Here is a 57,135-nt window from a genome sequence, read left to right on the forward strand (position 1 = left end):
AGGCCATCCTGACGGATGGCCTTTTTGCGTTTTTACGCTGTGAACCCACACCCTGCGATGCCAGATGCCAGATGCCAGATGCCAGATGCCAGATGCCAGATGCCAGATGCCAGATGCCAGATGCCGGATGCCAGATGCCGGATGCTGGATGTCGGTCGCTGGCTTTCAGCAGTCCTCGGTGCGTGGCGGAAAAAGCAGCCTGCCTCCGGAGCCAGTGCACAAAAGACGTGACTGCCTGATCAGAACAAAGCCTCATGCGAAAGCGCGGGGCTTTTTCAAGTTCGCACATGCCCCTATTCTGAATTGCTTACCTTGCTAAGTTGAAATGTGATGTGCATCACTCCTGAAATATAACAAATGTGTAACATTTTGATCTTTGAGCTGAGTGGATATGGATATTCACAAGATTCATATCTCCAAAATCTTTAGCAGGAGTATCAATAGAATGGCAGAAAGCAGTGTGACAACACGAGACTCGCTCACCAGTAGCGATACCCGACGCAGGGTATGGGCGATCATTGGCGCTTCATCAGGTAACCTGGTGGAGTGGTTTGATTTCTATGTCTACTCCTTTTGCTCCCTCTATTTCGCGCACATCTTTTTCCCCGCAGGCAACACGACAACTCAGTTATTACAAACCGCCGGCGTTTTTGCTGCAGGCTTTCTGATGCGACCGATCGGAGGCTGGTTATTTGGCCGTATCGCTGACAGGCGCGGACGTAAGGCATCGATGCTCATCTCGGTGTGTATGATGTGCCTGGGATCGCTGGTCATCGCCTGCCTGCCCGGTTATGACTCCATCGGTACCTGGGCACCCGCATTATTACTGCTGGCGCGCCTGTTCCAGGGACTATCAGTGGGCGGTGAATATGGCACAAGCGCGACTTATATGAGCGAAGTGGCAGTGGAAGGGCGTAAAGGATTTTACGCATCATTTCAGTATGTCACGTTGATCGGCGGGCAATTGCTGGCTCTGTTGGTTGTGGTTGTATTGCAGCAGGTTCTGAGCGACGAAGATTTACGTGCCTGGGGATGGCGTATTCCGTTTGCGCTCGGTGCCGCACTGGCTATTGTTGCGCTGTGGCTACGCCGACAACTTGATGAAACCTCACGGCAGGAGGTACGGGCCCTGAAAGAAGCGGGATCGCTAACAGGGCTGTGGCGTAACCGCAAGGCTTTCATTATGGTGCTTGGCTTTACGGCTGGCGGCTCACTGGCGTTCTACACCTTTACCACCTATATGCAAAAATATCTGGTAAATACCGCCGGAATGCATGCCAACGTTGCCAGCGTCATTATGACAGTTGCGTTATTTGTCTTTATGCTGATTCAACCCGTTATCGGCGCGCTGTCGGACAAGATAGGCCGCCGTTCCTCAATGTTGCTGTTCGGCGGCCTTGCCACGCTCTGTACTGTCCCGATTCTCAGCGCACTGCACAGCGTCACTTCGCCTTATGCCGCGTTCGCGCTGGTCATGCTGGCATTAGTGATAGTCAGTTTCTACACCTCAATCAGTGGGATCCTGAAAGCCGAAATGTTCCCGGCGCAGGTTCGTGCGTTAGGTGTCGGGTTATCTTATGCCGTGGCGAATGCGCTGTTTGGTGGTTCGGCAGAGTATGTTGCGCTGTCGCTCAAATCGGCCGGTTTTGAAAGCAGCTTTTTCTGGTACGTTACGGTGATGGGCGCATTGGCATTTCTGGTTTCCCTGATGCTGCATCGTAAAGGGAAAGGCATCCGGCTTTAGTGTTTATCTTGCCAGTTGCCACACGGCAAAACCGGTTGTAGCACCGGCAACATCCCATGCGAAATCTTTCCAGCTCCAGCCGCTCCCTGCCGGGCGGCTATCCCATAACTCTTTCGATGCGCCAAGGCTGACAGATAACATCAGACCGTATACCGCACTTCGGTCACGGCTGATGCCCTGACGTTGCGCGTATTCATTCCCGGCTGCAGAAAGCATGGCAGAACCAAGAAAATGTTGTGCTTTATCCTGCCCGCTCCAGCTATCGTTCGCCATATGGCTACAGCCTGTCAGCAGCAGTGTTGTTGCCAGCAAGGTGTATTTCATTGGAAGACCTGAAAAAAAGCCCCATCGCAGGGACGGGGCTTAAGGTTAAAGAATGCGGCTAATCAGCTTATCAATGCGGATACGGCGCAGGCGGCGTATCAGCTTACGTACTTTCACCGGGTAATCCGCAATGCTCTGCAAATCGCGGTAATGATTAACCACTGTGGTGTGCGTGCGAATAAGCTCCAGCTCTTTATCACGCTGTGCGGCCAGCTCATGTTTTGGATCGTGGATGAGCACCGCGTTTTCCAGATCCAGACGCCAGGCGCGCGGGTTCAGGTTGTTCCCGGTGAGCAGGATCCACTCATCGTCGACCCACATTCCTTTCAGGTGGTAACTGTTATCGTCATCTTTCCACAGGCGAACGACAAGCTGGTCGGTATTCACATAATATTGCAGGCGGCTTAAGAAACGACGCAGGTTTATCTCATACAGATAAGGCAACGCGCCAATAATCTTAAACGGCTCATCTTCAGGAATGAAAAAGTCATTGGCCGTCTTATCGCCAACGATGATTTCGACTTTTTTCCCCTCGCGCAGCAATTGAATAATATTGCGTACCAGTACCGCAGGCAGGTTGAAATAGGGCGTACAAATCGTCAGCTTGTGCTCTGCGCACGGCATCAGATGGAAAATCGTCTTATTCAGCAGGCTGGATTTACCCAGACCAACCAGCGGAGTCACTGCCAGCTGTTCGTTATCTGCATCGCCCTGGAAATGGTACGACGCATCGCGCAATTCCTGGCGGAACAGGCGGATATCATTTTTGATTTCCGGGCTTTTAGGACGCAGCGGATCGTCAAGGCGGTTCACGCCACGACCCTGAATCAGATTCTGCTCAACCCAGCCTTGCATGACGTCTGCCATCTGCGGATTGCGGATCAACTGATAACGGTCATAGCGGTATTTATCGTGCTGATGCAGGTAAACATCGTTAAGGCTCGCGCCGCTATACAGCACGCAGTCATCAATAATAAAGCCTTTGAAGTGGAGCACGCCAAGCGCTTCGCGGGTATTAACCGGCACGCCGTAAACGGGAACGACAACGCCAGGGTTTTCCTGCGCCAGACGGCAGTACCAGTCCGCATTGGTATTCGACGCTGCTGCGCCAATACGGCCGCGCTGAGCGCGATGCCAGTCAACGAGGACGCGAACATCCAGCTCCGGGCGCTGGCGTTTTGCTTCATACAGCGCGTTCAGAATTCCTTTCCCGCCATCATCCTGCTCAAGATACAGGGCAATGATATAGATCCGGCGCGTTGCTGTGGCTATCTTCGCAAGCAGCGTCTCCCTGAAATCAGCAGGAGCATAGAAGAACTCTATATCATCAGCTGACTGAGAAATCTTGGGTAATTGGGCAAGGTGTTGTTGATGTTTATTACGCTTAAATTTTGACAACATCACAGTGCGTTTCTTCTCTGTTTATTGAAGGGTCTTCTGTTGCATGCAGACGACATAAGCGGGCAATAATAACACCGAGCCTGCTAAAGTGGTCAACATTTCCAGTACCTTACTCGGGATTACTCTGTCTGTGTCAGATGGAGCGACAAACCGACTATGCCATCTTCCAGTTGGATATCGACATCGAATCCCAGTTTACGCGCCAGTGTCACCATGCCGCGATTGTTGGGCATAGTAATACCATTCAAGCGCTTAAGTCCGTGATCCCGGGTATAACTGATGAGCTTTTCAAGTAAACGTCGTCCGAGCCCGAGCCCTTTCAAATCGGATCGCACCAGCACGGCAAATTCAGCGTCGATATTATCCGGATCGGAAATAGCGCGGGTTACGCCTAAAATCTCTTCGCCCTGATCGGTGCTGCGCACGGCCACGAAGGCCATTTCCCGATCGTAGTCGATCTGCGTCATATTCGCTAAATCATCGTGGGTAAATTCGTTGATCTCGCTAAAGTAGCGATAATAGAGATCTTCTTTTGTCACCCTGGCAATAAATGCCTGCAACTGAGGTTCGTCCTCGGGAAGAATCGGACGGAACAAGCACTGTTCGCCATTTCTCATCTCAACATGTTCTTCCAGATGCTGCGGATAGGGGCGAATCGCAAGACGCGTCTCACCGTTCCCGGCGCTGGGCGCAATAGACATTGTGACATCCAGCGCCGTGAATTCGCTGCCGGAAGCCAGCAAAGGGTGAATGTCGAGCCGTTCGATTTCCGGGCAATCGACAATCAAATTTGAGACCTGAACTAAAAACTGGCTCAGGCCAGCGATATCCAGCGTGCGTAATGCGCTGCGCCCGCGGATCTTTTTACTTTTGATCGCCTGAATCACCAGGTAGCGCGCCAGATTCATGTTCAGTGGCGGAAGCGCCACAGCGGCTTGATCCTCTGCCCGCCACTCAACGCCGCCTTCACCTAACATGATCAGCGGGCCAAAAACTGGATCGTGTTCTACCACGACACGCAGTTCCTGTGCGCCAGCACGGTTCGCCATGCTTTGCACTTGCAAACCATGGATGCGCGCCTGCGGCCAGTTCATTTTGACGCGATCAATAATCGCATCAGCAGCCTGCTGCACCTCTTTCGCGGTACGCAGATAAAGCATTACCCCCTGGACTTCCGACTTATGCGGGATATCGGGAGAGCGTAATTTCAGCGCGACCGGGTAGCCAATCTGTTCGGCAATATGCACGGCTTCCGCACTGTCGCTGGCAATCCAGGTCGGCAGCGTTTGCAGCCCCCAGGCGCGTAAAATTGGCTGCACTTCATGGGTATCCAGCGTTGATGCGCCATCGGCCAGTGCCTGTTGCAGAAGGTTGTGTGCTGCGGCGGTATCTGCTGTCAGACTCACTGAGAGCGCTGGCGTTTCACGTAGCTGTTTCTGGTTTCGCCGATATTCCACCATATGCATAAAGGCCGTGATGGTGCCTTCAGGCGTTCGGTAAGTTGGCAACCCGGCTTCGCTGAACAGACGCCGCGCTTCCTGCGAGGAAAACTCACCGCACCAGTTGGTCAATACGGTGACGTATTTCCCGCGTGGATGTTTTTTCAGCGCGTCAATTAACGCCACCGCGCTTTCGCTGCCGGGCGCTGCGGCGCTGGGCGCGTGGATCACCATCAGCGCATCGTAATCCTGGCTGTCGAGCAGAATATTCAACGCGGCGATGTAACGCTCGCTGCTGGCGTCATCGCGCAAGTCCAGCGGGTTAGCGGGTTCCACATACTCCGGCAGCACGTCGCGCAACTGCGTTATCGTCTCTTCACTCAGTGTGGCCAGCTTACCGTTGCGTGACCACAGTTCGTCCAGTGCCAGCGCGGCGGGGGCCGCGCCATTACTGATGATCATCAACCGTTCGCCGCGCAACGGGCGCATATGGCTGAGCGTTTCGACGGCGGAAAAAAGTTCATGGGTATCCTGTACCCGCAATAAACCGGCGCGCTGAATTGCCGCATCCCAGGCCGGATCGAGCCCCGCATGGGAATGCAGCAGACGCTGCGCTTCCGGGCTGCGACCGCTTTTTATGACCAGAATCGGTTTATTACGTGATGCGCTACGTGCGGCGGAAACAAAGCGACGGGCGTCACTTAGCTGTTCCAGATAGAGCAGGATAGCGCTGGTTTTACTGTCGCGCGCCAGGAAATCGAGCAGTTCATCAACATCAATATCGAGGCTATCGCCGAGTGCGATGAAATAAGAAAACCCCATTTCCCGCTGCTGCGCCCAGTCGAGGATGGTATTGGAGACGGCGGCAGACTGGGAAATAAACGCCAGTTTGCCGCGTGTAATCGGCACCGGCGAAAAACTGGCGTTAAGGCCTTGCCAGGGGGCGAGCAAGCCCAGGCTGTTTGGGCCAAGCAACCGCATCTGATAGCGGCCAGCGCAGGCCAGCAAATCGGCATGCTGCTCGGGCGGAGCGGAAAGAATAATGCAGGTTTTACACCCCTTTTGGCCGAGCGCCTCAAGCAGCGTCAAATTACGTTTAGCGTGGGTACACAACACCGCAAGATCGGGCGTGAAAGGCAGGCTGCCGACATCCGGCCACGCCAGAACACCCTGAACTGCTTTATAGGCGGGCGTTACCGGTAAGACAGGACCGGCGAAACCGCCTGCCAGTAAATTGCGCATCATTAAAAAACCCGCGCGATCCGGCTTCATGGATGCACCCACCACCGCAATCGATCGGGGACGTAATAACGCTTCCAGCCCTCGTTGGCTCATACCGGCCTCCGCAAAAGAGTGACCCGATGATATTAAACGTTTTCTACGGCGTTTGCTGTGATGGCGGATGGATGATGCGGTTTCCCCGCCAGGTAACGCTCGCGGAACAGGGTGAAGTGATCGCTGAGCGCTTGCGCTGCGGTGTTGTCGCCAGCGAGATCCAACAGGGCAATGGCCACTTCCGCCGTGCAGTATTGATCGTCTGCATGCGCTTCCCTTAAACGATAGGCAGACACGCGTGACAAATCGACGGAGATAACCGGTAATGCATCCAGATAGGGGCTTTTGCGAAACATTTTACGCGCTTCGGTCCAGGTGCCATCCAGCATAATAAACAGTGGCGGTTTGCCGGCGGCGGGAGCGCTCAACACCTGACGTTCGCTGCCCGCGTAAGACGCCGGGAAGACAACCATCGGTTGGTATTCGTCGCTGGTACATAGATCAATAAGCGCTTGCGTTGGTTCGGTACGCGACCACTGAAAAGCCTGCGTATCGGGCAGGATATCGGCAATCAAACGCCCGGTGTTACTGGGTTTCATTGGCTCGGTGTCGAACATGACCAGGCAAAAACGGCTATTGGCGCAAGCCGGTTTTAAGGTATCACACAGACAGTTTTTCAGCGGCAGCAAGCAGCGCTGGCAGCGGCGAATACGGTTGCCACGCGCCAGAAACGGGCGCGTCGAGCGGGCAAGGCGCTCAGCACGGAGTTGGAGAACAGCGTTATTGGTCATGAAGGTCGCGCAAGAAAAACGCCATTGTCGCAGAGCTGAAAACGGGGCACAAGATGCGCCCCGAAAGGATTACAGTGATTCGTTAAGCCAGCTGTCGAACGGCGCTTTTGGCATCGCGCCACTTAGCATGTCCACCACTTCGCCATTTTTGAACAGCATAATGGTCGGAATACTGCGAATGCGGAAACGCGCACTGAGCTCGCGCTCGGCTTCGGTGTTAACTTTTACAAAGCGTACTTTACCGCTGCGTTCTTCTGCGACATCTTCGAAAATCGGCGCGAAGTTGCGGCACGGGCCGCACCATGGCGCCCAGAAATCGACAACCACAGGCAGGTCATCTTTCAGCAGCTTATCCAGGGTTTCGCCAGTCGCATTGATTACATCTCCATCGAACAGCTCATGTCCACAGCGCCCACATTTCGCGCCGTCGTTCATTCTTTCTTCAGGAATGCGGTTCAGCGCCTGACAGCTTGCACATACGGTATTCATAACTAACCTCAGGGAAGCGATGGTACAAAGCGGCGTTTTGCCGGTATGTTTCTTCAATGTTACATATTATTGATAAGAAGGTTTTAAACGACAACGCGTTTTATTCAATGAGTACAATAGCCGATAACTTTTGAACGAATTAATGGCTAAGCGCCAGCACATCAGGTAATCTGCGCGCTTCGCGCAGCGCTGGTGGAGAAAAGCATGAACGATGAATTAAAGAATAAAAGCGGCAAGGTCAAAGTGATGTATGTCCGCAGTGATGATGATTCCGATAAACGTGGCTATAACCCGCGCACCGGGAAAGGGCCAGCGCGTAGCGGAACGTCTTCGCGCGGTGGCGATGACCGTCGCACCTCCCGCGATGATAAAGGTCGTGCTGGCCGTGACGACAGAAGTCGTTCTGCCCGCGATGACCGGGGCCGCCCTGCTCGCGATGACAGAAGCCGCCCGCAGCGAGACAATTTCAGTAGCCAGAGTGATTCGCCGTGGCGTACCGTTTCCCGTGCGCCGGGCGACGAAACGCCGGAAAAACCGGATCACGGTGGTATTAGCGGTAAAAGTTTTATCGATCCGGAAGTGCTGCGCCGTCAGCGCGCGGAAGAGACGCGCGTCTATGGCGAAAATGCCTGCCAGGCACTGTTCAGCAGCCGTCCTGAATCGATTGTCCGCGCCTGGTTTGTGCAGAGCGTGACCCCGCGTTTTAAAGAAGCCCTGCGCTGGATGGCCGCGAACCGTAAAGCGTATCACGTGGTTGATGAAGACGAACTGGCGAAAGCCTCCGGTACAGAACATCACGGCGGCGTATGCTTCCTGATCAAAAAGCGTAATGGTCTTAGCGTCCAGAAATGGGTGGCGAATGCCGCAGAAGAAGATTGCGTGCTGGCGCTGGAAGATGTGGGCAACCCGCACAACCTCGGCGCAATTATGCGTAGCTGCGCGCATTTCGGTGTGAAAGGCGTGGTATTGCAGGATGCGGCAGTGGTTGAATCTGGCGCGGCTGTCCGTACCGCAGAAGGCGGCGCGGAACACGTTCAGCCGATCACCGGCGATAGCTTTGTCGATGCGCTGGAAGAGTTCCGCCAGGCGGGTTACGCGCTGGTGACGACTTCCAGCCACAACGGAACGCCGCTGTTTAAAGCTGAGTTGCCGAAAAAGATGGTGCTGGTGCTGGGTCAGGAGCGTGATGGTTTGTCTGATGTGACGCTGTCTCGTTCAGACTTAAGCGTCTCAATTGAAGGCACCGGCAACGTTGAAAGCCTCAACGTGTCTGTCGCAACCGGCGTGTTGCTGGCAGAGTGGTGGCGTCAAAATAAAGCCTGATAGCGCAACGCCATATGCAATAAAAGATGCCAGCGTAATGCTGGCATTTTTTTATTCTACTCGCTGAAAATCACACCCTGTGGGTATGGTCATCAACACCTTTTGGGCTCTGCTTTATTGCTGTTGGATTTCAATCTCACAAGCCTGGCAGAGGCTTTTTTCAAGTCCTTCCAGGGGGCAATTAACGCCGTCTTTTCTGGAGGCTGATTTTTACTTACTCTCTGCCGGGAGTGTCGGCATCCAGTCGATTGGCGTTTCGCCCTGTTTTTCCAGCCATTGATTCGCCAGGACAAAATGGTTACAGCCGAAAAATCCACGGTGCGCGGAGAGCGGTGACGGATGCGGTGCTTTCAGAACATGATGGCGTTTTGTGTCGATAATCGCCCCTTTTTTCTGTGCGTGCGAACCCCAAAGCAGAAAGACCACGCCTTCGCGGTGCTCATTAATCAGGCTAATCACTTTATCGGTGAAGGTTTCCCAGCCGAGGCTTGCGTGCGAGTGCGCCTGACCGGCGCGTACGGTGAGTACGGTATTAAGTAGCAGCACGCCCTGACGCGCCCAGCTTTCGAGATAACCATGTTGCGGGCGCACAAAACCCGGGATGCTGGCTTCCAGCTCTTTATACATATTCAGCAGAGAAGGGGGAGGTGCAATGCCCGGAAGAACAGAAAACGCCAAACCGTGAGCTTGTCCCGGGCCGTGGTAGGGATCCTGGCCGAGGATCACAACTTTGACATCGCCAAGCTCAGTGAAACGAAAGGCGTTGAACACATCTTTCTGCGGCGGATAGATGGTTATTCCGGACTGACGTTCAGCCGCCACCGTGCTAAGGGTATTAATAAAGTACGGCTGCTGTTTTTCTTCTGCCAGCACATCATGCCATGTTAATGAAGTGGTCATCCCGCTCTCCTGCGAAGTTCGTTCCCCGTAGCTTAACTGCTTATTTCCCCGGAACAAAATTCACTGTCGCCCGTGAACGAAAATCCTAAAAATATTTTTAAAATTTACAAAAATTTTAAGTTGGTGTGACTGGTGTAACTTGATATAAAACAAGTATATTCCCCAATAGCCATTTTCACTGTGTGGTTTTTATTGATTTAAATCAAAGAATGCCGCATGTCGGACTGGTATATAAACAATCAGACAACAATGGTTTTACCAATTGGCCGGAAAGATTCCGGCTAATCAAATAATGTGCCTAAGGGAGGCTATTCATGATTACTGGTATACAGATTACTAAAGCTGCCAATGACAACCTGCTGAATTCGTTCTGGCTGCTCGATAACGACAAAGGTGAAGCGCGTTGCGTATGTGCCAAAGCGGGTTATGCAGAAGATGAAGTGGTTGCGGTTAGCAAACTCGGCGATATCGAATACCGTGAAATTCCGATGGAAGTGAAACCGGAAGTGCGCGTTGAAGGCGGCCAGCATCTGAACGTTAACGTGCTGCGTCGTGAAACACTGCTTGATGCCGTTGAACACCCGGAAAAATACCCACAGCTGACGATTCGTGTCTCCGGTTATGCTGTGCGTTTTAACTCTCTGACGCCAGAACAGCAGCGCGACGTTATTGCTCGTACCTTTACTGAAAGCCTGTAATTTCAGGCACACATAAAAACGCCGGGATTTCCCGGCGTTTTTTTACTCTTCTGTATTTTGCGGCGCAGTACTTGCAGCGCTTGGCTTACGTCGTTTACCAATGTTTTTGGTGTCACGATGGCGTTGCTTCACGCGCGGTTTCTCTTTTTCTTTCTCTTTTTTCTTCTCTGCTCGCTTCGCCAGCACTTTCTTCGACGGTTTGCCTGTCAGCTTTTCACTGGGAGCGCGCGTTTTCGCACGCAATTCATCTATTACACGCGGCTTCAGCGGCTCTTCAACATAACGGCCAATTTTACCCAGCAGCAGATGATCGTGCGCTTCGACCAGCGAAATCGCGGTGCCTTTACGACCCGCGCGGCCTGTACGACCGATGCGGTGCAGGTAGGTATCGCCGCTGCGCGGCAGATCGAAGTTAAAGACGTGGCTGACATCATCGATATCAATGCCGCGAGCGGCGACATCGGTGGCGACCAGCACATTCACACGACCTTCTGTCAGGCGTTTGATCGCTTCGTTACGCTTCGCCTGTACCATCTCACCTTCGAGATAGCAGTTGTTGATACCCGCTTCACGCAGCCAGTTCGCCAGCTCATGCACACGTTCGCGTTTGCGCACAAACACGATAGAGCGGCTAACTTCAGGTTGCTTGAGCAGATGTACCAGCAGCGCGGTTTTATGGGCGACGTCATCGGCACGGTAGTACCACTGGTGAATTTTCTTGCGCTCACGCGTTGATGGCGTGGCGGAAACTTCGACAGGATCTTCCAGCAGGCGCTCAGCAAAATTTTTAATGGCCTCGCCTTCCAGCGTCGCGGAGAACAGCATGGTCTGCTTACGCCAGCGGGTTTCACCGGCAATATGCTCGATATCTTGTGCGAAGCCCATGTCCAGCATGCGGTCTGCTTCGTCAAGGATCAGCGTTTCTACCGCGCGGCAGTCGAAGTTCTCTTCTTTAATATATTGCAGCAGGCGGCCAGTGGTCGCGACTACGATATCCTGGTTTTCGCTGAACACTTCCGCGTGGTTCATATACGCTACACCGCCGGTAATGGTGGCGATATCCAGATGCGTGTTCGCGGCAAGTTCACGCGCGTGATCGGCAACCTGCATCGCCAGTTCGCGGGTCGGCGTCAGGATCAGGATACGCGGCGGGCCGGATTTTTTACGCGGGAAGTCCAGAAGGTGCTGCAACGCAGGCAGCAGATATGCCGCCGTTTTACCGGTGCCGGTAGGGGCGGAACCGAGGACATCACGCCCTTCAAGCGCAGGCGGAATGGCGGCGGCCTGGATGGCGGTCGGGCGTGTAAAGCCTTTACTCTGGAGCGCGTCCAGTAGGCTGTCGTCAAGTTCGAGTTCGGAAAAAGTCGTTACAGTCATGATCTACCTCTGTGTGGGGCGCCGATTATAGACGTTACGGCTGCAATCTTCATCTGTTGTCTGCTTATTGCTTTTCCGGCGCTTTGCTTTCCCCTATGCTACACCGGTTTCCGAATCGAGGTTGTAAAGATGTCCCAGTCAAAGGCTCAGTTGCGCCGTGACGGCTTCACGTTTAAAGAATTCTTTGTTGCGCACGATCGCTGTGCCATGAAAGTGGGCACCGATGGGGTGATGTTAGGCGCGTGGGCACCAGTTTCCAAAGCGCGGCATGTGCTGGACATTGGTACCGGCAGTGGGCTGCTGGCGCTGATGCTGGCGCAACGCACATCGCCAGAAGTAACAATTGATGCCGTCGAGTTGGATGAGCAAGCTGCGGGGCAGGCACAGGAAAATGTCCAGGCCTCGTCGTGGGCGGAGCGCATTACCGTGCATCAGGCGGATATCTGCCAGTGGAGCACGGAAAACACCGCGCGCTTCGATCTGATTGTTAGCAATCCACCCTATTTTGACGAAGGGGTGCAATGCGCCACGCCAGAGCGCGATAAAGCGCGCTATACCACAACGCTTGATCATCAGTCCTTGCTGGAAATTGGCGCAACGCTGATTACGGAAGAGGGATTTTTCTGCGTCGTTCTGCCGATTGAAATCAGCGAAGCCTTTGTCAGCAAAGCGCAAACGCTGGGCTGGCATCTGCGTTTGCGTACGGATGTGACTGAAACAGAAAGCCGCTTGCCACATCGGGTCCTGCTGGCTTTCTCACCGCGAGATGGCGAAATGTTTGCCGATCGTCTGGTGATCCGTGGGCCAGATCAGCGTTACTCAGAGAGCTACACTGCGCTGACCCAGGCGTTTTATCTGTTTATGTAGTTTTGTGGCGAGAGCACTGTCGGGCCGGATTCCGGCAGTAAATCGGGGTAATCCAGCGTGAAATGCAACCCGCGGCTCTCTTTGCGCGCCATCGCACAGCGGACAATTAACTCCGCGACTTGCACCAGGTTGCGCAATTCCAGCAGGTTATTCGAAACACGGAAGTTCGCGTAGTATTCATCGATTTCCTGCTGCAACAACGTAATACGGCGCTGCGCCCGTTCAAGGCGTTTAGTGGTGCGCACAATGCCGACGTAATCCCACATAAACAGCCGTAATTCGTGCCAGTTGTGTTGCAGAATAACCCGTTCATCGGCATCGTCCACGCGACTTTCATCCCATGCTGGCAACGTCGTGACCGCCTGGGCATGCGGTATCCGGTGGGCAATATCTTCCGCTGCAGACCAGCCGTAGACCAGACACTCCAGTAGCGAGTTCGACGCCATGCGGTTTGCTCCGTGCAAACCGCTATAGCTCACTTCCCCAATGGCATACAGCCCGTCGACGTCGGTACGCCCGCGATCGTCAATCATGACGCCGCCGCAGGTGTAATGTGCTGCGGGTACAATCGGAACAGGCTCTTTGGTTAAATCAATGCCAAGCCCGAGCAACTTTTCATAAATCATCGGGAAATGGTGACGGATAAATTCAGCCGGTTTATGGCTGATATCGAGATACATGCAATCGACGCCGAGGCGTTTCATTTCATGATCGATCGCACGGGCGACCACATCGCGTGGCGCTAACTCGCCCCGCGCGTCAAAATCTGGCATGAAACGGGTGCCGTCCGGGCGTTTCAAATGTGCGCCTTCACCGCGTAACGCTTCCGTGAGCAGGAAGTTGCGCGCCTGCGGGTGGAACAGGGCGGTTGGGTGAAATTGATTAAACTCCAGGTTCGCCACCCGACAGCCCGCACGCCAGGCCATGGCGATACCGTCCCCGGAGGCGATATCCGGATTGGTGGTGTACTGATAGACCTTCGAGGCGCCACCAGTTGCCAGTACCACAGCTTTTGCCTGGCAGGTTTCCACCTGTTCTTTATTACGGTTCCACACCCACGCGCCCACCACACGGCGCGTTCCGGCCAGGCCAATTTTGTCGGAGATAATCAGGTCCACCGCATTGCAGCGCTCAAGCACACGAATGTTCGGATGGTTAATCGCCTGGGTGACCAGCGTGTTTTCGACCTCTTTGCCGGTCGCGTCGGCGCTATGCAGAATGCGGCGGTGACTATGCCCGCCTTCACGCGTGAGGTGGTAGCTGGCTTCGCCGTTGGCAGCGACTTCGGTATCAAACAACACGCCTTGATCAATAAGCCACTGGACACACTGGCGCGCGTTGCTGGCGACAAACTCGGCGGCATGGCGCTCCACAATCCCGGCACCGGCAATCAGCGTGTCTTCCACATGCGATTCGATGCTATCGGTTTCATCAAATACCGCAGCGATACCGCCCTGCGCATAAAATGTCGAACCTTCGCTAATGGGACCCTTGCTTAAAACAATGACCTTATGTTTGTCTGCAAGCCGTAAAGCCACCGAAAGACCGGCCGCGCCGCTGCCGATGACCAGTACATCACAGGAGAGTTCAGGAGTCGTTTTCATGGTTTGTTTAATTTACTAAACACTGTTTGCGCAGCATAGCACCGTAAGCGGCAATTGATCACTGTTTTTTGTTGCTCTTGTATTAACGGCTAAACATGTAGGTAAGGGGAAAAGAGATAACCGGAAAAAAGCTATTAATAAGCAGTTTGTTAGCGAGGGCGTATTAGAGATGAAAAAAAAGCGGTATTGCGTTACTCTCTGGCGGTCTTAAGGTCTTTTCTTTGAGAAAACACATTGTTCAAAGTTTGCGGACTTATAATGAGTGAGAATGAAAAGTCTGTGGAACGATGCACAAAAACAAAGGCGTAACGGAACTTTATCACATACTGCCCCTCTAACTGGCTGCTTGCTCATATAGTGCAGTATTGGAGTGGCGTTCTGGATACGCGTGGAAATTGGTTTTGGGGAGACTTTACCTCGGATGAGCGAGCAGTTAACGGATCAGGTCCTGGTCGAAAGGGTCCAGAAAGGAGATCAGAAAGCGTTTAACTTACTGGTGGTGCGCTACCAGCATAAAGTGGCGAGTCTGGTTTCCCGTTATGTCCCTTCGGGCGATGTGCCTGATGTCGTACAAGAGTCATTTATAAAAGCCTATCGCGCGCTTGATTCATTCAGGGGGGATAGCGCTTTTTATACCTGGCTGTACCGAATTGCGGTTAATACAGCGAAAAATTACCTGGTTGCCCAAGGGCGCAGGCCGCCATCCAGTGATGTGGACGCAATTGAAGCAGAAAACTTCGAAAGTGGCGGTGCACTGAAAGAAATTTCGAACCCTGAGAACTTAATGTTGTCAGAAGAACTGCGACAAATAGTTTTTCGTACCATTGAGTCACTCCCGGAAGATTTACGTATGGCAATTACGTTGCGGGAGCTGGATGGCCTGAGTTATGAAGAGATTGCGGCCATAATGGATTGTCCGGTAGGTACCGTTCGTTCGCGTATCTTCCGTGCGCGGGAAGCTATTGATAATAAAGTTCAACCGCTTATCAGGCGTTGACGATAGCGGGATACTGAAAAAGGTATTAGGCATGCAGAAAGAACAACTTTCCGCTTTAATGGATGGTGAAACGCTGGATAGTGAGCTGCTCGTTGAGTTGTCTCAGGATCCGGAAATGCAGAAAACTTGGGAGAGCTACCATCTCATCCGCGATTCCATGCGTGGTGATACCGCCGATCTCCTCCATTTCGATATCTCAGCCCGAGTAATGGCCGCGATTGAGAATGACGCTGTTCAGGCGCCGGCGCCATTGATTCCTGAAGCTCAGCCCGCTCCTCACCAATGGCAGAAAATGCCGTTCTGGCACAAAGTTCGTCCGTGGGCCAGCCAGCTTACCCAGATGGGCGTTGCGGCATGCGTATCGCTTGCTGTAATTGTTGGCGTCCAGCACTATAATGGCTCGGCTGAATCAACCCAACAGCCCGAAGCGCCAGTATTTAATACGCTGCCGATGATGGGCAAAGCCAGTCCGGTGAGTTTGGGTGTTCCGTCTGATGCGACGGCAAATGCCGGTCAGCAACAGCAGGTGCAGGAACAACGTCGTCGCATTAATGCGATGCTGCAGGATTATGAACTGCAACGCCGTCTGCACTCCGAACAGCTTCAGTTTGAGCAGGCGCAAACACAGCAAGCAGCTGTTCAGGTGCCAGGAAATCAAACTTTAGGAACGCAATCGCAGTAATGAAGCAACTTTGGTGTGCCATGTCTTTTGTGGCTACTGGCTTGTTCTTCTCTGTCAACGCCTCGGCTGATGTTTCGTCCGGGGCGTTGCTGCAGCAAATGAACGTGGCGAGCCAGTCGCTCAACTATGAACTCTCTTTTGTCAGCATCAATAAGCAGGGTGTTGAATCGTTACGCTACCGCCATGTGCGTCTTAACGATCAGCCGCTTGCGCAGTTGTTGCAAATGGACGGCCCCCGCCGCGAAGTGGTACAGCGTGGCAATGAGATCAGCTACTTCGAGCCGGGCCTTGAGCCTTTCACGCTCAACGGCAACTTCATCGTCGATTCACTGCCGTCGCTGGTTTATACCGACTTCAAACGTCTTTCTCCCTATTACGATTTCATCTCCGTGGGACGCACGCGCATCGCCGACCGGTTGTGCGAAGTGATCCGTGTTGTGGCGCGTGATGGCACCCGTTATAGCTATATTGTGTGGATGGATGAAGAAACCCGCCTGCCGATGCGCGTTGATTTGCTTGATCGTGATGGTGAAACCCTTGAACAGTTCCGCGTTATTGCTGTTACCGTCAACGGCCAGGTGACCAACAGTATGCAAACACTGGCGAAAGCCAGTTTGCCGCCGCTGCTTTCACTTCCGGCTGGCGATAACGTCGTGTTTAACTGGGAACCGGCCTGGTTGCCACAAGGGTTTAGCGAAGTCTCCAGCAGCCGTCGCCAACTGCCAACCATGGATATGCCCGTTGAATCCCGCCTCTATTCCGACGGCTTGTTCAGCTTCTCCGTTAACGTTAACCGTGCTAATCAGAACAGCGCCGATCAGATGCTGCGCACCGGTCGACGCACCGTGAGCACGACGGTTCGTGATAACGCTGAAATCACGGTTGTCGGTGAATTGCCGCCGCAAACCGCAAAACGTATTGCGGACAGTCTCAAATTTAAGGCCGCACAATGATAAAAGAGTGGGCGACCGTCGTTTCCTGGCAAAATGGTAACGCGCTGGTCGAATGTGATGTCAAAGCTTCCTGTAGCAGTTGCGCTTCGCGTGCCGGTTGCGGCAGCCGCGTGCTGAATAAACTCGGTCCGCAAACCACGCATACCATTGCCGTGCCAAGTGCCGAGCCGTTAGTTGCCGGGCAGAAAGTTGAATTAGGCATCGCCGAGAGCAGCCTGCTGGGCTCCGCGGTACTGGTCTATATGTCGCCGCTGGTAGGCCTGTTTGTCATGGGCGCCATTTTCCAGGCGCTCTTCGGCCAGGATCTCGCCGCGCTTTGCGGCGCAGTGCTTGGCGGCGTCGGCGGTTTTTTACTGGCCCGTGGTTTGTCGCCAAAGCTTGCCACGCGCAGCGAATGGCAGCCGGTTATTCTCAGCGTCGGCCTGCCTCCGGATCTTATCCGCGTCGACAACGCATCCGCTGAACGCCAGCCGTAATATCCTCTTTAAGTCTTACGATAATAGCGATACTTTTCTGCCTGGTATCAGCATTTCCCCGCATTGTTGTTGTAGTGTAGAATGCGGCGTTTCAGTACATTGACGTCAGGCGCGTACAGGCCTCTTAGTTACTCGTAAGGCATAAAAACTCACTATATGAAGAATATTCGTAACTTTTCGATCATCGCTCACATCGACCACGGTAAGTCGACGCTGTCTGACCGTATCATCCAGATTTGCGGTGGTCTTTCCGATCGCGAAATGGAAGCCCAGGTTCTTGATTCCATGGATCTTGAACGTGAGCGCGGCATTACCATTAAAGCGCAAAGCGTCACGCTGGATTACAAAGCCAACAATGGCGAAACCTACCAGCTGAACTTTATCGATACCCCCGGTCACGTTGACTTCTCCTACGAGGTTTCCCGTTCGCTCGCCGCCTGCGAAGGCGCACTGCTGGTGGTGGATGCGGGCCAGGGCGTGGAAGCGCAGACGCTGGCAAACTGCTATACCGCCATCGAGATGGATCTGGAAGTCGTACCGGTACTGAATAAGATCGACCTGCCAGCCGCCGATCCTGAGCGTGTTGCAGAAGAAATTGAAGACATTGTTGGCATCGACGCCACCGATGCGGTGCGCTGCTCGGCGAAAACCGGCGTGGGCGTGCCCGATGTGCTGGAACGCCTGGTGCGTGACATCCCGCCGCCGGAAGGCGATCCGGAGGCACCGTTGCAGGCACTGATCATCGACTCCTGGTTCGATAACTACCTTGGCGTGGTTTCTCTGGTGCGTATCAAAAATGGCACCATGCGCAAAGGCGACAAAATTAAGGTGATGAGTACCGGGCAGGTTTATAACGCCGACCGCCTGGGGATTTTCACGCCGAAACAGGTTGATCGCACCGAACTGAAGTGTGGCGAAGTAGGCTGGCTGGTTTGTGCGATTAAAGACATTCTCGGCGCGCCAGTGGGCGATACCCTGACTTCCTCCCGTAACCCGGCAGATAAAGCGCTGCCAGGCTTTAAGAAGGTCAAACCGCAGGTTTATGCCGGTCTGTTCCCGGTCAGCTCTGACGATTACGAAAACTTCCGCGATGCGCTCGGCAAACTGAGCCTCAACGACGCCTCGTTGTTCTATGAACCGGAAAGCTCCACCGCGTTGGGCTTTGGTTTCCGCTGCGGCTTCCTCGGTCTGCTGCATATGGAGATCATCCAGGAGCGTCTTGAGCGTGAATACGATCTGGATCTGATCACTACCGCACCGACCGTGGTCTACGAAGTGCAGACCACCAATAAAGAAGTGGTTTACGTCGATAGCCCGTCTAAGCTGCCGCCGCTGAACAACATTGACGAACTGCGCGAGCCTATCGCCGAGTGTCACATGCTGCTGCCGCAGGAGTACCTTGGCAACGTTATCACGCTGTGCGTAGAGAAACGTGGTGTGCAGACTAACATGGTTTACCACGGCAACCAGGTTGCGCTGACTTACGAAATTCCGATGGCGGAAGTGGTGCTGGACTTCTTCGATCGTCTGAAGTCAACGTCGCGCGGTTATGCGTCACTCGATTACAACTTCAAGCGTTTCCAGGCCTCTAACATGGTGCGTGTGGACGTGCTGATCAACGGTGAGCGTGTGGATGCGCTGGCGCTGATCACCCATAACGATAACGCCCCGTACCGTGGCCGTGAGCTGGTCGAGAAAATGAAAGAACTGATCCCGCGTCAGCAGTTTGATATCGCGATTCAGGCGGCGATCGGTAACCACATTATTGCCCGTTCGACAGTCAAACAGCTGCGTAAAAACGTGCTGGCGAAATGCTACGGCGGTGACGTGAGCCGTAAGAAAAAGCTGCTGCAGAAACAGAAAGAAGGTAAGAAACGCATGAAGCAGGTCGGCAACGTCGAACTGCCGCAGGAAGCGTTCCTTGCCATTCTGCATGTGGGCAAAGATAGCAAATAATCCTAAGGAGTTGGCATGGCGAACATGTTTGCCCTGATCCTGGTGATCGCGACACTGGTGACGGGTTTTTTATGGTGCCTGGATAAATTTATTTTTGCACCAAAACGCCGGGAACGTCAGGCCGCTGCGCAAGTTGCGACAGGCGATGCGCTTGATGCAAAAACGCTGAAGAAGATCGGTCCGAAGCCTGGCTGGCTGGAAACCGGTGCGTCCGTATTCCCGGTGCTGGCTATTGTGCTGGTGGTGCGTTCGTTTATTTACGAACCGTTCCAGATCCCATCTGGTTCAATGATGCCAACGCTGCTTATCGGTGATTTCATTCTGGTGGAGAAGTTCGCCTATGGAATTAAAGATCCGATCTACCAGAAAACGCTGATTGAAACCGGTCATCCGAAACGTGGTGACATTGCGGTATTTAAATACCCGGACGATCCGCGTCTGGATTACATCAAGCGTGTGGTTGGCGTACCGGGCGATAAAGTGACCTACGATCCGGTGACCAAACAAGTTACCGTGCAGCCGAACTGCAGCTCTGGTCAGGCTTGCGGTAGCGCTTTGCCTGTCACTTACAGCAACGTTGAAGAGAGCGATTTTGTGCAGACCTTCGGACGTCGCTCCGGTGGTGAGGCAAGCAGCGGTTTCTTCCAGTTACCGAAAGGCCAGTCCCTGCCGGATGGCGTACGTTTAACCGAGCGTAAAGAGACGCTGGGGGATGTGACGCACCGCATTCTGACCGTGCCTATCGCGCAGGATCAACTGGGGATCTACTATCGTCAGCAGAGCCGGCCGCTGGCTACCTGGATTGTGCCGCCGGGTCATTACTTTATGATGGGCGACAACCGCGATAACAGCGCAGACAGCCGCTACTGGGGCTTTGTGCCAGAAGCGAACCTGGTTGGCCGTGCCACGGCAATCTGGATGAGTTTCGAAAAACAAGAAGGTGAATGGCCGACAGGCGTACGCCTGAATCGTATCGGCGGAATTCATTAATTAACCAGGGCGCAATCAACGCGATTGCGCCCTTAATTATTTCCAATATTATTCCCACCAGACTAACGACAACCCCGGTCGTTGCGTATAGAATATTCCCCCGAAGTTTAAGGCTGGTTCCCCCGGGCGCCACAGCACACGAAACCGCGTTGGTTTTCTCAGGTCGGTTTCGTGTGCTGCATTGTTGACGCATTTATTTATTGGTATCGCATGAACCCCATCGTAATTAATCGGCTTCAACGGAAGCTGGGCTACACTTTTCAACATCAGGATCTGTTGCAGCAGGCATTAACCCACCGCAGCGCCAGTAGCAAACATAACGAGCGTCTCGAATTTCTCGGTGACTCTATTTTAAGTTATGTGATTGCTAACGCGCTCTATCATCGTTTCCCGCGTGTGGACGAAGGTGATATGAGCCGCATGCGCGCGACGCTGGTGCGTGGAAATACGCTGGCGGAGATTGCCCGCGAATTCGAACTGGGTGAATGTCTGCGCTTAGGGCCGGGCGAACTGAAAAGCGGCGGTTTTCGCCGTGAATCCATTCTGGCAGACACCGTTGAGGCGTTAATTGGCGGGGTGTTTCTTGATAGCGATATTCAGACCGTCGAACAATTAATTCTGAGCTGGTATCAAACGCGCCTTGATGAAATCAGTCCTGGCGATAAACAAAAAGATCCGAAAACGCGCCTGCAGGAGTTTCTGCAGGGTCGCCATCTGCCGCTGCCGTCTTATTTGGTGGTGCAGGTGCGCGGCGAAGCGCACGATCAGGAATTTACTATCCACTGCCAGGTCAGCGGCCTGAGTGAACCGGTGGTTGGCACAGGTTCCAGCCGTCGCAAGGCGGAGCAGGCTGCCGCCGAACAGGCGCTGAAAAAACTGGAGCTGGAATGAGCGAAGAAAAAACCTATTGCGGATTTATTGCCATCGTCGGACGTCCCAACGTTGGCAAATCCACCTTGTTGAATAATCTGCTTGGGCAGAAGATTTCCATCACCTCTCGTAAGGCGCAGACCACGCGCCACCGCATCGTCGGTATCCATACTGAGGGCGCGTATCAGGCGATTTACGTCGATACCCCAGGCCTGCACATGGAAGAGAAACGTGCCATCAACCGTCTGATGAACAAAGCTGCCAGCAGCTCCATCGGTGACGTTGAACTGGTCATTTTCGTTGTGGAAGGCACCCGCTGGACGCCGGATGACGAAATGGTGCTGAACAAGCTGCGTGACGGCAAAACGCCGGTGATCCTCGCGGTCAACAAAGTGGACAACGTGCAGGAGAAAGCCGATCTGCTGCCGCACCTGCAGTGGCTGGGCAGCCAGATGAATTTCCTCGATATCGTGCCGCTGTCTGCCGAGACCGGTCTGAACGTTGATACCATCGCGGGCATCGTGCGTAAGCATCTGCCGGAAGCGGTGCATCACTTCCCGGAAGATTACGTGACCGACCGCTCACAGCGCTTTATGGCCTCGGAAATCATCCGCGAAAAACTGATGCGTTTCCTCGGTGCGGAACTGCCGTACTCGGTCACCGTGGAGATCGAACAGTTCGTGACCAACGAACGAGGTGGTTACGACATCAACGGGTTGATCCTTGTTGAGCGCGAAGGGCAGAAGAAGATGGTGATTGGCAACAAAGGTGCCAAAATCAAAACCATCGGTATTGAAGCCCGTAAAGATATGGAAGAGATGTTCGAAGCCAAAGTTCACCTGGAACTGTGGGTGAAAGTGAAATCCGGCTGGGCCGACGACGAACGCGCGTTGCGTAGTCTCGGTTACGTAGACGATCTCTAAGAGCCTGCTCTCTATGGCTCCCGGGTTGCAGGCAAACTGCCAGGCTTTGAGTGTTCAGGTGCTTGCTCGAATAAGCGCTCTGGATGTGCGGATGAAGCCAGCGCTGCTGCGGCCTGAAAGACGACGGGAATAATATGGAAGGCTGGCAGCGCGCTTTTGTTCTGCATAGTCGCCCGTGGAGCGAAACCAGCCTGATGCTGGACGTCTTCACGGAAGAGTCTGGTCGTGTGCGCCTTGTCGCCAAAGGCGCACGTTCCAAACGTTCTAATCTGAAGGGCGCATTACAGCCTTTCACTCCTCTGCTGGTGCGCTTTGGCGGGCGTGGCGAAGTTAAAACGCTGCGCAGCGCGGAAGCGGTATCGCTGGCACTGCCGCTCAGCGGCATCACGCTCTACAGCGGTCTCTACGTTAACGAACTTATCTCCCGCGTGCTTGAACACGAGACGCGCTTTTCTGAACTGTTTTTTGATTACCTGCACTGTATCCAGGCCCTGGCAGGTGTCACCAGCACGCCGGAACCGGTGCTGCGCCGTTTTGAGCTGGCGCTGCTCGGGCATCTGGGTTATGGCGTTGATTTTCTCCACTGCGCCGGCAGCGGCGAGCCGGTCGATGATGTAATGACTTATCGTTACCGGGAAGAAAAGGGCTTTATTGCCAGTGTCGTGATAGATAACAGCACCTTTACCGGGCGGCATTTACGCGCACTGGCGGAGAGGGAGTTCCCGGATGCCGATACACTCCGCGCCGCAAAGCGCTTTACCCGTATCGCGTTAAAGCCGTATCTTGGAGGCAAACCGCTGAAAAGCCGGGAGCTGTTCCGGCAGTTCGTGCCAAAAAGATAGCAGAATAACAACCGGACTGACGCGGCGAAGCGCGCGTCAGTGCCTTTGAGAACATTGAGGATTGTCATGGCTGAATTATTGTTGGGCGTCAACATCGATCACATCGCCACACTGCGTAACGCGCGCGGGACGGCCTATCCGGACCCGGTGCAGGCCGCTTTTATCGCCGAGCAAGCAGGCGCTGATGGCATCACGGTGCATTTGCGTGAAGATCGTCGTCATATTACTGACCGCGACGTGCGCATTCTGCGCCAGACTTTGCACACCCGAATGAATCTGGAAATGGCGGTGACCGAAGAGATGCTGGCGATTGCCTGTGAAACCAAACCGCATTTTTGCTGCCTGGTGCCGGAAAAACGCCAGGAAGTCACCACCGAAGGTGGGCTGGATGTGGCCGGGCAACGCGAGAAAATGCGCGACGCCTGCCAGCGACTGGCGCAGGCGGGCATCCTGGTGTCGTTGTTTATCGATGCTGATGCTGAGCAGATCAAAGCGGCGGCAGAGGTTGGCGCACCGTACATCGAAATTCACACTGGTTGCTACGCGGATGCTAAAAGCGATGCCGATCAGGCAAAAGAGCTTGAACGCATTGCTAAAGCAGCGACCTACGCAGCAAGCCTTGGCCTGAAAGTTAACGCCGGACACGGCCTGACCTATCACAACGTCAAAGCCATTGCCGCGCTGCCGGAAATGCACGAGCTGAACATCGGTCACGCCATTATTGGCCGCGCGGTAATGAGCGGCCTGAAAGAGGCGGTAGCAGAGATGAAACGGTTGATGCTGGAAGCGCGCGCGTAATGGCGATTCTGGGATTAGGTACGGATATCGTCGAGATAGCCCGCATCGAAGCGGTGGTCGCCCGCAGTGGCGATCGCCTGGCTAAACGGGTGCTGAGCGACAACGAGTGGGTGCTGTATCAGGCGCATCAGCAGCCGGTGCGGTTTCTGGCGAAACGCTTTGCGGTCAAAGAAGCGGCGGCAAAAGCCTTAGGCACGGGGATCCGTAACGGGCTGGCGTTTAATCAGTTCGAAGTGTTTAACGATGCGCTGGGCAAACCGAGCCTGCGCCTTTGGGATGAAGCACTGCGGATGGCGGAGCAGATGGGCGTGCGCGCCATGCACGTGACGCTGGCGGATGAACGCCATTACGCCTGCGCGACGGTGATTATCGAGAGCTAAATCTTATCTGCGTGGTGCATCAGGACAAACTTGTCCCACAGCTGTTCTTCAGTTTCCACATGCGCTGGATCTTTGAGGATGGTATTGGGTATCGGGCACACTTTCTGGCAAGTCGGGGTTTCGTAATGGCCGACGCACTCGGTACACCGATCGCTGTTGATTTCATAAATGCTGTCGCCCATCGAAATGGCTTCGTTCGGACATTCCGGTTCGCACATGTCGCAATTGATGCAGCGTTTTGTAATGAGTAAAGCCATTTCAAAGAATTACCGTCAAATCTGGATGCTATCTGGAAACTACTGAATGTTAACCGGCGTACTTTACCACAGAAACCGGGTAGCCCCAATCACGATGATGTTTTTGCGCACAAAAGTGGCGCGGGACAACCTTTCTACTCCCTCCTGAGACGTTTTGGCGAATGTTCTTAATCAAACATAAGAAAAGCGTCATTGACCGGATAATATTTCTGCGCTGAAAATATAAATAACACAAGGGCAGAATAGAGTGCGGTGTCTTTTTATTGATTAAGAATGATCACCCTGTCTCTGATATATGAATGTTGTTCTATTTTAGCGCGGCCTGGCAGGGATAATTAATAAGGGATTATGATGAAAAGAGCGAAATTATATATCGCATTTATTGCCAGTATCACAAGCGGGATGGCGAATGCGGCGAATGAATATACCTATACAACGCCGGTACCGCCTGCGTATGAATCCTCGCCAAACCAGCGTGCTTTGCGGACAAACGACGAGACGTCAACCTATATCAAATGTGTGTATAACATCGATAATCAGGATCAAAGTAATCCTGCCTCATCCTGGACATGGGCGCGTGACGGGAGTAACTACCTGAAGCTGCGCGGGTATTGGTATAGCACCACGCCGCTGGCAAATATGTTTTATAGCGAATCATCCTACGCAAACCTGGTAAATATCTGCCGGAGCACGTTGAAGGCCAGCAATATTAATGCGCAGACCGTTATTCCTTATGCTTCCGATTACGCGCTCTCCTGGTATTATATGATTTGGCATCAGGGGCAGGCGCAGCCGGCGATACTGTTTGGCAATAATAAAATTGATCGCATGGTCATATTTGGCGACAGCCTTAGCGATACGATTAATGTTTATAACGGCTCATACGGCACGGTTCCAAATCACGCATCGTGGTTTCTTGGTCATTTTTCTAATGGCAAAGTCTGGCACGAATATCTGGCCGGTTCACTTAATTTACCGGGCTATGTATGGGCGACAGCCAATGCGGAAAGCGGCGAGAAACCGTTATTTAACGGTTTTGATAAGCAGCTGGATTCTTTCAGCGCTTATATGAGTAAAACAGAGAATTATGACATCGCGCAGACCCTGTTTACGTTGCTGTTTGGCGGTAATGATTTTATCACTGGCGCAAAAACGCCGGACGATATCATCGCTACTTACCGCATACAGCTGGCGCGTCTGGCGGCACTGGGAGCGCAGCATATCGCGATATTCAGGCTGCCTGATTTCTCTGTCATTCCTGGTGTCGCTACATGGACACCGGCGGAAAAAGAGGCGCTAAAAAACAAATCAGAGAAGTTTAACCAGCAGCTGGACCACCTGCTCGGCGAATTACGCACCGCGTATCCGAAAGCGAATTTTTTCACCGTCAAACTGGATAGCGCATTTAATGATCTGCTCAGTGAAAGCGGTAAATATGGCTTTGTTAATACCAGCGAAACTTGCCTGGATATCTCCGCTTCCGGCATCTCTTACGCCACAGGTGTCGCGGTGAAGCAGGCATGTAAAGCGGCGAACGGGGCGTTTGTTTTCTGGGACAATATGCACCCGACCACCAAAACCCATGCTCTGCTCGCAGAAATGATACGCGAGGAGATAGTGCAACATCTGACCAGCGACGGCGAGTAACCGCGCTAAGGCACCTCGTCCGTCAGGACGGGAGGCTACACCAGTTTTTTCACCAGTTCTTCGCTATGGCGAATACGCTCCGGCGCATGCTCAAGATCCTGCTGTACCAGCGCCATAAACAGTAAATCCGTGAGCATCATTTGCGCGCTGGTGGAAGAAATCGCCGCGCTGCGTGTCGCTTGCTCTTCCGCGATGGTGTACAGGCAGTGCGTGGCCCGCTGCTGTAATGCGTTCGGCGTGAAGCCGGTGATGGCGAGGATCTTGCCGCCAACGCGCAGTGTCTCATCGGCCGCCATGTTGATTTCTCGGCGTTCGCCGCTATAAGAGACCGGCAGCAACAGATCGCCCGGCTCCATCGCCTGCACGGTTGCCAGCAGCGCGTGCATATCCTGCTCGACCACGGCGTTAACGCCGATTTTCATCAGTTTCCAGCCAAAATTACGTGCGACCAGCCCGGAAGCGCCGATACCCGTCAGGATAATACGCCGCGCTTCGCGCAGCAGCCGCACGCTCTCCAGCAGTTTCTCCTCGCTGTTAACATCGAGCGAGGCATGCATGGCGCTCTGGTACTCTTTAATCAGCTTTTCGCCCACCACCCGCAGCGGATCATCACCACGGATCTGGTTATGTACCGGCACAGACCACGGATTGCTATTACTGGCTAACGCTTCGCTGATCGCCAGTTTCATCGCCGGAAAGCCTTTGAAATCCATCTTCTGGGCAAATTTCACCACGCTGGACTGGCTGACGCCTGCTTCAGCGGCCAGCTGTTGCGAACTCAAATGGCGGGCGCGATCGGGATTTTCCAGCAGAAATTCCGCCAACTTTTTATCGCTCTGCGCAAGGCCTGGGTAGCGCTGGCGAATGCGGATTAGACAATTCATAAGATCTCCGGGAGCAAACCCATCCGCGATATTTTGCCGATGAATGAATTTAATATTCCAGTAATAGATTGCGATTATGAATTAAAAATTCTTTTAGCACAAAATATCCCTGAATGGGTTTTGACAGCGATCAAGAGGATCCGCTGAGGCTGCGTTGTTTAACCTTAGGTGAATTATCGAGCAGACGAATTGCCGGAATAAAACTGGCACCTGCGCAGGCAATGACCACCGCGATTGCCGAGGCGATCAGCACGTTGCTGCTACCAAAGTGCGTCGCCAGTGGCCCGGCGGCCAGCTCACCAACCGGAATGGCGATAAATGACCCCATTGCATCGTAGGCATAAACACGCGCCAGCTTCTCTGGCGGAATATGTGTTTGTAATGACTGCGCCCACGCCACACCGAACAGGCCGAAACTGACGCCTGCGAGGAAAAACGCCGCCAGCAACCACGTTGTAGAAACATTTTGGCTGAGGAGATAGATCGGCACCGCGCATACGGCAACCAGCATCACGCCGATAAACAGATCGCGTCGCGGACGCCAGCGCAGCGCGAGGAATGAACCGACAATCAAGCCCACGCTCTGCGCGGCGACAATCATTCCCCAGCGCGTGCGGCCAAACGAGGCATCGGCAATGATCGGGCCGAGTACCATCACCACGCCGCTGAACGCGGCATTAATAATGGTGAACTGCACGACAATGGCCCACACCCAGGCGCGGCTGATGAACTCTTTCCAGCCATCGCGCAGATCTTGCAGGATATTGCTTTGCGCCGCTGTCTCCTGAATAGCGCCCATGCGAATGGCGAGATAAAGCGGAGCCGAGGCGGCAAAGCCCAGTGCGTCAATCGCCAGCCCCCAGCCAGGCCCGACGGCGCTGGTGAGGATGCCACCGAGCGACGCGCCGACGACCGTTCCGCTATAAATACCAAGCTGGATAAAGGCATTGGCTTCGCGCAGGTTATGCGCTGGCACTGTTTGCGGCACCAGCGCGGACGAAGCCGGCAGCGCGATCCCCGCCGCCGCGCCGTTAATGGTGCCGAGTATCGCGAGGAGCAGCACCGTCGCTGAACCGTCCAGCACCAGCCAGGCGACAACGCCTTGCGAACAGGCGGCGACCAGCGACGACAGCACCAGCACCTGGCTGCGTGAATAGCGATCGGCCAGCACACCGCCGACCAGCAAAAACGCCACGTTAAACAGTGAACGAGCGGCCACCACAATACCGAGTTCGGTGGCGGAACCGCCAATGTCCAGCACCGCAAAAGCCAGCGCAATGGGGGCAATGCCGTTACCGAGCACCGTCAGCAGACGGGCAAAAAACAGATGGCGAAACGGGGCAAAATGAAAGGCGCGCGTATGTTGTGTTGTCATCAGGATCGCGGTGAAGTATAGGTTCGGGTCAGTGTAAAGCATCCTGGCCTTGCCAACATAGCCGCTGATTATTACAGGTATCGGTGACCGATTGTTACCGGAAAAGTGAGGGGCTATCTGTTAGGCTATTGAAAGAGCGATCGCCAGAAGGAGAGGCCCGGCGGTCGAAGGTTAACCAACAGAGGACTCCCATTTGGCTAACAGCGAGCGCCGCGTCGTCTTTTTTGATCTGGATGGTACCCTGCATCAGCAGGATATGTTTGGCACGTTTCTGCGTTACGTTTTGCGTCATCAGCCGTTAAATGCGTTGCTGGTGCTGCCTTTGTTGCCGGTGATTGCGGGCGGATTATTACTCAAAGGACGCGCCGCGCGTTGGCCAATGAGCTTGCTGCTGTGGGGCTGTACGTTTGGCCATAGCGAACGGCACCTGAATGCGTTGCAGCAGAAATTTGTCAGCTGGTTTCGGCAGCATGTTACCGCCTTCCCGGTCGTGCAAACGCGGTTAACCAACTATCTGGCGGCGTCCGATGCGGATATCTGGCTGATTACCGGCTCGCCGCAGCCGCTGGTGGAGCAGGTCTATTATGATACCCCGTGGCTCCCGCGCGTTAATCTGATAGCCAGCCAAATCAGCCGCCGCTACGGTGGTTGGGTGCTGACTATGCGCTGTCTCGGTCATGAAAAAGTCGCCCAGCTTGAACGCAAAATCGGTACCCCGTTGCGCCTCTACAGCGGTTACAGCGACAGCAAGCAAGACAACCCGTTGCTCTATTTTTGCCAGCACCGCTGGCGCGTGACGCCGCGTGGCGACTTGCAACAGCTCGAGTAGTGTCGAACCGATAACGGCTGTGTATAATGCGCTCCGCCTGAATTACTGGAGTATCTCGCTTTGTCCATTCCTGAACTGAATCACGACGTCTGGATGCGTCATGCGCTCACGCTGGCGAAACGCGCCTGGGAAGAGGGCGAAGTGCCGGTAGGCGCGGTGCTGGTGCATAACGGTCAGGTGATCGGCGAAGGCTGGAACCGGCCGATTGGCCGCCACGATCCTACCGCGCATGCGGAAATTATGGCGTTGCGCCAGGGTGGGCTGGTGCTGCAAAACTACCGTCTTATTGATACCACTTTATATGTCACGCTGGAGCCATGCGTTATGTGCGCGGGTGCCATGGTGCATAGCCGTATCGGTCAACTGGTTTTTGGTGCGCGGGATGCGAAAACCGGCGCGGCGGGATCGCTGATTGATGTGTTGCACCATCCGGGCATGAACCATCGGGTGGAGATAACCGAAGGCGTGTTACGCGACGAATGCGCCGCGATGCTGAGCGATTTCTTCCGCCAGCGTCGGCTGGAGAAGAAAGCCCTGAAAAAACCGGCTGGCGATCCTACTGCTTTTTAGCGCGTAGTGGCGTTAAGCGCTAGCGGTTAACTTTCAGCGGGTTTTGCACCAGCGCGTCGGACACCAGCAGCGGGTTACGCGGGAAGGCTTCATTAGCGGTTAATGCGCTAAAGGGCAGCACGCCGTAAGCCGGGCGATTTAATTCTTCTGTTGATACCGCCGGGTAACTCCTGGCCAGCTTCACTGCTTTTGCGGCCTCTTTCTCTTTTTCCAGTAAATAACCGACCAGGCTAATTTCATACTTACGAATATTTTCTACATAGGCATAGGCTTCGTGTCCGCGAGCGTAGCCGTACGTCAGCTTGCTGTAGTACTGTTTCTGGCTTAATAACGGCAGGCGCTGTTTCACGTCTGCCCAACTGTCCGGGTTGCCTTTGGTTTTCGCCGTTAACGCGCGGGCATCCAGCATGTGCGCATAGCCCATATTGTAAGCCGCCAGCGCGAACCAGATTTTTTCATCCTGCGGCACGGTGTCCGGCACTTTGCTCATCATGTCCACTAGGTAACGCGCGCCGCCGCTGATGCTTTGCTCGGCGTCAGTGCGATCGCTTAAACCTAAGCTCTGCGCCGTATTACGCGTCAGCATCATCAAGCCGCGAACGCCGGTGGGTGAGGTGGCCTGGGAGTCCCAGTGTGACTCCTGATAAGAGATGGCCGCTAACAGTCGCCAGTCGATCGCCTGGGCGTATTTTTCAAACAGCGGTTGCAGATCCGGCAGTACGCTATCGACGGCGCGTAAAAAGGTACGCGTGTCGACATAGTCAAAATCCTCGCCGTGGCCGAGATATTTCTCCTCCAGCCGCGCAAGCGTGCCGTCTTCATTCATATAATTGAAAAAATCGAGCATCGCGGCCGACAGCGTATTATCGTCATCGCGCTTGCTAAACCAGGTGACGGGTTGCTCGTCGGTGATATCCAGCGCCACCGCCAGCTCGGGGTGCACGCGCTGGAACAGGCTAATGGCGACCGAATCAGCGACGGTGTAGCTCAGTTTCCCGTCGACCACTTGTTGCAGCAGCGCGGTCGTGCCGAGCTTTTCATCCACCGTCCAGCTTAACTCCGGGTACTTCTTCTCTTTTAATTCACGCAGATCGTCCAGGGCGACATGACCGGGAGCGATGGTTAACTGGCTGGCATTAACGGATTCCAGCGTACGGGGGCGGTAGCTGCCCACGCGGTACACCAGTTGCTGAGAAACCGAATAGTAGACCGGCCCGGTTTGATAGTTCTTCACCCGTTCGCTGTTGTAGACCAACCCGGCGGCGAGCATATCGGCGTCGTCATTATCAAGGTCATCAAACAGTTGACTGATATTCTGGCGCACCGTGACTTTCAGTTTGACGCCAAGGTAATCGGCGAAATGCTGCGCGAGATCGTAATCCAGCCCATACGTTTTGCCATCAACGGTGTTGTAAGTGAGCGGTGTGGCAACCGTACTGACGCGCAGCTCCCCACGAGCTTTGATCGCCGCGATGCGATTGTCGGCTTTGCCGAACCAGGGGATAGAAGGCCACAGGGCCGCTGCCAGCAGCAGGGTGACAATGCCGATGAGCAGATAATTAATCTTAAATTTTTTCAAGGAGTTAATTCTCTGCGCCGTGCTTTGCCTCAGAAGATTCTCGTGATGATAACAGTAAGGTTTGTCGGTGATTGAGCGGCATTCTGCGCAACAAAACGCCAGTTGGCAACTAATTAGAGCATTCGGCGACAGCTATTGTTAAAAATTGACGGCGATTTTATTTCGACGCAAACGGTTTCGTCGGCGCGCAGGATTCTCTATAATGACGCCCGTTTTCCCCTGGTGCACACTTAAAGCGTCCCCGACGCTTCGTAATCGAAGACGAGAGACTTATGATGGAAATTCTGCGTGGTTCGCCTGCATTGTCCGCTTTCCGTATCAACAAACTGCTGGCACGTTTTCAGGCCGCCAACCTCCCGGTAAGCAACATTTACGCCGAATACGCTCACTTCGCCGATCTTAATGATGGGCTGACAGAAGATGAATACGCGCGGCTCCAGCGCTTGCTGAAATACGGCCCGAGCCTTAGCAGCCATACCCCGACCGGAAAATTACTGCTCGTCACTCCTCGTCCCGGCACCATCTCTCCCTGGTCTTCTAAAGCTACCGATATCGCCCACAACTGCGGCCTCAACAAAATCAATCGCCTTGAGCGCGGCGTCGCCTATTACGTTGACGCAGCCGGGCTGACTGACGCCCAGTGGAACGACGTTGCCGCAGAGCTGCATGACCGCATGATGGAGAGCGTATTCACGTCACAAGCCGACGCCGAACGCCTGTTTGAGCACCATCAGCCTGCGCCAGTACAGAGCGTGGATCTGCTCGGCGAAGGCCGTCAGGCGCTGATTGATGCCAACCTGCGTCTGGGGCTGGCGCTGGCGGAAGACGAAATCGACTACCTGCAAGAGGCGTTTACCCGCCTGGGGCGCAATCCGAACGACATTGAGCTTTATATGTTCGCGCAGGCGAACTCTGAGCACTGCCGCCACAAAATTTTTAACGCCGACTGGGTGATTGATGGCAAGCAGCAGCCAAAGTCGCTGTTCAAAATGATCAAAAACACCTTCGAGCAAACGCCGGATTTCGTGCTGTCGGCCTATAAGGATAATGCCGCGGTGATGGAAGGTTCCGAAGTGGGTCGCTTCTTCGCCGATCGCGGGGAAGGGCGTTACGACTACCATCAGGAACCGGCGCATATTCTGATGAAGGTGGAAACTCACAACCACCCGACGGCGATTTCGCCGTGGCCGGGGGCGGCGACAGGTTCCGGCGGCGAGATCCGCGACGAAGGCGCAACCGGCCGTGGCGCGAAGCCAAAAGCGGGGCTGGTGGGCTTTTCCGTTTCTAACCTGCGTATTCCTGGCTTTGAACAGCCGTGGGAAGAGGATTTCGGTAAACCGGATCGTATCGTTACTGCGCTGGACATTATGACCGACGGCCCGCTGGGCGGCGCGGCGTTCAATAATGAATTTGGTCGTCCGGCGCTGAATGGTTACTTCCGTACTTATGAAGAGAAAGTGAACAGCCACAATGGCGAAGAGCTGCGCGGCTACCACAAACCGATCATGCTGGCGGGCGGCATCGGCAACATCCGTGCCGATCACGTGCAGAAAGGTGAAATCACCGTTGGCGCGAAACTGATCGTGCTGGGCGGTCCGGCGATGAATATCGGTCTGGGCGGCGGCGCGGCCTCTTCAATGGCATCCGGTCAGTCCGACGCGGATCTTGATTTTGCCTCCGTACAGCGTGACAACCCGGAGATGGAGCGTCGTTGCCAGGAAGTTATCGACCGCTGCTGGCAGCTGGGTGATGCCAACCCGATCCTCTTTATTCACGACGTTGGCGCGGGCGGCCTTTCTAACGCCATGCCGGAGCTGGTGAGCGACGGCGGTCGCGGCGGTCGTTTTGAGCTGCGCGATATTCTGAGCGATGAGCCGGGAATGAGCCCGCTTGAGATCTGGTGTAACGAATCGCAGGAGCGCTACGTGCTGGCGGTTGCCGCCGATCAACTGGCGCTGTTTGACGAGCTGTGCCGCCGCGAGCGCGCGCCGTACGCGGTGATTGGTGAAGCGACAGAAGCCCAACATCTGACGCTTAACGACAGCCACTTTAACAACCAGCCGATCGATATGCCGCTGGATGTGCTGCTGGGTAAAACGCCGAAGATGACCCGCGATGTCGCGTCTCGTCAGGCGGCTGGCGAAGCGCTGAACGTGCAGGGCATTTCCATTGCCGATGCGGTTAACCGCGTGCTGCACCTGCCGACCGTGGCGGAAAAAACTTTCCTTGTGACCATCGGCGACCGTACGGTGACCGGTATGGTCGCGCGCGATCAGATGGTTGGCCCGTGGCAGATTCCGGTGGCGAACTGTGCAGTCACCACCGCCAGCCTTGATAGCTACTACGGTGAGGCGATGGCGCTGGGCGAACGCGCGCCGGTGGCGCTGCTGGACTTCGCCGCTTCCGCCCGCCTGGCGGTGGGGGAAGCGCTCACTAACATCGCTGCAACGCAGATTGGCGATATCAAACGTATTAAGCTGTCGGCGAACTGGATGGCCGCCGCCGGGCACCCGGGTGAAGACGCCGGGCTGTATGCCGCAGTGAAAGCGGTGGGTGAAGAGCTTTGTCCGGCGCTCGGTTTAACCATTCCGGTGGGTAAAGACTCCATGTCGATGAAAACCCGCTGGCAGGAAGGCAGCGAGCAGCGCGAAATGACCTCGCCGCTGTCACTGGTGATCACCGCGTTTGCCCGTGTTGAAGATGTTCGCCGCACGGTTACCCCGCAGCTTTCCACGGAAGATAACGCCCTGCTGCTGATTGACCTGGGTAATGGCAATAACGCACTGGGTGCCACCGCGCTGGCACAGGTTTACCGCCAGCTTGGGGACAAACCGGCTGATGTGCGTAACGTTGAGCAACTGAAAGGTTTCTTTGATGCTATCCAGGCGCTGGTGGCGGACCGCAAACTGCTGGCTTATCACGATCGCTCCGATGGCGGCCTGCTGGTCACGCTGGCAGAGATGGCCTTTACCGGTCACTGCGGCATCAACGTTGATATCGCGTCTCTGGGCCAGGATCGTCTGGCGGCGTTGTTTAATGAAGAGCTGGGCGCGGTGATTCAGGTGCGCGCGGCCGATCGCGAAGCGGTAGAAAGCGTGCTGTCGGCTTATGGTCTGGGTGATAGCGTTCACTATCTCGGTACTGCCGTTACTGGCGATCGCTTTGTGATTGAAGCTGATGGCCAGGCGGTGTTCAGCGAAAGCCGTACTCAGTTGCGCATGTGGTGGGCGGAAACCACCTGGCAGATGCAGCGCCTGCGTGATAACCCGGAGTGTGCGGATCAGGAGCATCAGGCGAAAGCCAATGACAACGATCCGGGCCTCAACGTGAAACTCTCTTTTGATATCAACGACGATATCGCTGCACCGTTCATTGCTACCGGTGCGCGGCCGAAAGTGGCTGTGCTGCGTGAGCAGGGCGTCAACTCGCACGTTGAAATGGCGGCTGCATTCCATCGCGCCGGTTTTGATGCCATTGACGTGCATATGAGCGATCTGCTGGCAGGGCGCACTGGCCTTGAGCACTTCCAGGCGCTGGTTGCCTGCGGCGGCTTCTCGTATGGCGATGTGCTGGGTGCAGGTGAGGGTTGGGCGAAATCGATTCTGTTCAACGAGCGTGTGCGTGACGAGTTCGAAACCTTCTTCCACCGCCCGCAGACACTGGCGCTTGGCGTGTGTAACGGTTGCCAGATGATGTCTAACCTGCGTGAACTGATCCCGGGCAGCGAGCTGTGGCCGCGCTTTGTGCGTAACCACTCCGACCGCTTTGAAGCGCGCTTCAGCCTGGTGGAAGTGACGCAAAGCCCGTCGCTGCTGCTGAGCGGTATGGTCGGCTCGCAGATGCCAATCGCCGTTTCCCATGGTGAAGGTCGCGTGGAAGTGCGTGATGGCGCGCATCTGGCGCAGCTGGAAAGCAAAGGGCTGGTGGCGTTGCGCTACGTGGATAATACCGGGGCCGTGACGGAAACTTACCCGGCGAACCCGAACGGCTCACCGAACGGCATTACGGCTGTGACCAGTGAAAGCGGGCGCGTAACCATTATGATGCCGCACCCGGAGCGCGTGTTCCGCACCGTTTCCAACTCCTGGCATCCGGAAAACTGGGGCGAAGACAGCCCGTGGATGCGTATCTTCCGCAACGCCCGTAAACAGTTGGGTTAATTTCGTCATCATCAGTAAGCCCTCTTCTTTGTAAGAGGGCTTTTTTTCGTCTGAGCAAAAGTGTCTGCATTTCCCGACATAGGGTATTAAGCAGTGTCTCCAAAAAGAGACATTTAATTTATTGATTATAAATGATTTATTTTTGATGCTATCAGTGTGTTGCTAAATAGCGACAGGTTGTTGAAATGATAAGCACATCACACTTTCATTTTTAAAATATTAAATCATTAAAAATCAACAGATTAAATTAATTGTTGGCGTGTTGGCACAATACCTGCATAATATTACGCAGTGGCTCATTCACCTTCTTATGTCAGCCCCTTCGGGACGCGCTACATAAACTTCGAATGACGCACTTAAAGGTGCCTGCCGTCCACCTGCTGATAATTGCACTGCTTTATCAGGCATCGGGCGAAACGTCGAGTTAGGCACCGCCTAATTTCATAACAAAGCCGGGTTAATACCCGGCTTTGTTGTTTCTGGCTTTTGGTAAATCAGTTAGCATCTCCATACCTTTTTTTGCGAGAGAAGTGCATTGAAACGCTGGCCTGTTTTCCCCCGCTCGCTTCGCCAACTGGTCATGATGGCGTTTTTGTTAATCCTGTTGCCGCTGCTGGTGTTAGCCTGGCAGGCGTGGCAAAGCCTGAACGCACTCAGTGCGCAGGCGTTGCAGACTAACCGCACAACATTGATTGACGCGCGTCGCAGTGAAGCAATGACCAATGCCGCACTGGAAATGGAGCGTAGCTACCGGCAGTACTGTGTGCTGGATGATGCCACCCTGGCGCGCGTGTATCAGAATCAGCGTAAGCGTTATAGCGAAATGCTTGACGCCCACGCGGGCGTGCTCCCTGACGATAAACTTTACCAGGCGTTGCGCCAGGATTTAAACGCGCTCGCCCAGTTGCAATGTAAAAATAGCGGCCCGTCTGCCGAGGCCTCTGCGCAGCTTGAAGCGTTTGCCGCCGCCAATACCGAGATGGTGCAATCGACACGGGCGGTGGTCTTTTCCCGCGGGCAACAGCTTCAGCTGGAAATTGCCGAACGCGGCCAGTTTTTCGGCTGGCAGGCGCTGGTGCTGTTCCTGGTGAGCCTGGCGCTGGTCCTGCTGTTTACCCGCATGATCATCGGTCCGGTGAAGGGCATCGAGCGGATGATTAATCGCTTGGGCGAGGGGAGAACTCTGGGCCGTAGCGTTGTCTTTAAAGGCCCGCGCGAACTGCGTTATGTTGGGGAACGGATCCTCTGGCTGAGCGAAAGACTCGCCTGGCTTGAATCACAGCGTCATCAATTCTTACGCCATCTTTCCCACGAGCTTAAAACGCCGCTTGCCAGCATGCGCGAAGGTACCGAGTTGCTGGCCGATCAGGTTGTCGGACCGCTGACGATGGAACAGAAAGAGGTGGTGGAGATCCTCGATGCCAGCAGCCGCAATCTGCAAAAACTGATTGAGCAATTGCTGGATTACAACCGCAAGCTGGCGGAGGGTTCGGTAGAGCTGGAAACCGTGGAACTTGCGCCACTGGTAGAAATGGTGATCTCTGCCCACAGTTTGCCGGCGCGAGCTAAAATGATGCATACCGATGTCGCCCTTGATGTGGCGACCTGCCAGGCCGAACCGATGTTGCTGATGAGCGTGCTGGATAATCTTTACTCCAACGCGGTGCACTATGGTGCTGAATCCGGTAACATTTCTCTGCACAGCTATACTGCCAACGCGCGGCTCTGTATCGAAGTGGCAAATACCGGTACGCCGATCCCTGAAACGGAGCGTGAAATGATCTTCGAACCGTTCTTCCAGGGTAGCCACCAGCGAAAAGGGGCGGTGAAAGGCAGCGGGTTGGGGCTAAGCATTGCCAGGGACTGCATTCGCCGTATGCAAGGCGAGCTGCATCTGGTGGCGAGCAGCAAAGCTGATGTCTGTTTCCGTATTGAGCTACCTCTCAATGCGCCGGAAAAATCCACTCAATGAATCTAAATCTGGTGAGTATGTCGCATGTTTTTTCCCGCGTGATTAACGCGGTTACACAGCAAAACGCCTGGCTTCGCGTGTTTCCTTGTCTGCTGCTGGCGGGGTGTGTTGCACAAAAACCGCAAAGCGCGATTCATGACCTCCAGGAAGAACGGCTCCCTGAACATCAACTGGCCGATTTCTTGTCCACAGATTGCGACGATATCTGGTCGCTGTCCGGGCAAAACGTCGACACCAACCCGCTTTACTGGCTGCGCGGTATGGACTGTGCGCAACGTTTATCGCCTGCCGCCGCGCGTGCTGAAGCACGTACCTGGTCTGACGATAACTGGCAGGCCACGTTCAGGCGCGGCATTTTGCTCTCTAACGCCAAAATTTCGCCGCTTGAGCGTCGTGAATACACCGAGCGGCTGGGCGCATTAAGCCCCACGATCCCTGCGCAGGTTCGTCCACTGTTTGAGCTGTGGCGCGATGGTGAAAAAGCCCAATTACAACTGGCGGAAGAGCGCGCCCGTTACGCGAAGTTACAGCAATCCGCGGACAGCGAGCTGGATAGTCTGCGCCAGCAGCAACAATTCCTGCGCGAACAACTGGAAACAACTACCCGTAAACTGGAAAACCTCACCGATATCGAACGGCGTCTCTCCACGCGCAATAAACCCGCCGCTACTGACCTGCCGGACAGTTCTCACCCGTCTAAAAGCGACGGCACTCAGGAGGATGTGAAACCATGACCAGCCGTAAACCTGCCCATCTGTTGCTGGTGGATGACGATCCGGGGCTGTTAAAACTGCTGGGGCTGCGCCTCACCAGCGAAGGCTACAGCATCGTTACGGCGGAAAGCGGGCAGGAAGGGTTACGCATTCTTGCGCGGGAAAAGGTCGATTTGGTAATAAGCGATCTGCGCATGGATGAGATGGACGGTATGCAGCTGTTTGCCGAAATCCAGCGCGTACAGCCGGGCATGCCGGTGATTATCCTGACGGCCCACGGCTCGATTCCCGATGCGGTGGCCGCGACCCAGCAGGGCGTGTTCAGCTTTCTGACCAAACCGGTGGACAAAGACGCGCTGTATAAAGCGATTGACGATGCGCTGGAGCACAGCGGTTCGGCGATGGATGACCAGTGGCGTGAAACCATAGTCACTCGTAGCCCGGTGATGTTGCGTCTGCTGGAGCAGGCGCGGATGGTGGCGCAATCTGATGTGAGCGTGCTGATTAACGGCCAGAGCGGTACCGGGAAAGAGGTGCTCGCGCAGGCGATTCATAACGCCAGTCCGCGCAGCAAAAGCGCGTTTATCGCCATTAACTGCGGCGCGTTGCCGGAACAGTTACTGGAATCTGAACTGTTCGGTCACGCGCGCGGTGCGTTTACCGGCGCAGTCAGTAGCCGGGAGGGGCTGTTTCAGGCGGCGGAGGGCGGCACGCTGTTCCTTGATGAGATTGGCGATATGCCGATTCCGTTGCAGGTCAAACTGCTGCGCGTGTTGCAGGAGCGCAAAGTGCGCCCGCTTGGCAGTAACCGCGATATCGATATTAATGTGCGCATCATTTCAGCCACGCACCGTGATTTACCGAAAGCGATGGCGCGCGGCGAGTTTCGCGAAGATCTCTACTATCGGCTGAATGTGGTGAGCCTGAAGATCCCGGCGTTAGCTGAGCGTGCGGAAGATATTCCGCTACTGGCCAATCATTTGCTGAAACAGTCGGCAGAGAGACATAAACCGTTTGTTCGCGCGTTTTCCACCGATGCCATGAAGCGGCTGATGACCGCCGGCTGGCCTGGCAATGTGCGCCAGTTGGTTAACGTCATTGAACAGTGTGTGGCGCTCACCTCATCGCCGGTTATCAGCGATGCGCTGGTGGAGCAGGCGCTGGAAGGGGAAAATACGGCGTTGCCGACCTTTGTTGAGGCGCGTAACCAGTTTGAACTGAACTACCTGCGCAAGCTGCTGCAAATCACTAAGGGCAATGTCACGCATGCCGCGCGCATGGCGGGGCGCAACCGCACCGAGTTTTACAAATTACTCTCCCGCCATGAGCTCGACGCCAACGACTTTAAAGAGTAATGGCGAAATGATTATGGTACTGTGAGCAACCGATTACGATGCAGCAGACTGGCAAGAGCGTGTAAGGAACGACCATGAAAAAGATTGATGCGATTATTAAACCTTTCAAACTGGATGATGTACGTGAAGCGCTGGCTGAAGTCGGCATCACCGGGATGACGGTAACGGAAGTGAAAGGTTTTGGTCGCCAGAAAGGCCACACTGAACTTTACCGTGGCGCGGAGTATATGGTGGATTTTCTGCCGAAGGTGAAGATTGAAATTGTCGTGACTGACGACATCGTTGATACCTGCGTGGACACCATTATCCGTACTGCCCAGACCGGTAAAATCGGCGATGGTAAGATCTTCGTCTTTGATGTCGCACGCGTGGTGCGTATCCGTACCGGCGAAGAAGACGACGCCGCAATCTGATATTTTCCCTCACCCCGCAGGGTGAGGGTGCCTGTTTTACAACACTTTATGCGGGCCAAAGCATTCGTAATGAATGCTCTCTTTGTTCACGCCAAGTGTGACCAGCTGTTGCGCGACAAACTGCATAAAACCGACCGGGCCGCAGAGATAAAACTGCATCGCCGGATCGCTGAACTTCCCTTCCAGCGCGTGCAAATCCATCAACCCTTCACTGTGATAGCGACCGCTGTTCACCTCAGCCGCCGCAGGCTGTTGATACCAGACATGCTGGTAAAAATGGTTCAGCGACGCACCCAGTTTGCTTACTTCATCGGCAAAGGCATGCACCTCGCCATTCATCGCGGCATGGAACCAGTTTACCTGCGCGGCATGCTGCGATTTTGAAAGGCTGTCGAGCATCGCCAGCATCGGTGTTTGACCGACACCCGCGGAGATCAGCGTGACCGGTGTGTTGTTCTGCACATCAATAAAGAAATCCCCGGCAGGCGCTGCAAGATGCACGATATCGCCCACTTTCGCACTGTTATGCAGCCAGTTAGAAACCTGCCCACCCGCTTCGCGTTTTACCGCGATACGGTAGCTTTTGCCGTTGGGCTTGCGGGTCAGTGAATACTGGCGGATCTCCTGATTGGCGAAACCTTCAGGCTTCAGCCAGACACCCAGATATTGCCCCGGCTGATAAGCGGCGACTGGCTGACCGTCGACGGGTTCGAATTCAAAGCTGGTGATAAGTGCGCTCTGCGGTTTTTTCTCTACCAGGCGGAACGGGCGCGTGCCTTGCCAGCCGCCGACTTTTTCAGCGTGTTCGCTGTAGATTTGCGCTTCACGGTTGATAAAGACACCCGCCAGTACGCCGTAGGCTTTTCCCCAGGCGTCTAACACTTCTTGCCCCGGGCTGAACATCTCATCCAGCGTCGCCAGCAGGTGTGTGCCAACAATGTTGTACTGTTCCGGCTGGATCTGGAAGCTGGTGTGCTTCTGGGCGATTTTTTCAACCGCCGGCAGCAGCGCGGCAAGATTATCAATATTGCTGGCGTAAGCGGCAATGGCGTTGAACAGTGCTTCACGCTGATCGCCATTGCGCTGGTTGCTCATATTGAAAATCTCTTTCAGTTCCGGATTGTGAGTGAACATCCGGTCGTAAAAATGAGCGGTGAGTTTTGGGCCGGTAGCCGCCAGCAGGGGAAGAGTGGATTTGACCGTAGCGATGGTTTGGGCGTCGAGCATGATTGCTTCCTTTTTTACAGATTATTTAAAGTTGTATTTTAAATGCATCTTATAGCGCGGCGACCTGGCTTGTAAAGAGCGGACAATGTAAAGGGATTTACATCGTGAATAAGTTGCATCACAAACCTGAAAAGAAATCCGCTTTAACAGGGAAGTGTCTTATCGCTCAAACCCTTGTCTGACGGGGAGCCAATCGTTTGCGTAAAAACCTTTGTCAAGACCTGTTATCAGAATATTAATCAGTTATACTGTGGGCCGTTCCCCAAATTTGGGCCCTCATTTAGAGTTGTTTTGTTAGCTGAGTCAGGAGATGCGGATGTTAAAGCGTGAAATGAACATTGCCGATTATGATGCCGAACTGTGGCAGGCTATGGAGCAGGAAAAAGTACGTCAGGAAGAACACATTGAACTGATCGCCTCCGAAAACTACACCAGCCCGCGTGTAATGCAGGCTCAGGGTTCTCAGCTGACGAACAAATACGCCGAAGGTTATCCGGGCAAACGCTACTACGGCGGTTGCGAATATGTGGATATCGTTGAGCAACTGGCGATTGATCGCGCGAAAGAACTGTTTGGCGCGGATTACGCTAACGTGCAGCCGCACTCCGGCTCGCAGGCGAATTTCGCGGTCTACACCGCGCTGCTGCAACCGGGCGATACCGTTCTGGGTATGAACCTGGCGCAGGGCGGCCACCTGACTCACGGCTCCCCGGTTAACTTCTCTGGCAAACTGTACAACATCATCCCTTACGGTATTGATGAGTCCGGTAAAATTGACTACGAAGACATGGCGAAGCAGGCGAAAGAGCACAAACCGAAGATGATTATCGGTGGTTTCTCTGCTTACTCCGGTATCGTTGACTGGGCGAAAATGCGTGAAATCGCCGACAGCATCGGTGCTTACCTGTTCGTTGATATGGCACACGTTGCGGGTCTGATTGCCGCAGGCGTTTACCCGAACCCGGTTCCGCATGCGCACGTTGTGACCACCACCACCCACAAAACCTTGGCGGGTCCGCGCGGCGGCCTGATCCTGGCGAAAGGCGGTGACGAAGAGCTGTACAAAAAACTGAACTCCGCTGTTTTCCCAAGCGCGCAGGGCGGCCCGCTGATGCACGTTATCGCGGCAAAAGCGGTGGCACTGAAAGAAGCGATGGAGCCAGAGTTTAAAGTTTACCAGCAGCAGGTTGCCAAAAACGCCAAAGCGATGGTGGAAGTGTTCCTGAACCGTGGCTACAAAGTGGTATCCGGCGGGACTGAAAACCACCTGTTCCTGCTGGATTTGGTGGATAAAAACCTGACCGGTAAAGAAGCGGATGCCGCGCTGGGCCGTGCGAACATCACCGTGAACAAAAACAGCGTGCCGAACGATCCGAAGAGCCCGTTTGTCACTTCCGGTATCCGTATCGGTTCTCCGGCCGTGACTCGCCGCGGCTTCAAAGAAGCGGAAGTAAAAGAGCTGGCTGGCTGGATGTGCGACGTGCTGGACAACATCAATGACGAAGCAGTTATCGAGCGCGTCAAAGGTAAAGTCCTGGATATCTGCGCCCGTTTCCCGGTTTACGCCTAAGTTTATTCCGCTTCGAAAAACCCGCTGCGGCGGGTTTTTTTATGTCTTAGTGCAGCACGCTATAGCCGTGAATGCCCATATAAACGCCGACGAGCGCGATAAGCGCGCTGGAAAAATAGGGGGCCTTACGCGCCAGCGTGTTAAAGCCGGACCAGCGTTTTGCCGCTTGCTGGACGCTGATTGCCGCGCCAACGCCAACCGCAACCAGTGTAAGTGCAAGCCCGATACTGAAAGAGATCACTAATGTTGCGCCCAGCGTGATGGCTTTTAACTGAATACAGATCAGCAAAATGGTGATCGCCGCAGGGCAGGGGATAAGCCCGCCGGTTAAACCGAATAGCAGGATCTGACCGTTAGTCACCTCGCCGCCGGTAAAACGCCGCTCAATATCCCGTGCATGTGCCCGCTCGTGCGCATCCTGATACTCCTCTTCTTTAGTCACTTTTCGCAGCGACAAGATCGTTGGCTGCGCGGTGACACGAGTCGGTTGTACCGGCTGAAGCACCAGGCTTGGAGCACGGTGCGCGTGGCCGTGGTCATGTTCATGGTGATGATGATGCCCGGCGTGCCACGAACGTTCACCTTGCCAGGTGCGCAGAAACATCCACACCGCCGTACCAAAAATGATCACCGCAGATACCATTTGCAGCCAGGGTTCAACGGCTTGTGCGGTGAACTGGCTGCTGAGATACATACCCCCGAGCGCAATCAGCCACACCACCACCGTGTGGGATAGCGTGGCGGCGAGACCCAGCATCACGGCCTGTTTAACCGTGCCTTTGATGGCGATGATGAATGCCGCCATCATGGTTTTTGAGTGCCCCGGTTCGAGGCCATGCAGCGCGCCGAGCAGGATGGCGCTCGGAATAAAAAACCAGGCGTTCCCTTGCTGAAAAAGCGTGGTGAAGTCATTCATGAGAATAATTCTCGGTAAAAATTTGTGCGCTCAAATCTACTCCCCCCCAGTAGTAAATACTACCCCCCAGTAGAAATAAACTCCCCCCCAGTTGATGCATGGTATGCTAAGGTTCGTTTAAGCACGGTCGATTTGAGGTCTGTATGTCGCACACCATCCGGGACAGGAAAAAGCTAAAAGCGCGGGCGAGCAAAATAGAAGGGCAGGTTGCCGCGCTGAAAAAAATGCTCGATGAGCCTCATGAATGCGCCCAGGTTTTGCAACAAATCGCGGCGATCCGCGGCGCAGTAAACGGGTTAATGCGCGAAGTGATCAAAGGCCATCTGACCGATCATATCGTGCATGAGAACGACGAAATTAAGCGTGAAGCGGATCTGGATGTGGTGCTGAGCGTGCTGGATTCTTATATTCGCTAAGCAACGGCGAGCAACCTGGGGCAGATATTCGCCTGCAAACGTTGGGTAAGCGCATGTGTTGCCTGATTGTTACTTGCCAGCCCTGTTATTTATCGCCAGACTATCGCCTCCATTCAGGAGGAAATCATGGTCTTGCAGTCCACGCGCTGGCTGGCGCTCGCTTATTTCACCTACTTTTTTAGCTACGGCATCTTTTTACCTTTCTGGAGCGTCTGGCTCAAAGGCGTGGGGCTGACCCCCGAAATCATCGGTATGTTGCTCGGCGCAGGTCTTGTCGCCCGCTTCCTTGGCAGCCTTTTCATCGCTCCGCGCGTGAGCGATCCTTCCCGCTTGATTACGGCCCTGCGCGTGCTGGCGCTGGCAACGTTGCTGTTTGCGCTGGCGTTTTATGCCGGAACGCATGTGGCGTGGCTGGCGGTCATTATCATCGGTTTTAACCTCTTCTTTTCGCCGCTGGTGCCGCTCACCGATGCGCTGGCGGGCACCTGGCAAAAACAGTTCCCGATGGATTATGGCCGCGTGCGTCTGTGGGGATCGATTGCTTTTGTGATTGGTTCGGCGCTCACCGGCAAGCTGGTGAGCCTGTTTGATTACCAGGCGATTCTGGCGTTGCTGACGCTGGGCGCGGCATCCATGTTGCTCGGTATGTTGCTGCGTCCTTCCATTTTGCCGCAGGGTGAAAATCGCCAGCAGGAGGGCGCAGGCTGGCAGGCGTGGCGGGTATTGATTGCACAGAACTGGCGTTTTCTCGCCTGCGTGTCGCTGCTGCAGGGCGCACATGCGGCTTACTACGGCTTCAGCGCCATTTACTGGCAGTCGGCGGGGTACTCTGCTTCAACGGTCGGGTATCTGTGGTCGTTGGGCGTGGTGGCGGAAGTGGTGATTTTCGCGCTCAGTAACCGTCTGTTTCGCCGCTTCAGCGCACGCGATCTGCTGCTGCTTTCCGCCGTTTGCGGGCTGGTGCGCTGGAGCCTGATGGGCTGGACGACCGAGCTTCCGTGGCTGATTATTGCCCAGATCCTGCACTGCGGCACGTTTACCGTTTGCCATCTTGCCGCCATGCGCTATATCTCGGCGCGGCAGGGCAGCGAAGTCATCCGCTTACAAGCGGTTTATTCAGCGGTCGCGATGGGCGGCAGTATTGCGCTGATGACCATGATCGCCGGTTTTCTGTTTGAACATCTGCATCAGGGGCTGTTTTTTGTCATGGCCGTGCTGGCCATTCCGGCCCTGTTCCTGCGCCCGAACGTCGCCGTGCAGGCCCGCTAGCTTTCCAGCATGTCGCGGATATGCCGCTGCTGTTGCCCGCTCAGCGGACCGTCGGTGTGGATCAGCGGCGGTGAGAACAGCGGCAGCGGCGTAGTGTAAGGCGTGATAATCAATGTCACGTCTTTCGGTGCGCCGGCCTTACGAAATTCCGCCAGTGGCAGATATTTAATACTGAGCGGCAGCAGCGTTAATTCGCGCAGTTGCTGCTCAATCTGCTGTTCGCGGGTACTGTCTTCGCCAGTAATCAACACCACCTGTTTCTCATGCATATCGCTGTCCTGCATCAGCCAGGCGCCGAAAATCACCGCCACCAGCCCCGCCTCTTCATCGCTGAAGCGCAAATCATACTCGTCTTCCAGCTCCTGCAAGGCATCGCGGGTGGTTCGCATCAGACGCGGGTAAAGCTGATTGATCTCTTCGGGCAGGCTGTTATCAATGCCAATACCAAACAAGCTGCGATCCAGCGCCTGGGCAATGTGAATATAGAGCTGAGCACTTAAGCCTTGTTCATCGCTGAAACGCAGCCCCGCCAGAGCGTGAAAGCGGGCAATCATCCGGCGGATGGCTTTTTGCAGACGGCGATCCTGGTGTTGCTGGTCACGCAGCGGATCGGGCGTGCGCACCAGCATAAACAGCAGCGACAAAAACAGGTGCTCATTCTGCTGCGGATAGTCGACAACGCGACGCTGCCAGTGGCGCACAATCTCCTGCGCCACCTGATACTCGGCGCGCATTTGCGCCCACTCTTGCTGAACCGGGTTAAATTCCGGGGTATGTCCGTGGTGATGCTGCAGTAAACAATATTGCAAATAGAGACGCAGAAACTGCATATCCCGGCATTCAAAGACGCGCTGCAGGCGGCGCGAACAGAGGTTAATCAACGCCAGCAGATTTGTATCGTCGTATAACGTTCGGGCAATGCCTTGCTGTTTAAGCGCGGTTTTTAACGCCGGGGTAAACTGTTGCGTGATAAATTGCGGGCACAGCCGCAGCGCACGGCGAAGCCAGTGCAACAGGCATAAACGTTGATCGAGTGGAGCGCCCTCAATCCGAAAGCCGCCGTTAGGATGGGGAACGATAGAGAGCCGGTGGTAGCGCTGAATTTCACTTTCCGTTTCAGCGATATCCCGGCGAGCCATGGCGTCGTCCACTCCATTCATAGCGCTGATATGTTCCATGGTGACGTGTTGCCCCGGCAAGGCGAGCATCAAAAGCACCTGGCAGCGGCGCTGCGGACTGGAGAGCGCAGATGGCGGTGTCATTACAGTTGTCATCTGTCAGGTTCCAGTTGGGGTTTTTGATAAGCGTAGTTAAAGGTATGCTCAGCGATAGCGCAGCGGCAGCTCTTTCATTCAGGATTGCCGGGGAGCATCACAGAATTTTTCTCGTGAGGAATACATGCAAGCAGTTAAACAATGCGCCAGTGGCCTGTTTCTCGCGCTTTTATCGTTTTCAGCGACGGCGCATCCGCACAGTTTTATCCGCATGAAAACGCAAGTGTTGATCGACAACGGGCAGTTCACCGGGCTGAAAATGCGCTGGACGATGGATGAGATCACTTCGGCGGATCTGCTGTATGACGCGGGCAATGCAAAACCTGGCGATGAGATCTGGAAAAAACTGGCGGCGGAAGTGATGGCAAACGTGCTGGGGCAACACTATTTCACCGAAGTCTGGCACAACGGGCAGAAAGTGAAGTTTCTTAACCGACCCACGGAATATGGCATGGAACAGGTCGCGCACCAGGCGGTGCTGACGTTTGTTTTACCGCTCGCCGAACCGCAGGTACTCAGCGGACAGCGGTATACTTTTTCCACTTTCGATCCCACCTATTTTGTCGATATGAGTTACGCAAAAGCGAGCGACGCGACATTGCCTGCCGCCGCACCGCAGGGCTGCAAACTGGCGGTACAAACGCCCAAACCCGGCGAGGAAGTGCTGAATTATGCCCAGTCGCTGGATAAAGCCGATGCGCCGGCAGAAGATATGGAACTCGGTAAACAATTTGCCCAGACGGTGACGCTGACATGTCCGTGATGGTGAGCGCTACGGCGCGAAAACGACGCTTATTGCACTGGTGGCCGCTGGTGCTTTTTATGCTGTGTGCGCTGGCCGCCGCGTTGTGGCTGTGGCAGATCTGGCCGCAGGTGATGGTGAAAAGCGTTATCTGGCAGCGCGATGTGAATATGAAAATGAGCAGCTTACTGAAAGCGGTGGCAGAAAACCCGCGCCAGGCCGGTGGGGCGCTGCTGCTGTTCAGTTTTGTCTATGGCGTGCTGCATGCGCTTGGGCCGGGACATGGCAAAGTGGTGATCACCACCTGGCTTGCCACGCATCCGTCAAAACTGAAACCGGCGATTGGCTTAACGCTGGCCTCTTCTTTGTTGCAGGGGCTGGTGGCCATTGCGCTGGTAGTGGTTGTGCTGAGTATTCTGGCGCTGCCCGCGCGGCAGCTGCATTTGAGCAGTTACTGGCTGGAGAAGGGCAGTTATTTACTGGTAGGTGTGCTGGGAGTGCTTTTGTGCTGGCGAGCGTTGAAAAAGCTGCGTGCGCTTGTACAAACGCCGAAATTCCGCGCCTTTACGCCGCACCATGTGCATCACGAAGGATGCGGTTGCGGTCATCAGCATTTACCCACGGCCTCGCAGTTGCAGAGCGGTGATGACTGGCGCGCACGGTTAATGATTATTTTGTCGATGGGGATGCGCCCCTGTTCCGGTGCGATCATGGTGCTGCTGTTCAGTAAAGTGATTGGCGTGTTTAGCTGGGGTGTGGCCTCCGCGCTGGCCATGGCGGTCGGAACGTCGCTGACCATCAGTTCGCTGGCGTTGCTGGTCCATGGTTTTCGCCAACTGGCAGTAAAATTAAGCGGGGATCGTGCGCCGGTATTGTGGCGACAGGTTGGCTGGACCACGCTGGCTCTGGCCGGTGGCGTATTGTTAATTAGCGCGTCGGTAATAATGTGGGTCAGTGTGTTACCGCCGGGCGGCGGATTACGACCGTTTTGATAGCACCCGGTGGTGGCAAACCTCCACCGGGCACAGCCAGACTTAGCGTTTCAGCGCGTCGCTCAGCTCTTCACGCATATTCGCCAGCATCGCTTTAACTACACGCGGGTTACCCGCCACGATGTTGCCGGTCATCATATAGTTGTGACCACCGGTGAAATCGCATACCAGACCGCCAGCTTCACGCACCAGCAGTTCACCGGCGGCGAAATCCCACGGTTTCAGCGCGATTTCGAAGAAACCATCCACGCGGCCAGCGGCAACATAGGCCAGATCCAGCGCAGCGGAACCCGTGCGGCGGAAGTCCGCGCATTCGGTGAACAGTTTGCCGACGATATTGATGTAGGTGGTGGCGTGTTGTTTGGCTTTGAACGGGAAGCCGGTCGCCAGAATAGTGCCATCCAGATCGCGAGCCGTGCTGCCTCGCAGACGGTAGCCGTTCAGCTGTGCGCCCTGACCGCGAGTGGCGGTGAACAGTTCGTTACGCATGGGATCGTAAACCACCGCGACTTCAGTGCGGCCTTTGATTCGTACGGCGATGGATACCGCGAAGTGCGGCAGGCGTTTGACAAAGTTGGTAGTGCCATCCAGCGGATCGATAACCCATTGCACATCCTGGTCAGCGCCTTCGTGCTCACCACTCTCTTCGGTGATGATGGTGTGTTGCGGGTAAGATTTGCGGATTGTTTCGATAATCAGCGCTTCGGCTGCTTTATCAATGTTGGTCACGAAATCATTGCTGCCTTTCTGGCTGGTTTCTACGGTGTCCGGAGTTTCGTAGTTTTTGGCAATTAAATTACCCGCCTTGCGCGCAGCACGCACGGCGATGTTCAGCATCGGATGCATCGGTCTCTCTCACTGGATGTTAAAGAACGGAAAACGGCGCATATCATAGCAGCGAATTCGGATTATGTCTTTGCTTTATGATAATATGCGCGAATATTCTTTAGCCGTTGAAAATCTATGCTGCAAAATATTCGAATCGTACTGGTGGAAACCTCCCACACCGGCAACATGGGCTCTGTTGCTCGTGCAATGAAAACAATGGGTTTAACGAATCTCTGGCTGGTGAACCCGCTGGTAAAACCGGATTCACAGGCTATCGCGCTGGCCGCAGGTGCCAGCGATGTGATTGGCAATGCGCAAATCGTCGACACGCTGGATGAAGCGCTCGCCGGTTGCAGCCTGGTTGTTGGCACCAGCGCGCGTTCCCGCACGCTGCCGTGGCCGATGCTCGATCCGCGTGAATGCGGGCTGAAAAGCGTTGCCGAAGCGCAACACGCGCCCATCGCGCTGGTGTTTGGTCGCGAACGCGTTGGCCTCACCAATGATGAGCTGCAAAAGTGCCACTACCACGTGGCGATTGCCGCCAACCCGGAATACAGCTCGCTGAACCTGGCGATGGCGGTGCAGGTTATTGCTTATGAAGTGCGCATGGCCTGGCTGGCAGCGCAAGAGAGCACTGCCCCGGCGGTTGAACATGAAGAGACGCCGTACCCGCTGGTCGATGATCTGGAACGTTTTTACGGGCATCTGGAGCAAACGCTGCTGGCGACCGGTTTTATTCGTGAAAACCACCCCGGCCAGGTGATGAACAAACTGCGCCGTCTGTTTACCCGCGCGCGCCCGGAAAGTCAGGAGCTTAATATCCTGCGCGGCATCCTGGCGTCGATCGAACAGAAGCATAAAGAGTAATACGCGAGGCCGGGAAATGGCCTTTTTTCGGCCTAACTCTATGAAAGCACTAAACGACAAATACCTGACTAAAACAGTCAACTAAATAGTTGACCAATTTAGTCGGGAATGTCAGACTTGCGTCTGCTATGCAACATTAACATATTAATAATACACCCCGGGCAGGGGCGAGTTTGAGGCTTGTAAGACATGAGACTGACATCTAAAGGGCGTTATGCCGTGACCGCAATGCTGGACGTTGCACTCAACTCCGAAGCGGGCCCGGTTCCGTTGGCTGATATTTCCGAGCGTCAGGGAATTTCCCTCTCCTACCTGGAGCAGCTGTTCTCCCGTCTGCGTAAAAATGGCTTAGTCGCCAGCGTACGTGGCCCGGGCGGCGGTTACCTGCTGGGTAAAGACGCAAATACCATTGCCGTTGGCGAAGTGATTAGCGCAGTTGACGAATCCGTAGACGCAACCCGCTGCCAGGGTAAAAGCGGCTGCCAGGGTGGTGATAAGTGCCTGACCCATGCGCTGTGGCGCGATCTGAGCGATCGTCTGACCGGTTTCTTAAACAATATCACGCTGGGCGAACTGGTAAACAACCAGGAAATCCTCGATGTTTCCGATCGTCAGCACAGTAACGAATCCCATCGCACCACCCGCGCTCAAGACGCTATCGACGTCAAACTGCGCGCATAATAAAAAACAGAATTCAGAATCGGGCCAGGGCACAAAACAGTGCCCTGTTAACGCGGTCGTACATCCAGCCGGTTGCCTGATTCCTTGCATTAGAGCGATGTACGGAGTTTAAAGAGCAATGAAATTACCGATTTATCTCGATTACTCCGCAACCACGCCGGTGGATCCGCGTGTTGCCGAGAAAATGATGCAGTTTCTGACCCTGGACGGGACCTTTGGTAACCCTGCTTCCCGTTCTCACCGTTTTGGCTGGCAAGCTGAAGAAGCGGTAGATATCGCCCGTAACCAGATTGCAGAACTGGTCGGTGCGGACCCGCGTGAAATCGTCTTCACTTCCGGTGCAACCGAATCCGATAACCTGGCGATCAAAGGTGCAGCCAACTTTTATCAGAAAAAAGGCAAGCACATTATCACCAGCAAAACCGAACACAAAGCCGTGCTGGACACCTGCCGTCAACTGGAGCGCGAAGGCTTCGAAGTGACCTATCTTGCTCCGCAGAGCAACGGCATTATCGACCTGAAAGAGCTGGAAGCGGCGATGCGTGAAGACACCATCCTTGTTTCCATCATGCACGTGAACAACGAAATCGGCGTGGTACAGGATATCGCAGCCATCGGCGAAATGTGCCGTGCGCGCGGCATTATCTACCACGTTGACGCCACCCAGAGCGTGGGCAAACTGCCTATCGACCTGAGCCAGTTGAAAGTGGATCTGATGTCCTTCTCCGGCCATAAAATTTATGGGCCGAAAGGCATCGGTGCGCTCTACGTTCAGCGTAAACCGCGTGTGCGTATCGAAGCGCAGATGCACGGCGGCGGTCATGAGCGCGGTATGCGTTCCGGTACTCTGCCTGTCCACCAGATCGTCGGTATGGGCGAAGCGTACCGCATCGCAAAAGAAGAGATGGCGAGCGAAATGGAACGCCTGCGCGCGCTGCGTAACCGTCTGTGGAACGGCATCAACGACATTGAAGAAGTTTACCTGAACGGCGATCTCGAGCACGGCGCACCGAACATCCTCAACGTCAGCTTTAACTACGTTGAAGGCGAGTCGCTGATCATGGCGCTGAAAGATCTGGCTGTATCCTCCGGTTCTGCCTGTACCTCTGCAAGCCTGGAACCGTCCTACGTGCTGCGCGCACTGGGCATGAATGATGAGCTGGCACACAGCTCGATCCGTTTCTCTTTAGGTCGTTTTACCACCGAAGAAGAAATTGACTACACCATCGCGCTGGTACGTAAATCCATCGGCCGTCTGCGTGAACTCTCTCCGCTGTGGGAAATGTTCAAACAGGGCGTGGATTTGACCACCATCGAATGGGCTCATCATTAATAGTTGCGCAAGCAGGAGAAGAAAAAATGGCTTATAGCGAAAAAGTAATCGATCACTACGAAAACCCGCGCAACGTTGGCTCGTTTGACAACGACGACACGGTTGGTAGCGGCATGGTTGGCGCACCGGCGTGCGGCGACGTGATGAAACTGCAGATCAAAGTTAACGATAAAGGCATTATCGAAGACGCGCGTTTTAAAACTTACGGTTGCGGCTCTGCAATCGCTTCCAGCTCGCTGGTCACCGAATGGGTGAAAGGCAAGTCACTGGACGAAGCGCAGGCGATTAAAAACACCGATATCGCCGAAGAGCTGGAACTGCCGCCGGTGAAAATTCACTGTTCTATCCTGGCGGAAGACGCGATTAAAGCCGCAATTGCGGATTACAAAAGTAAACAAGAAGCGAAATAAGGCGGGAGGTTGTTGTCATGTCCATTAGCCTGAGCGACAGTGCTGCCGCGCGAGTCAATACCTTCCTGGCCAACCGTGGTAAAGGGTTTGGTCTGCGCCTGGGGGTGAGAACCTCCGGCTGTTCTGGTATGGCTTATGTCCTTGAGTTTGTCGATGCGCCGAACGAAGAAGACACGGTGTTTGAAGACAAAGGCGTGAAGGTAGTGGTTGACGGCAAAAGCCTGCAATTCCTCGACGGCACTCAACTGGACTTCGTCAAAGAAGGCCTGAACGAAGGGTTTAAATTCACCAACCCGAACGTTAAAGACGAGTGCGGTTGCGGCGAAAGCTTCAACGTTTAATCGCCACCATCCGATGACCCCACCGCAGCGTCCTGCGCGTGGGGTTTGTTTCGATTGCACACCCGGAATTGTTATGGATTACTTCACCCTCTTTGGGTTGCCGGCCCACTATCCGCTCGATGTTCAGGCGCTGGCGACACGTTTCCAGGATCTGCAACGTCAGTTCCACCCGGATCGCTTCGCAAACCGCCCGCAGGCGGAACAACTGGCTGCCGTCCAGCAATCCGCTACCATTAACCAGGCATGGCAAACGCTGCGCAACCCGCTAACGCGCGCAGAATATTTGCTGTCGCTGCACGGTTTTGATTTAGCCTCCGAGCAACACACGGTGCGCGATACCGCCTTCTTAATGGAACAACTTGAGCTGCGTGAAGAGCTGGACGAGATTGAAAAAGCGCAAGACGCGACCCGTCTGGAAGCATTTCAACAGCGTGTGAAAGAAATGTATGACACCCGCCATCGGCAAATGGTGGAGCAATTAGATAGCCAGACGTGGGACGCGGCGGCGGATACCGTGCGTAAACTGCGTTTTCTCGATAAACTGCGCAGCGCAACAGAACAACTCGAAGAAAAACTGCTCGGTTTTTAATTTTTTGGAAGCACATCATGGCCTTATTACAAATTAGTGAGCCCGGTCTGAGCGCCGCGCCGCACCAGCGTCGTCTGGCGGCGGGTATCGATCTCGGCACCACCAATTCATTGGTTGCCACCGTGCGCAGCGGACAGGCGGAAACGCTGGCCGACAGCGCCGGACGTCACCTGCTCCCTTCGGTGGTTAACTACCAGGCCGACAGCCATGTTGTCGGTTACGATGCGCGCGCCAACGCCGCGCAGGACTCCGTAAACACCATCAGCTCGGTGAAACGCCTGATGGGGCGCAGCCTGGCCGACATTCAGACGCGTTACCCGCACCTGCCGTGGCAGTTCCAGCCGAGCGAAAATGGTCTGCCGATGATTGCCACGCGTGGCGGCCTGGTTAACCCGATTCGCGTTTCTGCGGATATCCTCAAAGCCCTTGCCGCGCGCGCGCAAGAGACGCTTTCCGGCGAGCTGGACGGCGTTGTGATCACTGTTCCTGCCTATTTTGATGACGCACAGCGTCAGGGCACCAAAGATGCGGCGCGTCTGGCGGGCTTGCACGTATTGCGTCTGCTGAACGAACCGACCGCTGCGGCTATCGCCTACGGTCTGGACTCCGGCAAAGAGGGCGTGATTGCGGTTTATGACCTCGGCGGCGGCACCTTTGATATCTCGATTTTGCGCCTGAGCCGTGGCGTTTTCGAAGTGCTGGCGACCGGCGGTGATTCCGCGCTCGGCGGCGACGATTTCGACCATCTGCTGGCGGATTACATTTGCGAACAGGCGGGAATTGCCGATCGCAGCGACGTGCGCCAACAGCGCGAATTGCTGGATGCGGCGATTGCCGCAAAAATCGCCCTCAGCGAGGCCGACAGTGTCACCGTTGAGGTGGCGGGCTGGCAGGGCACCATTGCACGTACCCAGTTTGAAGCATTGATTTCAACGCTGGTCAAACGCACCTTACTCTCTTGTCGTCGCGCGCTGAAAGATGCGGGTGTCGAAGCGCAAGAAGTGCTGGAAGTGGTGATGGTCGGTGGCTCGACGCGCGTGCCGCTGGTGCGCGAGCGGGTTGGCGAGTTCTTTGGTCGCACGCCGTTGACGTCGATTGACCCGGATAAAGTGGTGGCGATTGGCGCGGCAATCCAGGCCGATATTCTGGTTGGCAACAAGCCGGACAGCGAAATGCTGCTGCTGGATGTCATTCCGCTCTCGCTGGGGCTGGAAACGATGGGCGGCTTGGTAGAAAAAGTGATCCCGCGTAATACCACCATTCCGGTGGCGCGCGCGCAGGAGTTCACCACTTTCAAAGATGGCCAGACAGCGATGTCTATCCATGTGATGCAGGGCGAGCGTGAGCTGGTGGCAGACTGCCGTTCACTGGCGCGTTTTGCACTGCGCGGTATCCCGGCGATGCCGGCGGGCGGGGCGCATATTCGCGTCACCTTCCAGGTGGATGCTGACGGTCTGCTCAGCGTAACCGCGATGGAAAAATCCACCGGCGTGGAAGCCTCCATTCAGGTGAAACCGTCGTACGGTCTGACCGATGGCGAAATCGCCGACATGATCAAAGACTCCATGAGTTTCGCCGAGCAGGACGTGAAAGCGCGCATGCTGGCGGAGCAGAAAGTGGAAGCCGCGCGCGTGCTGGAAAGTCTTGCCAGTGCGCTTGCCGCTGACGCCGCGCTGTTAAGCGCCGCAGAGCGTGCGGAGATCGACGACGCAGTCGCGCAGTTACGCGCGGTTGCCGACGGCGATGACACCGACGCGATAGAACAAGCCATTAAAAATGTAGATAAACAAACCCAGGAATTCGCCGCACGCCGTATGGATCAATCCGTACGTACCGCGCTGAAAGGCCATTCCGTCGACGAGGTTTAATATGCCTAAAATTGTTTTTCTGCCTCATCAGGATCTCTGTCCGGATGGCGCAGTTCTGGAAGCTAAGAGCGGTGAAACCATTCTTGATGTCGCCCTGCGTGGCGGGATTGAGATTGAGCACGCCTGCGAAAAATCCTGCGCCTGCACCACTTGCCACTGTGTGGTACGTGAAGGTTTTGACTCGTTGCCGGAAAGCAGCGAAGAGGAAGACGACATGCTGGATAAAGCGTGGGGTCTGGAGCCGGAAAGCCGCTTAGGCTGCCAGGCGCGTGTTACCGATGAAGATCTGGTGGTTGAAATTCCGCGTTACACCATCAACCACGCGCGGGAGCACTAATATGGGGCTGAAATGGACCGATAGCCGCGAAATCGGCGAGGCGCTGTACGACAGCCGCCCGGACGTAGATCCGAAAACCGTGCGTTTCACCGATATGCACCAGTGGATCTGCGAGCTGGAAGAGTTTGACGATGATCCGAATGCATCGAATGAAAAAATTCTCGAAGCGATTCTGCTAGTCTGGTTAGACGAAGCATCGTAATCATCAAACGGGCTGCCTTCGGGCGGCCCGTTTTCATGAACAGCCATAAGGATAAAAATAATGACAGAAGCTATGAAAATTACGCTGACAACGCAAAGCGCCGACGCGCGCTGGGGTGAAAAAGCCGCTTACAGCATCAATAACGACGGCATCGCACTGCATCTGACCGGGAAAGATGACTTAGGCCTGATCCAACGCGCCGCGCGTAAAATCGACGGCATGGGCATCAAGCATGTTGCCCTGAGCGGTGAAGGCTGGGACGCGGATCGCAGCTGGGCATTCTGGGCCGGTTATAAAGGGCCAAAAGGCACGCGCAAAGTCGAATGGGCGCAGCTTAACGACGCAGAGCAAAAAGAGCTGGATAGTCGCCTGCTGGTGATCGACTGGGTGCGCGACACCATCAACGCCCCGGCGGAAGAGTTAGGGCCGGAGCAACTGGCGCAGCGCGCGGTCGATCTGCTGCACAAAGTCGGTGGCGATAACGTCTCGTATCGCATCACCAAAGGGGAAGATCTGCGCGAGCAGAATTATCTCGGTCTGCATACGGTTGGCCGTGGTTCCGAGCGCCCGCCGGTACTGCTGGCGCTGGACTTCAACCCGACCGGTAACCCGGACGCGCCGGTTTATGCCGCGCTGGTGGGCAAAGGCATAACCTTCGATTCCGGGGGTTACAGCATTAAGCCGACTTCCTCAATGGATTCCATGAAATCCGATATGGGCGGCGCGGCACTGGTGACCGGTGCGCTGGCGTTTGCCATCCATCGCGGGCTGGATAAACGCATCAAACTGTACCTGTGCTGTGCCGATAACCTGATTAGCGGCAACGCCTTCAAACTGGGCGATATCATCCGTTATCGTAACGGTAAAACCGTCGAAATCATGAATACCGATGCGGAAGGGCGTCTGGTGCTGGCCGATGGCCTGATCGACGCTTCTGCGCAGAAACCAGAGCTGATTATTGATGCGGCAACGCTGACCGGTGCGGCGAAAACCGCGCTGGGCAATGATTATCACGCGCTGTTCAGCTTTGACGATGCGCTTGCCGGGCGTCTGCTCAGCAGTGCCAGCGCGGAAAACGAGCCGTTCTGGCGCTTGCCGCTGGCCGAATTCCATCGCAATCAACTGCCGTCTAATTTCGCAGAACTGAACAACACCGCGGGTGGTTCATTCCCGGCAGGGGCGAGCACGGCGGCCGGTTTCCTGTCGCACTTTGTTGAAAACTACCAGCAGGGCTGGCTGCACATCGACTGCTCAGCTACCTATCGTAAAGCGGCGGTTGAGCAGTGGGCCGCAGGGGCAACCGGCCTTGGCGTGCGTACCCTGGCGAATCTGTTAACCGCGAAGTAATCTTTTTTCCTCTCCCGCGAGGGGGAGGAAACTCTCTGGAACCACTATGTCAGAAATCAAAAACGAATTAGAA

General features: G+C 54.9%; 56 protein-coding genes (1 of these 56 only partly in view). 39 read left to right on the forward strand and 17 right to left on the reverse strand.

What is annotated here, in order from left to right; genetic code table 11:
* Positions 1-289: hypothetical protein (locus AAIG26_RS06970; RefSeq protein ID WP_343182132.1), on the reverse strand; the 289-nt coding region annotated here is incomplete at its 3' end.
* Positions 290-445: 156 nt separating this feature from the next.
* Between AAIG26_RS06970 and AAIG26_RS06975 the strand changes: the two genes are divergently transcribed.
* Entirely contained in the window at positions 446-1,744 is a 1,299-nt protein-coding gene (locus AAIG26_RS06975; protein WP_045510518.1) for an MFS transporter, read from the forward strand.
* Between the two features lie 3 nt (positions 1,745-1,747).
* Here the strand turns inward: AAIG26_RS06975 and AAIG26_RS06980 are convergent, their stop codons facing one another.
* The 5 genes from AAIG26_RS06980 to trxC form a co-directional block, all read right to left on the reverse strand.
* Entirely contained in the window at positions 1,748-2,068 is a 321-nt protein-coding gene (locus tag AAIG26_RS06980; RefSeq protein ID WP_343180352.1) for a YfiM family lipoprotein, read from the reverse strand.
* Between the two features lie 45 nt (positions 2,069-2,113).
* On the reverse strand, positions 2,114-3,469 hold the full coding sequence (pssA, locus tag AAIG26_RS06985) for a CDP-diacylglycerol--serine O-phosphatidyltransferase (RefSeq protein WP_020454762.1): 1,356 nt from the start codon (positions 3,467-3,469) through the stop codon (positions 2,114-2,116).
* A 119-nt stretch (positions 3,470-3,588) separates the two neighbouring features.
* The gene (pat, locus tag AAIG26_RS06990; RefSeq protein WP_343180353.1) at positions 3,589-6,243 is read right to left on the reverse strand and encodes a protein lysine acetyltransferase; all 2,655 of its coding nucleotides are present in this window, start codon (positions 6,241-6,243) and stop codon (positions 3,589-3,591) included.
* Between the two features lie 32 nt (positions 6,244-6,275).
* Positions 6,276-6,974 (reverse strand): tRNA-uridine aminocarboxypropyltransferase, encoded by a 699-nt coding sequence (locus AAIG26_RS06995; protein WP_160269093.1) that lies wholly within the window; start codon positions 6,972-6,974, stop codon positions 6,276-6,278.
* 69 nt (positions 6,975-7,043) lie between these two features.
* Positions 7,044-7,463 carry a thioredoxin TrxC gene (trxC, locus tag AAIG26_RS07000; RefSeq protein ID WP_020454759.1) on the reverse strand — a complete coding sequence of 140 codons (420 nt, stop codon included), beginning with the start codon at positions 7,461-7,463 and terminating at the stop codon, positions 7,044-7,046.
* Between the two features lie 204 nt (positions 7,464-7,667).
* On the opposite strand from trxC, the gene AAIG26_RS07005 reads away from it, so the two are divergent.
* A complete protein-coding gene (locus AAIG26_RS07005) occupies positions 7,668-8,786 on the forward strand; it encodes a tRNA/rRNA methyltransferase (RefSeq protein WP_020454758.1) in 1,119 nt (372 codons plus the stop codon).
* 210 nt (positions 8,787-8,996) lie between these two features.
* Here the strand turns inward: AAIG26_RS07005 and ung are convergent, their stop codons facing one another.
* Entirely contained in the window at positions 8,997-9,686 is a 690-nt protein-coding gene (gene ung, locus AAIG26_RS07010) for a uracil-DNA glycosylase (RefSeq protein ID WP_020454757.1), read from the reverse strand.
* 314 nt (positions 9,687-10,000) lie between these two features.
* Here ung and grcA point away from each other — a divergent pair, with 314 nt between their 5' ends.
* Complete coding sequence (gene grcA / locus AAIG26_RS07015) at positions 10,001-10,384, forward strand: autonomous glycyl radical cofactor GrcA (RefSeq protein ID WP_020454756.1); 384 nt, start codon at positions 10,001-10,003, stop codon at positions 10,382-10,384.
* Positions 10,385-10,426: 42 nt separating this feature from the next.
* Here grcA and srmB read toward each other — a convergent pair whose 3' ends face one another.
* The gene (srmB, locus tag AAIG26_RS07020) at positions 10,427-11,761 is read right to left on the reverse strand and encodes an ATP-dependent RNA helicase SrmB (protein WP_097407585.1); all 1,335 of its coding nucleotides are present in this window, start codon (positions 11,759-11,761) and stop codon (positions 10,427-10,429) included.
* A 129-nt stretch (positions 11,762-11,890) separates the two neighbouring features.
* Here srmB and AAIG26_RS07025 point away from each other — a divergent pair, with 129 nt between their 5' ends.
* A complete protein-coding gene (locus tag AAIG26_RS07025; protein ID WP_343180354.1) occupies positions 11,891-12,628 on the forward strand; it encodes a tRNA1(Val) (adenine(37)-N6)-methyltransferase in 738 nt (245 codons plus the stop codon).
* Here AAIG26_RS07025 and nadB read toward each other — a convergent pair.
* Positions 12,613-14,232, reverse strand: coding sequence for an L-aspartate oxidase (gene nadB / locus AAIG26_RS07030; protein WP_269230553.1), 1,620 nt, complete (start codon positions 14,230-14,232; stop codon positions 12,613-12,615). The two genes, AAIG26_RS07025 and nadB, sit on opposite strands and share 16 nt — an antisense overlap.
* 421 nt (positions 14,233-14,653) lie before the next feature.
* Between nadB and rpoE the strand changes: the two genes are divergently transcribed.
* The 11 genes from rpoE (at position 14,654) to acpS (ending at position 24,099) form a co-directional block, all read left to right on the forward strand.
* Entirely contained in the window at positions 14,654-15,229 is a 576-nt protein-coding gene (gene rpoE / locus AAIG26_RS07035) for an RNA polymerase sigma factor RpoE (RefSeq protein ID WP_000003307.1), read from the forward strand.
* Between the two features lie 31 nt (positions 15,230-15,260).
* Positions 15,261-15,911 carry an anti-sigma-E factor RseA gene (gene rseA, locus AAIG26_RS07040; protein ID WP_097400249.1) on the forward strand — a complete coding sequence of 217 codons (651 nt, stop codon included), beginning with the start codon at positions 15,261-15,263 and terminating at the stop codon, positions 15,909-15,911.
* A complete protein-coding gene (gene rseB, locus AAIG26_RS07045) occupies positions 15,911-16,864 on the forward strand; it encodes a sigma-E factor regulatory protein RseB (protein ID WP_020454751.1) in 954 nt (317 codons plus the stop codon). The genes rseA and rseB overlap by 1 nt, the downstream gene beginning before the upstream one ends.
* On the forward strand, positions 16,861-17,340 hold the full coding sequence (gene rseC, locus AAIG26_RS07050; RefSeq protein WP_020454750.1) for a SoxR-reducing system protein RseC: 480 nt from the start codon (positions 16,861-16,863) through the stop codon (positions 17,338-17,340). Before rseB ends, rseC begins: the two co-directional genes overlap by 4 nt.
* 156 nt (positions 17,341-17,496) lie before the next feature.
* The gene (gene lepA, locus AAIG26_RS07055) at positions 17,497-19,296 is read left to right on the forward strand and encodes a translation elongation factor 4 (RefSeq protein WP_020454749.1); all 1,800 of its coding nucleotides are present in this window, start codon (positions 17,497-17,499) and stop codon (positions 19,294-19,296) included.
* A gap of 15 nt (positions 19,297-19,311) precedes the next feature.
* A complete protein-coding gene (gene lepB, locus AAIG26_RS07060; protein ID WP_343180355.1) occupies positions 19,312-20,286 on the forward strand; it encodes a signal peptidase I in 975 nt (324 codons plus the stop codon).
* Positions 20,287-20,496: 210 nt separating this feature from the next.
* Positions 20,497-21,177 carry a ribonuclease III gene (gene rnc / locus AAIG26_RS07065; protein WP_044489704.1) on the forward strand — a complete coding sequence of 227 codons (681 nt, stop codon included), beginning with the start codon at positions 20,497-20,499 and terminating at the stop codon, positions 21,175-21,177.
* Positions 21,174-22,079 carry a GTPase Era gene (gene era / locus AAIG26_RS07070; RefSeq protein ID WP_020454746.1) on the forward strand — a complete coding sequence of 302 codons (906 nt, stop codon included), beginning with the start codon at positions 21,174-21,176 and terminating at the stop codon, positions 22,077-22,079. The genes rnc and era overlap by 4 nt, the downstream gene beginning before the upstream one ends.
* Before the next feature lie 134 nt (positions 22,080-22,213).
* The gene (recO, locus tag AAIG26_RS07075) at positions 22,214-22,921 is read left to right on the forward strand and encodes a DNA repair protein RecO (RefSeq protein ID WP_017459036.1); all 708 of its coding nucleotides are present in this window, start codon (positions 22,214-22,216) and stop codon (positions 22,919-22,921) included.
* 66 nt (positions 22,922-22,987) lie between these two features.
* On the forward strand, positions 22,988-23,719 hold the full coding sequence (gene pdxJ, locus AAIG26_RS07080) for a pyridoxine 5'-phosphate synthase (protein ID WP_017459035.1): 732 nt from the start codon (positions 22,988-22,990) through the stop codon (positions 23,717-23,719).
* Positions 23,719-24,099 (forward strand): holo-ACP synthase, encoded by a 381-nt coding sequence (gene acpS, locus AAIG26_RS07085; protein WP_045510492.1) that lies wholly within the window; start codon positions 23,719-23,721, stop codon positions 24,097-24,099. Before pdxJ ends, acpS begins: the two co-directional genes overlap by 1 nt.
* Here the strand turns inward: acpS and AAIG26_RS07090 are convergent.
* Positions 24,096-24,356 carry a YfhL family 4Fe-4S dicluster ferredoxin gene (locus tag AAIG26_RS07090; protein ID WP_017459033.1) on the reverse strand — a complete coding sequence of 87 codons (261 nt, stop codon included), beginning with the start codon at positions 24,354-24,356 and terminating at the stop codon, positions 24,096-24,098. The two genes, acpS and AAIG26_RS07090, sit on opposite strands and share 4 nt — an antisense overlap.
* Positions 24,357-24,707: 351 nt before the next feature.
* Here AAIG26_RS07090 and AAIG26_RS07095 point away from each other — a divergent pair, with 351 nt between their 5' ends.
* On the forward strand, positions 24,708-26,003 hold the full coding sequence (locus tag AAIG26_RS07095) for an SGNH/GDSL hydrolase family protein (RefSeq protein ID WP_343180356.1): 1,296 nt from the start codon (positions 24,708-24,710) through the stop codon (positions 26,001-26,003).
* Between the two features lie 35 nt (positions 26,004-26,038).
* Here the strand turns inward: AAIG26_RS07095 and AAIG26_RS07100 are convergent, their stop codons facing one another.
* Both AAIG26_RS07100 and AAIG26_RS07105 read right to left on the reverse strand, forming a co-directional pair.
* Positions 26,039-26,887 (reverse strand): MurR/RpiR family transcriptional regulator, encoded by an 849-nt coding sequence (locus AAIG26_RS07100; RefSeq protein WP_017459031.1) that lies wholly within the window; start codon positions 26,885-26,887, stop codon positions 26,039-26,041.
* A gap of 130 nt (positions 26,888-27,017) precedes the next feature.
* Positions 27,018-28,262 carry an MFS transporter gene (locus AAIG26_RS07105; protein ID WP_097407589.1) on the reverse strand — a complete coding sequence of 415 codons (1,245 nt, stop codon included), beginning with the start codon at positions 28,260-28,262 and terminating at the stop codon, positions 27,018-27,020.
* Between the two features lie 193 nt (positions 28,263-28,455).
* Between AAIG26_RS07105 and yfhb the strand changes: the two genes are divergently transcribed.
* On the forward strand, positions 28,456-29,091 hold the full coding sequence (gene yfhb / locus AAIG26_RS07110) for a phosphatidylglycerophosphatase C (protein WP_343180357.1): 636 nt from the start codon (positions 28,456-28,458) through the stop codon (positions 29,089-29,091).
* 45 nt (positions 29,092-29,136) lie between these two features.
* On the forward strand, positions 29,137-29,661 hold the full coding sequence (gene tadA, locus AAIG26_RS07115; protein ID WP_174240595.1) for a tRNA adenosine(34) deaminase TadA: 525 nt from the start codon (positions 29,137-29,139) through the stop codon (positions 29,659-29,661).
* Between the two features lie 19 nt (positions 29,662-29,680).
* Here the strand turns inward: tadA and mltF are convergent, their stop codons facing one another.
* Complete coding sequence (mltF, locus tag AAIG26_RS07120; RefSeq protein WP_238328396.1) at positions 29,681-31,273, reverse strand: membrane-bound lytic murein transglycosylase MltF; 1,593 nt, start codon at positions 31,271-31,273, stop codon at positions 29,681-29,683.
* A gap of 239 nt (positions 31,274-31,512) precedes the next feature.
* Between mltF and purL the strand changes: the two genes are divergently transcribed.
* The 5 genes from purL (at position 31,513) to glnB (ending at position 39,853) form a co-directional block, all read left to right on the forward strand.
* On the forward strand, positions 31,513-35,400 hold the full coding sequence (gene purL / locus AAIG26_RS07125; protein ID WP_343180358.1) for a phosphoribosylformylglycinamidine synthase: 3,888 nt from the start codon (positions 31,513-31,515) through the stop codon (positions 35,398-35,400).
* 535 nt (positions 35,401-35,935) lie between these two features.
* Positions 35,936-37,372, forward strand: a complete 1,437-nt coding sequence (gene qseE, locus AAIG26_RS07130; RefSeq protein WP_071925215.1) for a two component system sensor histidine kinase QseE/GlrK — start codon at positions 35,936-35,938, stop codon at positions 37,370-37,372.
* Positions 37,369-38,106, forward strand: coding sequence for a two-component system QseEF-associated lipoprotein QseG (gene qseG / locus AAIG26_RS07135; RefSeq protein WP_020454737.1), 738 nt, complete (start codon positions 37,369-37,371; stop codon positions 38,104-38,106). Before qseE ends, qseG begins: the two co-directional genes overlap by 4 nt.
* On the forward strand, positions 38,103-39,440 hold the full coding sequence (gene glrR, locus AAIG26_RS07140; protein ID WP_017459023.1) for a two-component system response regulator GlrR: 1,338 nt from the start codon (positions 38,103-38,105) through the stop codon (positions 39,438-39,440). Before qseG ends, glrR begins: the two co-directional genes overlap by 4 nt.
* A gap of 74 nt (positions 39,441-39,514) precedes the next feature.
* Positions 39,515-39,853 (forward strand): nitrogen regulatory protein P-II, encoded by a 339-nt coding sequence (glnB, locus tag AAIG26_RS07145; RefSeq protein WP_002438074.1) that lies wholly within the window; start codon positions 39,515-39,517, stop codon positions 39,851-39,853.
* A 36-nt stretch (positions 39,854-39,889) separates the two neighbouring features.
* On the opposite strand, the gene hmpA is transcribed toward glnB, so the two are convergent.
* Positions 39,890-41,080 carry an NO-inducible flavohemoprotein gene (gene hmpA / locus AAIG26_RS07150; protein ID WP_343180363.1) on the reverse strand — a complete coding sequence of 397 codons (1,191 nt, stop codon included), beginning with the start codon at positions 41,078-41,080 and terminating at the stop codon, positions 39,890-39,892.
* 316 nt (positions 41,081-41,396) lie between these two features.
* On the opposite strand from hmpA, the gene glyA reads away from it, so the two are divergent.
* Entirely contained in the window at positions 41,397-42,650 is a 1,254-nt protein-coding gene (gene glyA / locus AAIG26_RS07155; RefSeq protein ID WP_008502165.1) for a serine hydroxymethyltransferase, read from the forward strand.
* 46 nt (positions 42,651-42,696) lie between these two features.
* Here the strand turns inward: glyA and AAIG26_RS07160 are convergent, their stop codons facing one another.
* Positions 42,697-43,566, reverse strand: a complete 870-nt coding sequence (locus AAIG26_RS07160) for a nickel/cobalt efflux protein RcnA (protein WP_343180364.1) — start codon at positions 43,564-43,566, stop codon at positions 42,697-42,699.
* A gap of 143 nt (positions 43,567-43,709) precedes the next feature.
* On the opposite strand from AAIG26_RS07160, the gene rcnR reads away from it, so the two are divergent.
* On the forward strand, positions 43,710-43,982 hold the full coding sequence (gene rcnR / locus AAIG26_RS07165; protein WP_160269130.1) for a Ni(II)/Co(II)-binding transcriptional repressor RcnR: 273 nt from the start codon (positions 43,710-43,712) through the stop codon (positions 43,980-43,982).
* Between the two features lie 126 nt (positions 43,983-44,108).
* Positions 44,109-45,251 (forward strand): 3-phenylpropionate MFS transporter, encoded by a 1,143-nt coding sequence (locus AAIG26_RS07170; protein ID WP_045510469.1) that lies wholly within the window; start codon positions 44,109-44,111, stop codon positions 45,249-45,251.
* Here the strand turns inward: AAIG26_RS07170 and csiE are convergent.
* Positions 45,248-46,525, reverse strand: a complete 1,278-nt coding sequence (csiE, locus tag AAIG26_RS07175) for a stationary phase inducible protein CsiE (protein ID WP_045510455.1) — start codon at positions 46,523-46,525, stop codon at positions 45,248-45,250. The two genes, AAIG26_RS07170 and csiE, sit on opposite strands and share 4 nt — an antisense overlap.
* Positions 46,526-46,649: 124 nt before the next feature.
* Here csiE and AAIG26_RS07180 point away from each other — a divergent pair, with 124 nt between their 5' ends.
* A complete protein-coding gene (locus AAIG26_RS07180) occupies positions 46,650-47,288 on the forward strand; it encodes a DUF1007 family protein (RefSeq protein WP_045510452.1) in 639 nt (212 codons plus the stop codon).
* Positions 47,279-48,259: a nickel/cobalt transporter gene (locus AAIG26_RS07185; protein WP_343180365.1), complete on the forward strand. Its 981-nt coding sequence runs from the start codon at positions 47,279-47,281 to the stop codon at positions 48,257-48,259. Before AAIG26_RS07180 ends, AAIG26_RS07185 begins: the two co-directional genes overlap by 10 nt.
* A 42-nt stretch (positions 48,260-48,301) precedes the next feature.
* Here AAIG26_RS07185 and suhB read toward each other — a convergent pair whose 3' ends face one another.
* Positions 48,302-49,105 (reverse strand): inositol-1-monophosphatase, encoded by an 804-nt coding sequence (gene suhB, locus AAIG26_RS07190; RefSeq protein WP_200550140.1) that lies wholly within the window; start codon positions 49,103-49,105, stop codon positions 48,302-48,304.
* Between the two features lie 117 nt (positions 49,106-49,222).
* Between suhB and trmJ the strand changes: the two genes are divergently transcribed.
* From trmJ to sseB, 11 genes are all read left to right on the forward strand, one after another.
* Positions 49,223-49,954, forward strand: coding sequence for a tRNA (cytosine(32)/uridine(32)-2'-O)-methyltransferase TrmJ (trmJ, locus tag AAIG26_RS07195; protein WP_020454729.1), 732 nt, complete (start codon positions 49,223-49,225; stop codon positions 49,952-49,954).
* Between the two features lie 189 nt (positions 49,955-50,143).
* On the forward strand, positions 50,144-50,635 hold the full coding sequence (iscR, locus tag AAIG26_RS07200; RefSeq protein ID WP_020454728.1) for a Fe-S cluster assembly transcriptional regulator IscR: 492 nt from the start codon (positions 50,144-50,146) through the stop codon (positions 50,633-50,635).
* 118 nt (positions 50,636-50,753) lie between these two features.
* Positions 50,754-51,968, forward strand: coding sequence for a cysteine desulfurase (iscS, locus tag AAIG26_RS07205; RefSeq protein ID WP_020454727.1), 1,215 nt, complete (start codon positions 50,754-50,756; stop codon positions 51,966-51,968).
* Positions 51,969-51,994: 26 nt separating this feature from the next.
* Entirely contained in the window at positions 51,995-52,378 is a 384-nt protein-coding gene (gene iscU, locus AAIG26_RS07210; protein ID WP_017459010.1) for a Fe-S cluster assembly scaffold IscU, read from the forward strand.
* Between the two features lie 17 nt (positions 52,379-52,395).
* Positions 52,396-52,719 carry an iron-sulfur cluster assembly protein IscA gene (iscA, locus tag AAIG26_RS07215; RefSeq protein ID WP_017459009.1) on the forward strand — a complete coding sequence of 108 codons (324 nt, stop codon included), beginning with the start codon at positions 52,396-52,398 and terminating at the stop codon, positions 52,717-52,719.
* A gap of 73 nt (positions 52,720-52,792) precedes the next feature.
* A complete protein-coding gene (gene hscB, locus AAIG26_RS07220) occupies positions 52,793-53,308 on the forward strand; it encodes a co-chaperone HscB (protein WP_160269133.1) in 516 nt (171 codons plus the stop codon).
* Between the two features lie 17 nt (positions 53,309-53,325).
* The gene (gene hscA, locus AAIG26_RS07225; protein WP_343180366.1) at positions 53,326-55,176 is read left to right on the forward strand and encodes a Fe-S protein assembly chaperone HscA; all 1,851 of its coding nucleotides are present in this window, start codon (positions 53,326-53,328) and stop codon (positions 55,174-55,176) included.
* A gap of 1 nt (position 55,177) precedes the next feature.
* Positions 55,178-55,513 (forward strand): ISC system 2Fe-2S type ferredoxin, encoded by a 336-nt coding sequence (gene fdx, locus AAIG26_RS07230; RefSeq protein WP_017459006.1) that lies wholly within the window; start codon positions 55,178-55,180, stop codon positions 55,511-55,513.
* A gap of 1 nt (position 55,514) precedes the next feature.
* A complete protein-coding gene (gene iscX / locus AAIG26_RS07235) occupies positions 55,515-55,715 on the forward strand; it encodes a Fe-S cluster assembly protein IscX (RefSeq protein WP_007370809.1) in 201 nt (66 codons plus the stop codon).
* 60 nt (positions 55,716-55,775) lie between these two features.
* The gene (gene pepB / locus AAIG26_RS07240; RefSeq protein ID WP_045510439.1) at positions 55,776-57,062 is read left to right on the forward strand and encodes an aminopeptidase PepB; all 1,287 of its coding nucleotides are present in this window, start codon (positions 55,776-55,778) and stop codon (positions 57,060-57,062) included.
* 46 nt (positions 57,063-57,108) lie between these two features.
* A protein-coding gene (gene sseB, locus AAIG26_RS07245; protein WP_343180367.1) for an enhanced serine sensitivity protein SseB crosses the window boundary here: on the forward strand, positions 57,109-57,135 show its 5' end (the start). Its footprint extends 750 nt past the window's final position; the window shows 27 of its 777 coding nt (coding positions 1-27); its start codon is at positions 57,109-57,111; its stop codon lies beyond the right edge, outside the window.

Source organism: Kosakonia sp. PSU_27 (assembly GCF_039409795.1).
Classification (GTDB): Bacteria; Pseudomonadota; Gammaproteobacteria; order Enterobacterales; family Enterobacteriaceae; genus Kosakonia.

Bases quoted from the DNA above. Each gene is read 5' to 3' on its own strand.
- AAIG26_RS06975 (WP_045510518.1), top strand. From the start codon at position 446: ATGGCAGAAAGCAGTGTGACAACACGAGACTCGCTCACCAGTAGCGAT.
- AAIG26_RS06980 (WP_343180352.1), bottom strand. From the start codon at position 2,068: ATGAAATACACCTTGCTGGCAACAACACTGCTGCTGACAGGCTGTAGC.
- pssA (WP_020454762.1), bottom strand. From the start codon at position 3,469: ATGTTGTCAAAATTTAAGCGTAATAAACATCAACAACACCTTGCCCAA.
- pat (WP_343180353.1), bottom strand. From the start codon at position 6,243: ATGAGCCAACGAGGGCTGGAAGCGTTATTACGTCCCCGATCGATTGCG.
- AAIG26_RS06995 (WP_160269093.1), bottom strand. From the start codon at position 6,974: ATGACCAATAACGCTGTTCTCCAACTCCGTGCTGAGCGCCTTGCCCGC.
- trxC (WP_020454759.1), bottom strand. From the start codon at position 7,463: ATGAATACCGTATGTGCAAGCTGTCAGGCGCTGAACCGCATTCCTGAA.
- AAIG26_RS07005 (WP_020454758.1), top strand. From the start codon at position 7,668: ATGAACGATGAATTAAAGAATAAAAGCGGCAAGGTCAAAGTGATGTAT.
- ung (WP_020454757.1), bottom strand. From the start codon at position 9,686: ATGACCACTTCATTAACATGGCATGATGTGCTGGCAGAAGAAAAACAG.
- grcA (WP_020454756.1), top strand. From the start codon at position 10,001: ATGATTACTGGTATACAGATTACTAAAGCTGCCAATGACAACCTGCTG.
- srmB (WP_097407585.1), bottom strand. From the start codon at position 11,761: ATGACTGTAACGACTTTTTCCGAACTCGAACTTGACGACAGCCTACTG.
- AAIG26_RS07025 (WP_343180354.1), top strand. From the start codon at position 11,891: ATGTCCCAGTCAAAGGCTCAGTTGCGCCGTGACGGCTTCACGTTTAAA.
- nadB (WP_269230553.1), bottom strand. From the start codon at position 14,232: ATGAAAACGACTCCTGAACTCTCCTGTGATGTACTGGTCATCGGCAGC.
- rpoE (WP_000003307.1), top strand. From the start codon at position 14,654: ATGAGCGAGCAGTTAACGGATCAGGTCCTGGTCGAAAGGGTCCAGAAA.
- rseA (WP_097400249.1), top strand. From the start codon at position 15,261: ATGCAGAAAGAACAACTTTCCGCTTTAATGGATGGTGAAACGCTGGAT.
- rseB (WP_020454751.1), top strand. From the start codon at position 15,911: ATGAAGCAACTTTGGTGTGCCATGTCTTTTGTGGCTACTGGCTTGTTC.
- rseC (WP_020454750.1), top strand. From the start codon at position 16,861: ATGATAAAAGAGTGGGCGACCGTCGTTTCCTGGCAAAATGGTAACGCG.
- lepA (WP_020454749.1), top strand. From the start codon at position 17,497: ATGAAGAATATTCGTAACTTTTCGATCATCGCTCACATCGACCACGGT.
- lepB (WP_343180355.1), top strand. From the start codon at position 19,312: ATGGCGAACATGTTTGCCCTGATCCTGGTGATCGCGACACTGGTGACG.
- rnc (WP_044489704.1), top strand. From the start codon at position 20,497: ATGAACCCCATCGTAATTAATCGGCTTCAACGGAAGCTGGGCTACACT.
- era (WP_020454746.1), top strand. From the start codon at position 21,174: ATGAGCGAAGAAAAAACCTATTGCGGATTTATTGCCATCGTCGGACGT.
- recO (WP_017459036.1), top strand. From the start codon at position 22,214: ATGGAAGGCTGGCAGCGCGCTTTTGTTCTGCATAGTCGCCCGTGGAGC.
- pdxJ (WP_017459035.1), top strand. From the start codon at position 22,988: ATGGCTGAATTATTGTTGGGCGTCAACATCGATCACATCGCCACACTG.
- acpS (WP_045510492.1), top strand. From the start codon at position 23,719: ATGGCGATTCTGGGATTAGGTACGGATATCGTCGAGATAGCCCGCATC.
- AAIG26_RS07090 (WP_017459033.1), bottom strand. From the start codon at position 24,356: ATGGCTTTACTCATTACAAAACGCTGCATCAATTGCGACATGTGCGAA.
- AAIG26_RS07095 (WP_343180356.1), top strand. From the start codon at position 24,708: ATGAAAAGAGCGAAATTATATATCGCATTTATTGCCAGTATCACAAGC.
- AAIG26_RS07100 (WP_017459031.1), bottom strand. From the start codon at position 26,887: ATGAATTGTCTAATCCGCATTCGCCAGCGCTACCCAGGCCTTGCGCAG.
- AAIG26_RS07105 (WP_097407589.1), bottom strand. From the start codon at position 28,262: ATGACAACACAACATACGCGCGCCTTTCATTTTGCCCCGTTTCGCCAT.
- purL (WP_343180358.1), top strand. From the start codon at position 31,513: ATGATGGAAATTCTGCGTGGTTCGCCTGCATTGTCCGCTTTCCGTATC.
- qseG (WP_020454737.1), top strand. From the start codon at position 37,369: ATGAATCTAAATCTGGTGAGTATGTCGCATGTTTTTTCCCGCGTGATT.
- glrR (WP_017459023.1), top strand. From the start codon at position 38,103: ATGACCAGCCGTAAACCTGCCCATCTGTTGCTGGTGGATGACGATCCG.
- glnB (WP_002438074.1), top strand. From the start codon at position 39,515: ATGAAAAAGATTGATGCGATTATTAAACCTTTCAAACTGGATGATGTA.
- hmpA (WP_343180363.1), bottom strand. From the start codon at position 41,080: ATGCTCGACGCCCAAACCATCGCTACGGTCAAATCCACTCTTCCCCTG.
- glyA (WP_008502165.1), top strand. From the start codon at position 41,397: ATGTTAAAGCGTGAAATGAACATTGCCGATTATGATGCCGAACTGTGG.
- AAIG26_RS07160 (WP_343180364.1), bottom strand. From the start codon at position 43,566: ATGAATGACTTCACCACGCTTTTTCAGCAAGGGAACGCCTGGTTTTTT.
- rcnR (WP_160269130.1), top strand. From the start codon at position 43,710: ATGTCGCACACCATCCGGGACAGGAAAAAGCTAAAAGCGCGGGCGAGC.
- AAIG26_RS07170 (WP_045510469.1), top strand. From the start codon at position 44,109: ATGGTCTTGCAGTCCACGCGCTGGCTGGCGCTCGCTTATTTCACCTAC.
- csiE (WP_045510455.1), bottom strand. From the start codon at position 46,525: ATGACAACTGTAATGACACCGCCATCTGCGCTCTCCAGTCCGCAGCGC.
- AAIG26_RS07180 (WP_045510452.1), top strand. From the start codon at position 46,650: ATGCAAGCAGTTAAACAATGCGCCAGTGGCCTGTTTCTCGCGCTTTTA.
- AAIG26_RS07185 (WP_343180365.1), top strand. From the start codon at position 47,279: ATGTCCGTGATGGTGAGCGCTACGGCGCGAAAACGACGCTTATTGCAC.
- suhB (WP_200550140.1), bottom strand. From the start codon at position 49,105: ATGCATCCGATGCTGAACATCGCCGTGCGTGCTGCGCGCAAGGCGGGT.
- trmJ (WP_020454729.1), top strand. From the start codon at position 49,223: ATGCTGCAAAATATTCGAATCGTACTGGTGGAAACCTCCCACACCGGC.
- iscR (WP_020454728.1), top strand. From the start codon at position 50,144: ATGAGACTGACATCTAAAGGGCGTTATGCCGTGACCGCAATGCTGGAC.
- iscS (WP_020454727.1), top strand. From the start codon at position 50,754: ATGAAATTACCGATTTATCTCGATTACTCCGCAACCACGCCGGTGGAT.
- iscU (WP_017459010.1), top strand. From the start codon at position 51,995: ATGGCTTATAGCGAAAAAGTAATCGATCACTACGAAAACCCGCGCAAC.
- iscA (WP_017459009.1), top strand. From the start codon at position 52,396: ATGTCCATTAGCCTGAGCGACAGTGCTGCCGCGCGAGTCAATACCTTC.
- hscB (WP_160269133.1), top strand. From the start codon at position 52,793: ATGGATTACTTCACCCTCTTTGGGTTGCCGGCCCACTATCCGCTCGAT.
- hscA (WP_343180366.1), top strand. From the start codon at position 53,326: ATGGCCTTATTACAAATTAGTGAGCCCGGTCTGAGCGCCGCGCCGCAC.
- fdx (WP_017459006.1), top strand. From the start codon at position 55,178: ATGCCTAAAATTGTTTTTCTGCCTCATCAGGATCTCTGTCCGGATGGC.
- iscX (WP_007370809.1), top strand. From the start codon at position 55,515: ATGGGGCTGAAATGGACCGATAGCCGCGAAATCGGCGAGGCGCTGTAC.
- pepB (WP_045510439.1), top strand. From the start codon at position 55,776: ATGACAGAAGCTATGAAAATTACGCTGACAACGCAAAGCGCCGACGCG.